55 protein-coding genes and 2 pseudogenes (2 of these 57 cut by a window edge) are annotated in these 57671 nt (G+C 50.3%); 22 read left to right on the top strand and 35 right to left on the bottom strand.

Annotation, left to right across the window (positions count from 1 at the left end; genetic code table 11):
- From BMX14_RS13945 to yceD, 12 genes are all read right to left on the bottom strand, one after another.
- Nucleotides 1-963: the 5' portion of a DNA polymerase III subunit delta' C-terminal domain-containing protein gene (locus BMX14_RS13945; protein WP_092677779.1), read on the bottom strand. It extends 21 nt beyond the left edge of the window; only the first 963 of its 984 coding nucleotides appear in the window; its start codon is at nt 961-963; its stop codon lies off the left edge, out of view.
- Nucleotides 963-1595: a dTMP kinase gene (tmk, locus tag BMX14_RS13940; RefSeq protein WP_092677777.1), complete on the bottom strand. Its 633-nt coding sequence runs from the start codon at nt 1593-1595 to the stop codon at nt 963-965. The genes BMX14_RS13945 and tmk overlap by 1 nt, the downstream gene beginning before the upstream one ends.
- The gene (mltG, locus tag BMX14_RS13935) at nt 1585-2610 is read right to left on the bottom strand and encodes an endolytic transglycosylase MltG (RefSeq protein WP_092677775.1); all 1026 of its coding nucleotides are present in this window, start codon (nt 2608-2610) and stop codon (nt 1585-1587) included. Before mltG ends, tmk begins: the two co-directional genes overlap by 11 nt.
- 3 nt (nt 2611-2613) lie before the next feature.
- Nucleotides 2614-3423: an aminodeoxychorismate lyase gene (gene pabC / locus BMX14_RS13930; RefSeq protein WP_092677773.1), complete on the bottom strand. Its 810-nt coding sequence runs from the start codon at nt 3421-3423 to the stop codon at nt 2614-2616.
- A 64-nt stretch (nt 3424-3487) separates the two neighbouring features.
- On the bottom strand, nt 3488-4726 hold the full coding sequence (gene fabF / locus BMX14_RS13925; RefSeq protein WP_092677771.1) for a beta-ketoacyl-ACP synthase II: 1239 nt from the start codon (nt 4724-4726) through the stop codon (nt 3488-3490).
- 84 nt (nt 4727-4810) lie between these two features.
- Nucleotides 4811-5047: an acyl carrier protein gene (acpP, locus tag BMX14_RS13920; RefSeq protein ID WP_028685983.1), complete on the bottom strand. Its 237-nt coding sequence runs from the start codon at nt 5045-5047 to the stop codon at nt 4811-4813.
- 148 nt (nt 5048-5195) lie between these two features.
- Nucleotides 5196-5930: a 3-oxoacyl-ACP reductase FabG gene (gene fabG, locus BMX14_RS13915; RefSeq protein WP_092677769.1), complete on the bottom strand. Its 735-nt coding sequence runs from the start codon at nt 5928-5930 to the stop codon at nt 5196-5198.
- Nucleotides 5931-5940: 10 nt separating this feature from the next.
- Nucleotides 5941-6873: an ACP S-malonyltransferase gene (gene fabD, locus BMX14_RS13910; protein ID WP_092677767.1), complete on the bottom strand. Its 933-nt coding sequence runs from the start codon at nt 6871-6873 to the stop codon at nt 5941-5943.
- A gap of 16 nt (nt 6874-6889) precedes the next feature.
- Nucleotides 6890-7843 carry a beta-ketoacyl-ACP synthase III gene (locus BMX14_RS13905; RefSeq protein ID WP_092677765.1) on the bottom strand — a complete coding sequence of 318 codons (954 nt, stop codon included), beginning with the start codon at nt 7841-7843 and terminating at the stop codon, nt 6890-6892.
- The gene (gene plsX / locus BMX14_RS13900; protein WP_092677763.1) at nt 7844-8857 is read right to left on the bottom strand and encodes a phosphate acyltransferase PlsX; all 1014 of its coding nucleotides are present in this window, start codon (nt 8855-8857) and stop codon (nt 7844-7846) included. It abuts the gene before it with no gap.
- A gap of 26 nt (nt 8858-8883) precedes the next feature.
- Nucleotides 8884-9054 carry a 50S ribosomal protein L32 gene (gene rpmF, locus BMX14_RS13895; RefSeq protein ID WP_048911991.1) on the bottom strand — a complete coding sequence of 57 codons (171 nt, stop codon included), beginning with the start codon at nt 9052-9054 and terminating at the stop codon, nt 8884-8886.
- A 14-nt stretch (nt 9055-9068) separates the two neighbouring features.
- Nucleotides 9069-9590, bottom strand: coding sequence for a 23S rRNA accumulation protein YceD (yceD, locus tag BMX14_RS13890; protein WP_092677761.1), 522 nt, complete (start codon nt 9588-9590; stop codon nt 9069-9071).
- Nucleotides 9591-9732: 142 nt separating this feature from the next.
- Here yceD and BMX14_RS13885 point away from each other — a divergent pair, with 142 nt between their 5' ends.
- The gene (locus BMX14_RS13885) at nt 9733-10320 is read left to right on the top strand and encodes a Maf family protein (protein ID WP_092677759.1); all 588 of its coding nucleotides are present in this window, start codon (nt 9733-9735) and stop codon (nt 10318-10320) included.
- A gap of 12 nt (nt 10321-10332) precedes the next feature.
- On the opposite strand, the gene rluC is transcribed toward BMX14_RS13885, so the two are convergent.
- The gene (gene rluC / locus BMX14_RS13880; protein WP_092677757.1) at nt 10333-11292 is read right to left on the bottom strand and encodes a 23S rRNA pseudouridine(955/2504/2580) synthase RluC; all 960 of its coding nucleotides are present in this window, start codon (nt 11290-11292) and stop codon (nt 10333-10335) included.
- 546 nt (nt 11293-11838) lie between these two features.
- On the opposite strand from rluC, the gene rne reads away from it, so the two are divergent.
- The gene (gene rne, locus BMX14_RS13875) at nt 11839-14820 is read left to right on the top strand and encodes a ribonuclease E (protein WP_092677755.1); all 2982 of its coding nucleotides are present in this window, start codon (nt 11839-11841) and stop codon (nt 14818-14820) included.
- A gap of 49 nt (nt 14821-14869) precedes the next feature.
- Here the strand turns inward: rne and flgL are convergent, their stop codons facing one another.
- The 11 genes from flgL to flgB all read right to left on the bottom strand — a co-directional run bounded on the left by flgL (nt 14870) and on the right by flgB (nt 24643).
- On the bottom strand, nt 14870-15832 hold the full coding sequence (gene flgL / locus BMX14_RS13870; RefSeq protein WP_092677753.1) for a flagellar hook-associated protein FlgL: 963 nt from the start codon (nt 15830-15832) through the stop codon (nt 14870-14872).
- Between the two features lie 23 nt (nt 15833-15855).
- Nucleotides 15856-17490 carry a flagellar hook-associated protein FlgK gene (gene flgK / locus BMX14_RS13865; protein ID WP_092677751.1) on the bottom strand — a complete coding sequence of 545 codons (1635 nt, stop codon included), beginning with the start codon at nt 17488-17490 and terminating at the stop codon, nt 15856-15858.
- A 96-nt stretch (nt 17491-17586) separates the two neighbouring features.
- Complete coding sequence (flgJ, locus tag BMX14_RS13860) at nt 17587-18495, bottom strand: flagellar assembly peptidoglycan hydrolase FlgJ (RefSeq protein ID WP_092677749.1); 909 nt, start codon at nt 18493-18495, stop codon at nt 17587-17589.
- Nucleotides 18495-19598 (bottom strand): flagellar basal body P-ring protein FlgI, encoded by a 1104-nt coding sequence (locus BMX14_RS13855; RefSeq protein ID WP_092677747.1) that lies wholly within the window; start codon nt 19596-19598, stop codon nt 18495-18497. The genes flgJ and BMX14_RS13855 overlap by 1 nt, the downstream gene beginning before the upstream one ends.
- A gap of 12 nt (nt 19599-19610) precedes the next feature.
- Nucleotides 19611-20300 carry a flagellar basal body L-ring protein FlgH gene (locus BMX14_RS13850; protein ID WP_092677805.1) on the bottom strand — a complete coding sequence of 230 codons (690 nt, stop codon included), beginning with the start codon at nt 20298-20300 and terminating at the stop codon, nt 19611-19613.
- A gap of 53 nt (nt 20301-20353) precedes the next feature.
- Nucleotides 20354-21136 (bottom strand): flagellar basal-body rod protein FlgG, encoded by a 783-nt coding sequence (flgG, locus tag BMX14_RS13845; RefSeq protein WP_092677745.1) that lies wholly within the window; start codon nt 21134-21136, stop codon nt 20354-20356.
- A 12-nt stretch (nt 21137-21148) separates the two neighbouring features.
- Entirely contained in the window at nt 21149-21910 is a 762-nt protein-coding gene (locus tag BMX14_RS13840; RefSeq protein ID WP_092677743.1) for a flagellar basal body rod protein FlgF, read from the bottom strand.
- Nucleotides 21911-21925: 15 nt separating this feature from the next.
- On the bottom strand, nt 21926-23128 hold the full coding sequence (gene flgE, locus BMX14_RS13835; RefSeq protein ID WP_092677741.1) for a flagellar hook protein FlgE: 1203 nt from the start codon (nt 23126-23128) through the stop codon (nt 21926-21928).
- 16 nt (nt 23129-23144) lie between these two features.
- Nucleotides 23145-23807, bottom strand: coding sequence for a flagellar hook assembly protein FlgD (flgD, locus tag BMX14_RS13830; RefSeq protein ID WP_092677739.1), 663 nt, complete (start codon nt 23805-23807; stop codon nt 23145-23147).
- 13 nt (nt 23808-23820) lie between these two features.
- Entirely contained in the window at nt 23821-24219 is a 399-nt protein-coding gene (gene flgC / locus BMX14_RS13825; protein ID WP_092677737.1) for a flagellar basal body rod protein FlgC, read from the bottom strand.
- A 13-nt stretch (nt 24220-24232) separates the two neighbouring features.
- Entirely contained in the window at nt 24233-24643 is a 411-nt protein-coding gene (gene flgB, locus BMX14_RS13820; protein ID WP_092677735.1) for a flagellar basal body rod protein FlgB, read from the bottom strand.
- Between the two features lie 150 nt (nt 24644-24793).
- Between flgB and flgA the strand changes: the two genes are divergently transcribed.
- From flgA to BMX14_RS13805, 3 genes are all read left to right on the top strand, one after another.
- Nucleotides 24794-25438, top strand: coding sequence for a flagellar basal body P-ring formation chaperone FlgA (gene flgA, locus BMX14_RS13815; protein ID WP_092677733.1), 645 nt, complete (start codon nt 24794-24796; stop codon nt 25436-25438).
- Nucleotides 25439-25529: 91 nt separating this feature from the next.
- Nucleotides 25530-25832 (top strand): flagellar biosynthesis anti-sigma factor FlgM, encoded by a 303-nt coding sequence (gene flgM, locus BMX14_RS13810; RefSeq protein ID WP_092677731.1) that lies wholly within the window; start codon nt 25530-25532, stop codon nt 25830-25832.
- Nucleotides 25825-26250: a flagella synthesis protein FlgN gene (locus BMX14_RS13805; RefSeq protein ID WP_177173166.1), complete on the top strand. Its 426-nt coding sequence runs from the start codon at nt 25825-25827 to the stop codon at nt 26248-26250. The genes flgM and BMX14_RS13805 overlap by 8 nt, the downstream gene beginning before the upstream one ends.
- Nucleotides 26251-26253: 3 nt before the next feature.
- Here the strand turns inward: BMX14_RS13805 and murJ are convergent, their stop codons facing one another.
- Nucleotides 26254-27792: a murein biosynthesis integral membrane protein MurJ gene (gene murJ / locus BMX14_RS13800; RefSeq protein ID WP_092677727.1), complete on the bottom strand. Its 1539-nt coding sequence runs from the start codon at nt 27790-27792 to the stop codon at nt 26254-26256.
- 115 nt (nt 27793-27907) lie between these two features.
- On the bottom strand, nt 27908-28480 hold the full coding sequence (rimJ, locus tag BMX14_RS13795) for a ribosomal protein S5-alanine N-acetyltransferase (protein WP_092677725.1): 573 nt from the start codon (nt 28478-28480) through the stop codon (nt 27908-27910).
- Between the two features lie 152 nt (nt 28481-28632).
- Between rimJ and grxB the strand changes: the two genes are divergently transcribed.
- From grxB to BMX14_RS13770, 5 genes are all read left to right on the top strand, one after another.
- On the top strand, nt 28633-29280 hold the full coding sequence (gene grxB, locus BMX14_RS13790) for a glutaredoxin 2 (protein WP_092677723.1): 648 nt from the start codon (nt 28633-28635) through the stop codon (nt 29278-29280).
- A gap of 12 nt (nt 29281-29292) precedes the next feature.
- Nucleotides 29293-29853, top strand: coding sequence for a lipoprotein (locus BMX14_RS13785; protein WP_092677721.1), 561 nt, complete (start codon nt 29293-29295; stop codon nt 29851-29853).
- 241 nt (nt 29854-30094) lie between these two features.
- Nucleotides 30095-30826, top strand: a complete 732-nt coding sequence (locus BMX14_RS13780) for a gluconate 2-dehydrogenase subunit 3 family protein (RefSeq protein ID WP_092677719.1) — start codon at nt 30095-30097, stop codon at nt 30824-30826.
- 17 nt (nt 30827-30843) lie between these two features.
- Nucleotides 30844-32613 carry a GMC family oxidoreductase gene (locus tag BMX14_RS13775; protein WP_092677717.1) on the top strand — a complete coding sequence of 590 codons (1770 nt, stop codon included), beginning with the start codon at nt 30844-30846 and terminating at the stop codon, nt 32611-32613.
- A gap of 4 nt (nt 32614-32617) precedes the next feature.
- On the top strand, nt 32618-33874 hold the full coding sequence (locus BMX14_RS13770) for a c-type cytochrome (protein WP_092677715.1): 1257 nt from the start codon (nt 32618-32620) through the stop codon (nt 33872-33874).
- Between the two features lie 65 nt (nt 33875-33939).
- Here the strand turns inward: BMX14_RS13770 and BMX14_RS13765 are convergent, their stop codons facing one another.
- Together BMX14_RS13765 and BMX14_RS13760 are read right to left on the bottom strand one after the other, a co-directional pair.
- A complete protein-coding gene (locus tag BMX14_RS13765) occupies nt 33940-34611 on the bottom strand; it encodes an SDR family oxidoreductase (RefSeq protein WP_092677713.1) in 672 nt (223 codons plus the stop codon).
- A 118-nt stretch (nt 34612-34729) separates the two neighbouring features.
- The gene (locus tag BMX14_RS13760; RefSeq protein ID WP_092677712.1) at nt 34730-35122 is read right to left on the bottom strand and encodes a winged helix-turn-helix transcriptional regulator; all 393 of its coding nucleotides are present in this window, start codon (nt 35120-35122) and stop codon (nt 34730-34732) included.
- Between the two features lie 108 nt (nt 35123-35230).
- On the opposite strand from BMX14_RS13760, the gene BMX14_RS13755 reads away from it, so the two are divergent.
- The 5 genes and pseudogenes from BMX14_RS13755 to acpA all read left to right on the top strand — a co-directional run bounded on the left by BMX14_RS13755 (nt 35231) and on the right by acpA (nt 41101).
- Nucleotides 35231-36280, top strand: coding sequence for an NAD(P)-dependent alcohol dehydrogenase (locus BMX14_RS13755; protein WP_092677710.1), 1050 nt, complete (start codon nt 35231-35233; stop codon nt 36278-36280).
- A 437-nt stretch (nt 36281-36717) separates the two neighbouring features.
- The gene (gene pyrC, locus BMX14_RS13750) at nt 36718-37767 is read left to right on the top strand and encodes a dihydroorotase (RefSeq protein ID WP_092677708.1); all 1050 of its coding nucleotides are present in this window, start codon (nt 36718-36720) and stop codon (nt 37765-37767) included.
- Between the two features lie 105 nt (nt 37768-37872).
- Nucleotides 37873-38124, top strand: coding sequence for a biofilm formation regulator BssS (gene bssS, locus BMX14_RS13745; protein WP_092677706.1), 252 nt, complete (start codon nt 37873-37875; stop codon nt 38122-38124).
- Nucleotides 38125-38208: 84 nt separating this feature from the next.
- Nucleotides 38209-39330: an N-methyl-L-tryptophan oxidase gene (solA, locus tag BMX14_RS13740; RefSeq protein ID WP_092677704.1), complete on the top strand. Its 1122-nt coding sequence runs from the start codon at nt 38209-38211 to the stop codon at nt 39328-39330.
- An 82-nt stretch (nt 39331-39412) separates the two neighbouring features.
- Nucleotides 39413-41101, top strand: a pseudogene (gene acpA, locus BMX14_RS13735) (acid phosphatase).
- A 42-nt stretch (nt 41102-41143) separates the two neighbouring features.
- Here acpA and trhO read toward each other — a convergent pair.
- Nucleotides 41144-42202: an oxygen-dependent tRNA uridine(34) hydroxylase TrhO gene (gene trhO / locus BMX14_RS13730; protein ID WP_092677702.1), complete on the bottom strand. Its 1059-nt coding sequence runs from the start codon at nt 42200-42202 to the stop codon at nt 41144-41146.
- A 185-nt stretch (nt 42203-42387) separates the two neighbouring features.
- Here trhO and BMX14_RS13725 point away from each other — a divergent pair, with 185 nt between their 5' ends.
- Nucleotides 42388-42783 carry a MysB family protein gene (locus BMX14_RS13725; protein ID WP_092677803.1) on the top strand — a complete coding sequence of 132 codons (396 nt, stop codon included), beginning with the start codon at nt 42388-42390 and terminating at the stop codon, nt 42781-42783.
- On the opposite strand, the gene BMX14_RS13720 is transcribed toward BMX14_RS13725, so the two are convergent.
- From BMX14_RS13720 to BMX14_RS13710, 3 genes are read right to left on the bottom strand one after another with little or no spacing between them, the layout of a single operon-like run.
- The gene (locus tag BMX14_RS13720; RefSeq protein WP_092677700.1) at nt 42784-43014 is read right to left on the bottom strand and encodes a YceK/YidQ family lipoprotein; all 231 of its coding nucleotides are present in this window, start codon (nt 43012-43014) and stop codon (nt 42784-42786) included.
- A gap of 45 nt (nt 43015-43059) precedes the next feature.
- Nucleotides 43060-45615 carry a glucans biosynthesis glucosyltransferase MdoH gene (mdoH, locus tag BMX14_RS13715; protein WP_092677698.1) on the bottom strand — a complete coding sequence of 852 codons (2556 nt, stop codon included), beginning with the start codon at nt 45613-45615 and terminating at the stop codon, nt 43060-43062.
- Nucleotides 45608-47173, bottom strand: a complete 1566-nt coding sequence (locus tag BMX14_RS13710) for a glucan biosynthesis protein G (RefSeq protein ID WP_092677696.1) — start codon at nt 47171-47173, stop codon at nt 45608-45610. Before BMX14_RS13710 ends, mdoH begins: the two co-directional genes overlap by 8 nt.
- Before the next feature lie 261 nt (nt 47174-47434).
- Between BMX14_RS13710 and mdoC the strand changes: the two are divergent.
- The 5 genes and pseudogenes from mdoC (at nt 47435) to BMX14_RS13685 (ending at nt 53837) form a co-directional block, all read left to right on the top strand.
- A pseudogene (gene mdoC, locus BMX14_RS13705) lies at nt 47435-48518 on the top strand (glucans biosynthesis protein MdoC).
- Between the two features lie 24 nt (nt 48519-48542).
- Complete coding sequence (locus BMX14_RS13700; RefSeq protein ID WP_092677694.1) at nt 48543-50027, top strand: SulP family inorganic anion transporter; 1485 nt, start codon at nt 48543-48545, stop codon at nt 50025-50027.
- Nucleotides 50028-50153: 126 nt separating this feature from the next.
- On the top strand, nt 50154-50717 hold the full coding sequence (locus BMX14_RS13695; protein ID WP_230527507.1) for a sorbitol dehydrogenase family protein: 564 nt from the start codon (nt 50154-50156) through the stop codon (nt 50715-50717).
- Nucleotides 50718-50757: 40 nt separating this feature from the next.
- On the top strand, nt 50758-52413 hold the full coding sequence (locus BMX14_RS13690) for a GMC family oxidoreductase (RefSeq protein ID WP_092677690.1): 1656 nt from the start codon (nt 50758-50760) through the stop codon (nt 52411-52413).
- A gap of 41 nt (nt 52414-52454) precedes the next feature.
- A complete protein-coding gene (locus BMX14_RS13685) occupies nt 52455-53837 on the top strand; it encodes a c-type cytochrome (protein WP_092677802.1) in 1383 nt (460 codons plus the stop codon).
- 39 nt (nt 53838-53876) lie between these two features.
- Here BMX14_RS13685 and BMX14_RS13680 read toward each other — a convergent pair whose 3' ends face one another.
- From BMX14_RS13680 to BMX14_RS13670, 3 genes are all read right to left on the bottom strand, one after another.
- Complete coding sequence (locus BMX14_RS13680) at nt 53877-55037, bottom strand: MFS transporter (protein WP_230527506.1); 1161 nt, start codon at nt 55035-55037, stop codon at nt 53877-53879.
- A 125-nt stretch (nt 55038-55162) separates the two neighbouring features.
- Nucleotides 55163-55765, bottom strand: a complete 603-nt coding sequence (locus BMX14_RS13675; RefSeq protein ID WP_177173165.1) for a 2OG-Fe(II) oxygenase — start codon at nt 55763-55765, stop codon at nt 55163-55165.
- 82 nt (nt 55766-55847) lie between these two features.
- The gene (locus tag BMX14_RS13670; protein ID WP_092677799.1) at nt 55848-57335 is read right to left on the bottom strand and encodes an NCS1 family nucleobase:cation symporter-1; all 1488 of its coding nucleotides are present in this window, start codon (nt 57333-57335) and stop codon (nt 55848-55850) included.
- 233 nt (nt 57336-57568) lie between these two features.
- Between BMX14_RS13670 and BMX14_RS13665 the strand changes: the two genes are divergently transcribed.
- On the top strand, nt 57569-57671 hold the start of the coding sequence (locus tag BMX14_RS13665) for an aspartate/glutamate racemase family protein (protein WP_092677687.1). The gene runs 650 nt beyond the window's last position; only the first 103 of its 753 coding nucleotides appear in the window; the start codon lies at nt 57569-57571; its stop codon lies beyond the right edge, outside the window.

Raw genomic sequence — 57671 nt, 5'->3', positions numbered from 1 at the left:
CGTTTCCCATGCCAATAGCAGGTCGCTGATCACCAACTCGGTGTTAACTTGTGGGGTTTGTGTCAATAATGCATGGCAGTCGCGACACCGTGTAACCATCTGCTGCAACGAGTGTTCGTCCATGAGTGACCTTAAAGAGTGACTGGCCTCATAACCGTCGACATGTGTTAACCACGTTTGGCTACCACGCTGTAATTTTAGCGCATCTAACAGGAAAGCCATCAGCCAATAGATCTTTTCGCTACTGGGTTCATCCACCAAGATGGGAAGAAGTTGCATCGGCTGTCGCGGTAAGGCGGCACGTAATCCTTCGGCTAATTGGCTTCGCTTTTGCCAGCGTGGGGCATTCATCAGCTCAAGGGCTTGTGCGGGCGCCCCACCACTTAAGCGTAACGCCGTCAATAATGTTTGCTCCGGTAATTGGCTTTCACGCGCGAGCCAAGCCAACCCTTGCGACTCTTCAGGCGGAAGGATATTGGTGACGACACAGCGACTGCGCAGGGTCGCCGGTAACTGACTCAATTGTGGCGTGGTAAATAAAAACCAACAGTTTGCCGGCGGCTCTTCGACCGTTTTAAGTAATGCGTTGACCGCCGACTCGGACAGTCGTTGTGCGCCATCAATCCAGATCACCCTCGCGCCGCCTTGCTGCGGCGAGTGCCACACTTTCTCGCAAGTCTCACGGATCACATCGATACCGATCAGCTGTTTGCCTTTTTCAGCGACGATGGGATACCAGTCAGGATGATTATTCGCCAACATAAGCTGGCAACCATGGCAATGCCCGCAGGCTTTGTGGCCTTGAGGGGTTTCACACAGTAACCAGCGTGCGACGCCCCATACTAAGGCTTCCACGCCCATTCCTTCATGGGCATGCACTATCTGCGCGGGATGCGCCTGTTGCGCCTGGTGCTGTCCAATGAGTTGCTTATAATAGGGCGTTAACCAAGGAAACCATTGCATTACTGCTGTTCCTCAAGCCAGCGGCGTACTGTGGTTTGTACCGCTTGCTGCACCTGCTGCTGGGGCTGCGTGGCGTCGATGGTTAGGATGCTGGCATCGTTCGCCGCAAGCGCTTTATAGCGCTGATGAGCACGGTGGAAGAAAGCTAAGGACTCTTGTTCAATCCGGTCTAACTGCCCCCGCGCACGGGCACGAGACAGGCCAATTTCCGGTGTGACATCGAGATATAACGTCATATCCGGTGCAAAATCGCCTAAAACCGACTGTTTGATCGTTTTCATCATCGCAGTATCAAGCCCTCGCCCGCCGCCTTGATAGGCTTGAGAGGAGAGATCATGGCGATCACCCACCACCCAAGCGCCTCGCGCCAAAGCCGGTTTAATGACGGTCTCCACCAGTTGTACGCGGGCTGCATACAGTAATAGCAATTCGGCATTGGCGGTAATGCTTTCACCCTCGATCCCCTCTTTGACAATCTGCCGTAAGGCCTCTGCCAGCGGTGTACCGCCGGGTTCGCGGGTAAAGACAATGTCGGTAATGCCCTGCGCGTGTAATTCGCTAACGACTTTATCGCGGACAGTGGTTTTGCCTGCACCTTCTAAACCTTCAATCACAATAAATTTACTTTTCACCGGTTTTACGCTCATTTTCAATTTTGCGCCAGGCTTTGACGGCTTGATTATGATTGGCTAGGGTCGAGGTAAAGGTGTGTCCCCCCTGACCATTCGCAACAAAATAGAGTAAATCACTTTTTTCAGGATGGGCGGCCGCTTCAAGTGAGGCAAGGCTTGGAATGGCAATCGGTCCGGGCGGCAACCCTGAAATAACATAGGTGTTATAAGCGGTCGGTTTTTCTAAGTCGCTACGCGTGAGTACCCCGGTGTAAGCACTGCCCAAGCCATAGATTACCGTTGGATCCGTCTGTAGACGCATACCCTTACGCAGACGATTCACGAACACTGAGGCGACTTTTCCGCGCTCCGCTGATACCGCGGTCTCTTTTTCAATAATTGAAGCCATGGTCACCAATTGATTGAGATCTTGATAAGGCAGACCGGCCTCACGCTGTTCCCACACTGTCTGTTGAAGCTTCACCATACGCTGGCGCGCCTGTTTCAAGAGGCTGATATCGCTGCGTTTCGCCGTGTAATAGTAAGTGTCGGGATAAAAGCCCCCCTCTAACTCGGAAGCTTGCATCCCCAAGGCCTGCGCCACAGTGGTTAACTGATCATCAACAAGCTGATGAGTGATCCACGGCGCGTTGCGTAACGTTTTCAACCAGTCTTCGACACGTTGACCTTCGACAAAACGTACAGGAAATTGAGCTTCTTTGCCGCTGGCTAATAAGGCCAGTAGTTGACGTACCGTCATCCCCGGCGTTAAACGATAGGTACCCGCTTTAAATTTCGACAGCTGTGGCTCAACTTTCAACAGCCAACCAAACCACGGGCCACGCGGCACAATATGTTGTGATTCGAGCTGCTGCGCTAACACGACACGGCCGGACCCGGCAGGTAGAGTATAAATCGTTTCTTGCTGGATCAATAGCGGATGCGCGGCAAAACGCTTTACCTGCCAGAGGCCAGCGGTTGCCAAAATCACACACAAGATCACTAAGCCTAATAGGCCCTTACTTTTTTTCTGCATAACTTAACTCGCAGTAAATCCTAATTTAATCAGTGTTGCCATTGCCTCACCGGGATGATAGTGCCATTGGTCAATACGGGTGACGGGAAGCACTGGCATTAATGCATTACAAATAATCACTTCATCAGCCTGTTCAAGCGCTGTCGGTGCTTGAGTGACGTGGCGGCAATGGTACCCTTCCGCCTGCAAGGCTTCAATCACTAAGCCTTTCATTATTCCTTCAACGCCACTATGGGTCAGCGCCGGAGTAAAGATCTGTTGCCCCTTACGCCAAAGAATATTGGCCGCACAGCACTCCACCACATTACCCTGTGAATCGAGGACCAGCGCTTCTTGAGCCCCTTGGCGATCAAGATAGTTCTTAATCAGCACTTGTTCTAGGCGGTTTAAATGCTTAATCCCCGCTAGATAAGGATTCATTCCTAAAGGAATGGGGCTGGTGATTAAGGTTACCCCTTGCTGCTGCCACGCGGCGTAATGCGTTGGATAGGGCGCTAACGACAGGATACGTTGAGTTTCCGTACAGTCTGCAGCACTATAGCCCCTTCCCCCGACGCCGCGGGTTAACAGAATCTTGATCACCCCTAAGTCGCTCTGTTGAGCCAGCATGTTAATTTCTTGCGCTAACTCCGGCCAGGCATCGAATTGAATACCCAGCCGTTGGCTATCGTGAGCTAAACGAGCCAAGTGATGGGTTAAAAAACGTACCTTGCCTGCATTAACTTGTGCCGTGGTGAAACAGCCATCACCGAATTGTAAGCCACGATCGAGACTGGAGAGTTGGGATGTGTTAACACCATTGATCAACTGCATACGATAAGCCCTCGCGTTGGCAAAAAAAAAGCCCGTTAAACGGGCTTTTTGAAGGAGTCAGCATTTAGATCTTACGGAAGATCAATGAGCCATTGGTACCACCGAACCCAAACGAGTTACAGAGTGCATACTCAAGACCTGAAACTTGACGTGCAGTGTGCGGAACGAAATCGAGATCACAGCCCACATCTGGATTATCCAGATTCAAGGTAGGCGGGATTGCTAGATCACGTAAGGCCAGAATAGAGAAGATCGATTCGACTGCCCCTGCTGCACCCAGCAGATGCCCAGTCATTGATTTCGTCGAGCTGACCAACACTTTAGTTTGTTGACCAAATACTGATTTAACGGCTTGACACTCGGCCAAATCACCCGCTGGGGTAGAGGTTCCGTGTGCGTTAACATAGCCAATCTGCTCAGCATTTAGTTGTGCATCATTCAATGCATTACGCATCGCTTGCGCTGCCCCTTCACCATTTTCTGGTGGGGAGGTCATGTGATAAGCATCGCTGCTCATTCCAAAACCGACTAATTCAGCATAAATTTTTGCGCCACGAGCTTTCGCATGTTCGTACTCTTCGAGAACTAACACCCCAGCACCATCACCCAGCACGAAACCATCACGGTCTTTATCCCATGGGCGACTCGCCGCCTGAGGATTATCGTTATGCGTTGAGAGCGCACGGGCCGCACCGAAACCGCCGACACCAAGAGGAGTACTCCCCTTTTCTGCTCCACCGGCTAACATCACGTCAGCATCGTTATAAGCAATCATACGTGCCGCATGGCCGATGTTATGAACGCCGGATGTACAGGCTGTCGCAATACAGATGCTGGGTCCTTTCAGACCGTACATAATGGTCAGATGACCCGCCACCATATTCACGATAGTACTCGGCACGAAGAATGGACTGATTTTGCGCGGTCCACCTTTAGTCAACGCTGCATGGTTTTCTTCAATCAGGCCAAGTCCGCCAATACCCGAACCAATGGCGGCACCAATACGGTGGGCATTTTGTTCGGTAACGGTAATTCCAGAGTCTTGCAATGCTTGAACACCCGCAACGATCCCGTATTGGATAAACATATCCATTTTACGTTGTTCTTTACGCGAGATGATCTCATCACAATTAAAATCTTTTACTGTTCCTGCAAAACGCGTTGCATAAGAACTAGTATCAAAATGGTCAATCAGGTTGATGCCGCTCTGACCGGCTAGGAGAGAATTCCAGGTAGACTCTACTGTATTGCCGACAGGAGACAACATGCCAAGACCGGTCACAACTACACGACGCTTAGACACGTTCGTCCTCCAGGGAGGGGAATAATTATTCTTCGTGGGACGGAATAAATTTCAGGCGGTCGAGTGACCGCCTGAAGGTGTTCATTAGCCCTGATGGCTATTGATGTAGTCGATCGCTGCCTGTACGGTAGTGATTTTCTCAGCTTCTTCGTCTGGAATCTCAGTATCAAACTCTTCTTCCAGAGCCATTACCAGCTCAACGGTGTCAAGAGAATCAGCACCCAGGTCTTCTACGAAAGAAGCAGAGTTGATCACTTCATCTTCTTTAACACCCAGCTGCTCAGCAATGATTTTCTTAACGCGTTGTTCGATATCGCTCATACTATTTAATTTCCTATCAAAACTCGCTAATGCGACGGTTTTCGTAGTTTATAAAATGTTTAAAAAGATGCAACTACTTCCCTGCTTTTCTGACGACAAATTAGTATTTTTTGTACAATAAATCTCAAAAATAATAATTTGAAGCAGATCAGACCATGTACATCCCGCCATTAACGTGCAAAGTTTCACCAGTGATGTAACTTGCTTCGTCAGAGGCTAAGAAGGCCACAGCGTTAGCAATTTCCTGAGGCTCCCCTAAACGGGCAGCAGGAACTTCTGCTAAAATACCAGATCGTTGCTCTTCATTCAGTGCTCGCGTCATGTCGGTTTCGATGAAACCAGGAGCCACAACGTTCACAGTAATACCACGTGACGCAACTTCTCGCGCCAGTGATTTGCTAAAACCAATTAAACCCGCCTTTGCAGCAGCGTAGTTTGCTTGGCCCGCATTACCCATTGTCCCGACAACCGAACCAATGGTAATGATTCTTCCTATGCGCTTTTTCATCATGGCACGCAATACTGCCTTAGATAGTCTAAAAACAGAAGTCAGGTTCGTGTCAAGGATATCCTGCCACTCATCGTCTTTCATGCGCATTAATAGGTTATCACGAGTTACCCCTGCATTATTAACTAAAATATCAATTTCGCCAAATTCTGCACGGATTTGTTGCAATACTGTATCGATAGATGCCGCATCAGTGACATTGAGCACCAGTCCTTTGCCCTTATCCCCAAGGTAGGCACTGATTGCTTCAGCACCGTTGTCGCTGGTCGCTGTACCGATAACCGTTGCCCCGCCGGCCACTAATTTTTCAGCAATCGCACGACCAATTCCACGACTAGCACCCGTAACGAGCGCGATCTTACCATTGAAGTTCATGTTTTTCCTCTTATTCTTTAATCAATGCTGCGCTGAATGCAGCTGGATCGTTAATCGCTGACGCCGTTAACGTATCAACAATTCTTTTTGTCAGCCCTGTCAGCACCTTTCCTGGCCCGACTTCGACTAACTGTGTCACACCTTGCGTAGCAATATATTGCACGCTTTCCGTCCAACGTACTGGACTATAAAGCTGGCGGACTAATGCCTCACGAATTGCTTCTCCATCCGTCTCGCATTTTACATCAACATTGTTGACCACAGAAATCTTAGGCTCGCTGAAAGTGATCTCCCGCAAGGCAACGGCTAATTTATCTGCAGCAGGCTTCATTAACGCACAGTGCGACGGGACGCTAACCGGAAGCGGTAAGGCTCTCTTTGCCCCCGCAGCTTTACACGCCACACCTGCACGTTCTACCGCTTCTTTGTTGCCCGCGATAACCACCTGCCCTGGGGAATTGAAGTTAACAGGGGAAACCACTTGCCCTTGCGCACTCTCTTCGCACGCTTGGCGAATGGCGGCATCATCGAGACCAATGATGGCTTGCATCGCACCCGTACCTTCTGGCACGGCTTCTTGCATCAATTTTCCACGTAGCTCGACTAAACGGATGGCCTCAGCATAGCCAATCACGCCTGCGCAAACTAGCGCCGAGTATTCCCCTAAGCTGTGTCCTGCCAACAGCGCGGGCTGTGCGCCGCCTTGTTGCTCCCACAGACGGAATAACGCCACGGAAGCCGCGAGTAAAGCAGGCTGAGTTTGCCAGGTCTTATTTAGCTCTTCAGCAGGGCCCTGCTGGACCAGTTGCCAAAGGTCGTAACCTAGGGCCTCAGACGCTTCAGCATAAGTGGCTTCAATAACCGGATGTTCAGCGGCTAATTCCGCTAGCATTCCTAACGTCTGTGAACCTTGACCGGGAAAAACAAAAGCAAAGTGTGTCATAAAAGATACCTGTCAATCAAAAACGAACGAGGGCAGAGCCCCAAGTAAAACCACCGCCAAAGGCTTCTAATAAAATCAACTGCCCCCGTTGAATTCGTCCATCGCGCACGGCTTCATCGAGCGCGGTCGGCACGGATGCCGCTGAAGTATTACCGTGACGATCAAGCGTGACGACGACTTTATCCATTCCCATATGCAATTTTTTAGCCGTGGCGCTAATAATACGTAAATTGGCTTGGTGAGGCACTAGCCAATCAAGCTCTGAACGATCAATTCCATTCGCTTCCAATGTTTCTTCAACAATGTGGGCGAGTTCAGTGACCGCAACCTTGAACACCTCGTTACCTGCCATGGTTAAATAGGATGGCTGATCTTGGTGCTCACGATCTTGATAACCTAATGTCAGTAATTTCCCAAAACTGCCATCAGCGTGTAGATGGGTTGAGATAATTCCAGCACTCTCACTCTGACCAAGTAACACTGCCCCGGCGCCATCACCGAACAAGATGACGGTGCCTCGATCGTTAGGATCGAGTGTGCGAGTTAACGCATCAGCCCCAATCACCAGCGCGTGTTTCACTGCACCATTTTTGATGTATTGATCGGCAACGCTGAGTGCATAGGTGAACCCCGCACAGGCGGCGGCTAAGTCAAATGCAGGACAGTCGGTGATGCCCAACAGTTGTTGGATCATACAGGCGGAACTCGGGAAAGCGTGGCTCGATGACGTGGTCGCAACGATGATGAGTCCGATGTCGTTTTTATCGATCCCCGCCATCTCGATGGCTTTTTGCGCAGCATAGAAACCCATAGTCGCCACGTTTTCATCGGGACCCGCAACGCGACGTTCACGGATACCGGTACGAGTAACAATCCATTCGTCGGTTGTCTCTACCATTTTTTCTAAATCTGCATTGGTGCGGATTTGTTCAGGTAGATAACTACCCGTACCCATAATTTTGCTAAACATTTATGTTCTGTCACTCCTGGCTACTACAGTGGCTAATTGGCGGGCGACTCGCTGGGAGAGTTGCCGCTGTACCGTCAATATTGACTGCTCAATTGCCGCTAAAAAAGCTTGCTGATTCGCTGCCCCATGGCTCTTAATGACCACGCCCGACAACCCTAATAAAAATGCACCATTATACTTATCTGGATCAATCTTACTGGTATTTGGTGAAAGCAGTGTTCGGATAAGCCGCCGCCAGCTAGACTGGCCACGCCCTGCACGTTGAAGAAAATATCTAACCGCGCCTTCTAACGTCTTCAATGCCACATTGCCACTGAACCCATCACAGACCAAGACATCAGCTTGACCTGTTAGTAATTCACTTCCTTCTAAGAAGCCAGTATAACGGATCACGCTCTGTTGCCGTAATAATTTCGCGGCTTGACGGATAGATTCTTTCCCTTTGCCCTCTTCTTGACCAACATTAAGCAATGCGATCCGAGGTTCAGAGATGGCTAACATTTGTTGCGCCACTACTGCGCCCATCATCGCAAACTGCAGTAACATTTCACTGTCCGCCTCAACATTGGCGCCAATATCGAGGATGACGGTCTGGCCATCCAAGGCGTTGGGCAACAGGGTCATTAACGCTGGGCGACGGATTTGTGGCAGAGGTTTGAGAAGGAATAATGCCAGCCCCATCAGCGTACCGGTATCCCCTGCACTCAGGCAAGCCTGCGCTTTCTGCTCTTTGACTAACTCTAACGCAAGCCGCATTGAGCTATTTTTACTTTGGCGAATGGCCGATGAGGGTTTTACATCACTGGTGATAACAGACTCAGCCGCGACGCAATGAAGACGTTCGAGTACAGAGGAATCTGCTGTCACAAGTAATGGCTGAAGTGTGTCGGGAAGGCCGACAAGAAAAATCTCTAAGAAGGGATAGATGCCCAGTGCCTGCAGAACTGCAGGCACTGTCACGTGGGGACCGAAATCCCCGCCCATGGCGTCAACAGCCAGGGTCACACGTGTCAAAGTAATACCTAGCTTCGCGGCCAGAATTACTTAGCAATTACCTTGCGACCACGGTAGTAACCGTCAGCAGTCACATGGTGACGCAGATGAGTTTCGCCAGAAACTTTATCTACGGACAGAGCAGACGTAGTCAGTGCATCGTGTGAACGGCGCATGCCACGCTTGGAACGGGTTGGTTTATTCTGTTGTACGGCCATGGACCTTACTCCTATTACTTACGCTTTAAACTTGCTAATACGGCAAATGGATTTGGTTTTTCTGCCTCAGCAGGCAAATCGCCAAATACCATATCCGCGTCGGACACTTCACAGTGTTCAGAATCATGTACCGGAACGACAGGCAATGCGAGGATAAGTTCATCTTCGATTACCGCAAGCACATTGACTTCGCCAAACTCATCGACTTCAACGGGCTCATAATCTTCTGGTAACGCTTCCGCCTGCTCGTCATTGCGAACAGGGCTGAAGAGGTATTTTACGTGGACAGTATGAGTGAACGTGTCATTACAACGCTGGCAGCATAACGTTACCGTTACGTCAGCGCTGCCCTCAAGGACGGCTAAGCGCTGGCTATCAATGCCGAAAGACATGGTACACGACACATCGGTGTCCACACTCACCACTGAATCGGCTAAACGTTGTAACGCGTCCGCAACATAGACTCCCTGATAATCAAGGCGTTTCTGTGCAGTACGTTGCAGATCCAGAGTAAGAGGTAATTTTACTATTTGCATAGGGCGCGCATATTAACTTTGTAATGATAAAGAGTCAAAGAAAAAGGCCATTGACCCGCATCTTTAACCGAGAAATTCGCAACCAGTGCGGCAGATAGTTTAAGATGAGTTGACCTAATTCGCTATAGATTATGAAAAAAATATGTCTTATAACCTCGTACTCGCCTCTTCCTCTCCTTTTCGTCAGGCGGTTTTAGATAAACTGGGACTCCCCTTTTTCTGTGCCGCACCCGATATCGACGAATCGGCGGCTCCCAGAGAATCGATTGAAGAGCAAGTGTTACGCCTAGCCCGCGAAAAGGCTTCAGCGCTGATCGACCGATATCCAGACAGCATCATTATCGGCTGTGACCAATTGGGGAGTTTAGCTGAACGCATCTTGGGCAAGCCCCATACCCCAGAGCAGGCGTTTATCCAGTTGCGTGCTTCTTCCGGACAATGTGTGACATTCCACACCGGTTTGGCCGTGTATGACGGCGTTAACCATCAGTGGCATCAGCGGCTAGAAACCTATCAAGTCTTTTTTCGAGAACTCACCGACGACGAAATCTGGGGCTACATCCATAAAGAACAACCGTTACAATGTGCAGGGAGTTTTAAATCGGAGGGATTGGGGATCACGCTATTTGAGCGAATGGCGGGAGATGACCCGAATACGCTCGTCGGTTTACCCTTGATTGCGCTATCGGCCATCCTTAGAAAAATAGGCATTAATCCGTTAACCGATTAATGCCCTACTCACTTAGGCGTTTTTCTTCTGACGCAGTGTCGTTAAACAGCGTTTAAGCCCTGAATCTAACGGGGCTTCAACCCTTAGGGTTTCACCTGTCCCAGGATGGGTAAAGGTCAGCGCTGCCGCATGCAGGAAGAGACGCGAGAGTCCAGTGCCGGCTAATTGTTGATCAAAACTGGCGACACCATAGCGGTCATCGAAGGCGATAGCATGACCAGCATGTAGAGTATGCACCCGAATCTGATGAGTGCGCCCGGTGACCGGACTCGCTTTGACCAAGGTCGCGAAGCCAAAACGCTCTTCAACCTTAAACCGTGTCTCGGAGGGTTTACCTTCAGTACTGACTTTCACGACCCGCTCACCACTTTGCAAAATATTTTTCAGCAGCGGGGCTTTAACGGATTTAAGGTGGGAAGGCCATTCGCCGCGCACCAATGCCAGATAATCTTTCTGCATAGTCTTATCACGCAGCTGTTCATGCAAAGAGCGCAACGCAGACCGTTTTTTAGCGACGAGTAGAATGCCCGAGGTATCGCGATCTAATCGATGAACTAATTCCAGAAAACGCGCATCCGGTCGCAAGGCACGTAAACCTTCGATAACCCCGAAACTCAAGCCACTACCACCGTGTACCGCCGTACCGGAGGGCTTATTCAACACCAGAATCGCCTCGTCTTCGTACAGGATAGCGTCATCTAACTGCGCGACGCGTGCTAACTTAGGCGAGACTTCCGGCGCCTCACTCTGAGAAGTCCGAACCGGTGGGATACGCAGTTCATCGCCGGCAATAAGTTTATATTCCGGTTTTACTCTTTTTTTGTTCACTCGAACCTCACCTTTACGTAAGATTCGATAAATCATGCTCTTCGGAACCCCTTTCAAAAAGGTCCGCAAAAAGTTATCAATTCGCTGTCCGTCGTGTTCCGACGTGATGGCAATCAGCTGTACGCCATTATGTTCTGTTTTCATGCGGATAAGTGTAAAGAGACTCAAGATTGATCGCTACTCTTTTATTACTCTTACGTCCGCCAATATCGCGCACTATGCTCTCTTTTTAACCAGCTATTTTCTGGTTTTCCTCTTAAATTGCTCAAATAATAAATAAAGTGATCAACAACGCGAAAGTCACCTTGCTATATGAAGGGGAGCAATGGAATAATGCTGGGGCTGAACGATTACAGAACTTTGCATCGTAAAGCAACTTAGTTGAATTTTTATCTGATGAGACAACACGCTGCAATGGCATAAGACGTCGAGTGGATTCAGATAGTTAGCGGGCTGCGGACTGCAGCCTGAACGAGATGGGATATTGCCCTCTCCCCTTATTTTGGGAAGAGATGATCTCTACGGAATTGTGAAGCTGATTAGTAACACTTCCCCGACGTTATGCGCTTCTTAAGCGATCGACAGCCGTGAGGCTGACGTCATTGCCTACAGACACGAAGCCATCGGATAACTCGCTCATCGCAGTAATGCCCGCAGCTTTTCAAAAATGATAATGACGAGAACATGTAAATGAAAAGAATGCTCATTAACGCAACTCAGCAGGAGGAGTTGCGTGTCGCACTGGTAGATGGACAAAAACTCTATGACTTGGATATTGAAAGTCCGGGCCATGAACAAAAGAAAGCGAATATTTATAAAGGTAAAATCACCCGTATTGAACCCAGCTTAGAAGCCGCTTTCGTTGACTATGGTGCTGAACGCCATGGTTTTCTCCCTCTTAAGGAAATCTCTCGCGAATACTTCCCTGACAATTACTCCGGTCATGGACGTCCAAACATCAAAGATGTTTTACGCGAAGGCCAAGAAGTTATTGTACAAATTGATAAGGAAGAGCGCGGCAATAAAGGGGCAGCACTGACCACCTTTATCAGTCTAGCGGGAAGTTATCTGGTCCTTATGCCTAATAACCCACGCGCAGGGGGTATCTCCCGTCGTATTGAAGGCGATGACCGCAGTGAATTAAAAGAAGCCCTCTCCTCTCTCGATATTCCTAATGGCATGGGTCTGATCGTGCGGACCGCAGGCGTCGGGAAATCAGCAGAATCGCTACAGTGGGACTTAAACTTTCGACTGAAACACTGGGAAGCGATTCAAAAGGCAGCGAGCAGCCGTCCAGCGCCTTTCCTGATCCACCAAGAAAGTAATGTGATTGTCCGTGCGTTCCGTGACTACTTGCGTCAAGACATCGGTGAAATCCTTATCGATAACCCTAGTGTCCTTGAATTAGCCCGCCAACATATCGCTGCGTTAGGCCGCCCTGATTTCACCAGCAAAATTAAATTGTACTCCGGTGAAATTCCCCTGTTTAGCCACTATCAAATTGAATCGCAGATTGAATCTGCGTTCCAGCGTGAAGTGCGTCTGCCTTCTGGTGGCTCTATCGTCATCGATACCACTGAAGCCTTGACCGCTATCGATATTAACTCTGCGCGCTCAACCCGTGGCGGCGATATCGAAGAAACTGCCTTTAATACTAACCTTGAAGCGGCCGATGAGATTGCGCGTCAATTGCGGTTACGTGACTTAGGTGGCTTAATCGTTATCGACTTTATCGATATGACGCCAACCCGCCATCAGCGTGCCGTCGAAAACAAATTACGTGATGCCGTCCGCCAAGACCGCGCGCGCATTCAAATCAGCCATATTTCACGCTTTGGTTTGCTTGAGATGTCGCGCCAGCGTCTAAGTCCTTCACTGGGCGAATCGAGCCACCATGTTTGTCCACGTTGTAGTGGCACCGGAACCATCCGCGATAACGAATCCTTAGCGCTCTCTATCCTGCGTCTTATCGAAGAAGAAGCGTTAAAGGACAACACCAAAGAAGTGCATGCGATCGTGCCAGTACAAGTCGCCTCGTACTTACTCAACGAGAAGCGCTCGGCGGTCAATGCCATTGAGACTCGCCAAGGTGGCGTGAAAACCGTTATCGTTCCAGACGACAAGATGCAGACACCACACTACTCAGTACTGCGCGTACGCAAAGGTGAAGAGACTCATACGCTCAGTTACCACTTGCCGAAATTGCACGAAACCGAGATGGCGCTGCCATCGGAAGACGATACGGTTGAACGTCGTCGCTCTGAGCAACCTGCACTGGCTGCTTTTGTTATGCCTGATGCACCACCTGTCGCGGCAGAAGCGCCCGCTCAGCCTACCACAGAAAAAACGACGGGTTGTTTCTTTAGCCGCCTAGTGAAAGGGATTAAAGCCTTCTTCGCTGGCGCTGATAATGCAGAAAAACCTGCGGCAGACACCACGACAACCGCGCCTGCTGCATCGACTGCGTCGCAACAGCAAGATAAACAGCGCCAATCAGATCGTCGTAACACTCAGCGCCGTAATAACAACCGTTATGATCGCAATGATAAGAACGACCGTTCTGGCCGTCAGAGTCAAAAAGAGACTAGCGTAACGGGACAACAAGACGAGACTCGTCTTCAATCTCCACGTAACCAGCCAAACAATACGGAAAACGCGACTCGTCAAGAACGTGCCCCGCGCCAAGACAATGCGATCAGCGATGAAGTGCGTCAGCAACGCGAACAGCAACGTCGTGAGCAACGTGCTGAACGTCAGCGTCGTCGCCAAGAAGAGCGTCGTCAGCAACAAGAAGCGCGTAAGCAAGAAACGGCCCCCGTGCTGGAAGACGAAGCGTCATCAAGCGAAGAAGCACCGCGTGAAGTAAAGGTCGCGCCACGCCGTCAACCTCGTACTCTGCAACAAAAAGTCCGTGTGACTGACACTGATGCCGCCGTTGCAGTCGCTGCGCCACACGCTGAACAAGCGGTAGAGGTCGCTGCGCCAGTTGAAACAGCCACGGCGCGTCAGGCTAGCATGGATAATCAGGAGAGTGTTGCACCACGCCGCTCGCGTCGCTCACCACGCCACCTGCGGGTAAGTGGTCAACGCCGTCGCCGCTATCGTGATGACCGTTATCCACAACAAACCCCGATGGCCGTGACCACGGCGGCCGCTGCGCCGGAAATGGCATCAGGTAAGGTATGGGTACGTTATGATCTGGCACTCACCCCTGAGGAACCGATGATTGACGCTGTGAATGAAACGGATAACGAGCAAACTGCTACGCTGCCAGTCACCGATTCTACGCCTGTTGAAACAACCATGACATCCGTTGCAGCGACCCCAGCAGAGACTGTTGAAACACCCGTTGTTCCTGAACCCGTATCAACCGTGGAACCCGCAGCCGTTAAAGAAGAGCATGTTGCGCCACAGTCCGAGGTTATCGAGACTCAGCCTGCGGTCAACGAAACTCAGCCGACGATCGCGGAACCTATCACCCCGACCGCAGTTACCGCGGGTCGTCTGGTGGCCACCTCACCCGTGACAAAAGCTGAGGCCCCAGCTTGGGTCTCTGAGCCGATGAAACAGAGTGATTGGATGCGTCCGGTCTATCACTTCACCGGTAAGGGCTCGGCAGGCGGACATGCTGCACGTCACCATGCCACCGCCGACGTGACCAAAACGAGCTAAGTCAGCGCAATACAAAACACCCGCGATAGTGCGGGTGTTTTGCTATCTATCACCTATTCATTTGAAACAGCGAGAGTTTGGACATTTGCGTAAAGGCGGTATAGCTGGCTTGTAACGCAGTCTGCTTCATTTGATACTCCGAAATAGTTTGCGTCATATCGGCATCCGTTAACTGACTCAATTGGCCTTGGGCAAGCACACTCTGGCTGGCACTGATCGACCCTAGGCTATCTAATTCCTTCAACTGGGTACCATTTTCAGATTGAATGGACAGAATATTGTTCAAACTATTATTTAACCCTCGGTTTGCCTTATTCATTGCCTCCTGAAAATCCTTCATCCCCGCATCATCGGCATCTTTCAGCGGTGTCTTCAGGGCAGCAATCGCTTTGTCTAAGACCGAGAAGAGATCCGTATCGCCCAAACTACCATCAGGTTCTACTTTCGGATTGGGTGGAGCGGATTGAAAAACCTGTTTACCGGTGTGGGTTAGGGTCATTACCCGTTGGCTATCCACCTGTTGCATAATTGGTTGTTCGCCCCCTTGATAGGTCGCTCCTTGTGCTCCCTCGACAAACGGCGGCTGGCCGGTGTTATACCCGGCAAACAAATAGCGTCCGCTGCTGTCCTGACTGTTCGCGATGGTCATTAATTGACTACGCGCCCCTTCTAACTTCGCTGCCACGGATTGCCTATCATCATCATTTAAGGTACCGGTTGAACCATAAATAATGTCACTGATCGCAGATTGAATAGTATCGCTTAACGAGGATAGCGCGGTGGCTTCGGTGCTCAGGGTGGTTTGTGCAAATTGCTGCGCCATACCGTAACGCTGTTCGGTACGCTGATGCTGCTGTATCCCCAAAGCTTGTGACGCCGCAATCGGATCATCCGAAGGAGAAACAACCCGCTTACCGGTAGAGAGTCGCTGTCCAGTGGCTAACCAATCCGCTTGAGTCTGACTGATCCCTCGCAGCTGTTGCTGGAAAATAAAGGTGGTACTTAATCGCATATTACTTACTCCCGCTCTCTGGATTAACTCCGCACGCTGATCAAGGCATCGAATAGCGCACTGGCGGTATTCAACACTTGTGTATTGGCAATGTAATACTGTTGATATTGGGTTAAATTGGCATACTCCTCATCCAAATTGACCCCTGATACGGCTTGCTGGCGCGCGGTTAGCTGCGTAATGATATTATCCGACAAGTTCACGGCATTCCCATACGCTTGCGTCTGTGTGCCGACAAAACTTACCGCAGAGCTCCATGTCTGACTGAAGGTTTGTGTGCCGCCAACCCATTTTTGTGACTGTAAGTCGAGCATCTTCTGAACATTGCGATTGTCACTTTCACCCGAGAGGTCCTCTGCGGCGGCTAATTTATTCGGATCGCTAAAGTTTAATGAAAACTGATGGGTTATCTGATTAACGGGCTGTAGTAAAAAACTGTCGCCCTCTGTCGGTGTTCCGGTCACTGAGAGTTCGAGCCCTTCAAAACTCAATGTTGAACCATCATCAGATAGCGTGGCGTTAATTGAGCTATTATCACTTAACCGAGTCACCTGCCAACTCCCTTCTTTAAAAGCAACACGATAATCAGAGGCTTGTACTTGTTGCGGATCCGTAAATGTCGCACTCAGTGTAGCATCACCTTTATTTAACTGATTTTGCTTAACGGTCGGTTGACCGATAGTGAACATCGCTTCCCCTTGCTGTCCATTAAGGTCATAGCCCTGTTGCTGGACGCTGTTCATCGCCGAGGTAAAAGCAAGCGTCAATTGGCCTAGGCGGTTTTGAAGTTGATTCAATTCATCATGCCGAAAGGCAAGTAACCCGCCTATCTTACCGGTCTTAAGCAGTTTCTCAGGCAGCTCAACCTTTCCTGCAACCTTATCTTGGTAACCGATGGTCAATTGATCAGGGTTGGCATTGGAGGGAATCGCCTCTAATGCATAACTTTTGCTGCCACTGACCAAGGTGAAACCGTTAGCAATACTGACGGTCATATTGCCATCTTGCATTGCGACCGTTACTCCCACCTGATCATTAAGCTCACGCACTAACTGGTCACGCTGGTCGAGAAGATTATTGGGGGCATCGCCGCTTTGCGATAATTGGGAAATCCGTTGGTTAAGCGTGGCGAGTTGCTGGGTATAACTATTGATGGCTGAGACGGTACTCTGCAATTGTGTGTTGATATCGCGCTGTTGCTGATCGAGCATCGTCTGCGTACTGGTAAACTGATTAGTGAGCGCCGCGGCCTGAGACATAACCGCCTGACGAGCGGCGGGGTCAGCGGCATTATTCACCACATTCTGTAGCGTATCAAAAAAAGCCTCGAGCCCGTCATTTAATGTCCCCCCCTCTAGGGTCATCTGTTTATCGATGGCAGAGAGCTGAGTATAGTGCGCCGACTGTGCGCTGCTCTTGGCACTGGCATTGCGCAGTTGACTATCGATTAATGCATCGTATTGCCGTTGGACACCGTTCACAATCGCCCCATTTCCGTACCAACTGTTACCACTAAATGTATTTTGCGCTTCAGAAATAACCGTGATCTGCCGGTTATATCCCGCAATGGTATAACTACTAATATTATTCGCGGTGCTATTTAACAGTTGCTGGGCGGCACTTAGTCCACTCATTGCAGAATTAATTAAACTCGACATAACTTTTCCTTACCCTAATAAACTTGCAGATGCCTTGGCCTGACAACGTTCCAACCTGTTTATCGGCACAAGATAAGCGAGACTTTATAAAGACAATTAAAATAATTCGTTAAGATTGAGCGTGGCGGTAGGATGATGTGTGGGGAGGCTTTGATTGAGCTGACGGATAATCGTCAATAGCTTTTGTGCATAATTAGGGTCGGTGGCATAACCCGCTTGTTGTAACGCGTAGGCCCCTTGTTCTGCGCTACGTGCAGAGGTTACTGCTTGGTAACGAGGATTATTCACCAGTAGATCGCCATAATCCTGCAATGCTTCCTGCCATGATCGGTAGACGCGAAAGGGTTCGGTGGTTTTTTCTGCCTGACCTTGTCGATACTCAGTCGTCAGGGTAGCCGTCGTCGGCCCCTGCCAACGATTACCTGCTTTAATTCCAAACAAGTTATGACTAGGCAGCCCCCGCTCAGTCGTGATTTGCCGCTGCCCCCAGCCTGACTCAAGGGCTGCTTGGGCCAGGATCAATTTCACGGGTATCCCCGTTTCTCGGCTCACACTCCTCACATGCGGCAGTAAACGTTTAATAAATTGCTGCATCGGTTGTGCCAGCTGCGCAACGCTATCAACCTTACGTTCCACCAACTGTGATACCCGTTGGAAAAACTGCCGATCATTATCGAAAGGCAAGGCGCGTTGTCCGACTTCTGCGGACGGAGGGGTTACCGGCTGCATTTGCTTTTCGATTAATGCGGCAAGCCCCAAATGGCTATCCGGTGTCATCTGGGTGATCTGCTGATCATACAAAGAGGTAAACAGCCGTTGTTGATCGCTGCCAAGCAGATCTCCCCCCGGCAAGCTTTGCCGCATACTTTTTAGCATCATCTGTAAGAAGATGCCTTCGACTTGTCGTGCCACTGCCGCGATATTCTGTTGCGGCGACTGTTTTGCCGCCCCACGTAACGCGTTCAGTTCATTGACATCCCAACCCGTTGTTAAGGTCATATCCATTAAAGAATCTCCAATTCCGCATTAAGGCAACCCGCGCTTTCCATCGCCTGTAAAATGGACATCAGTTCAGTCGGGGTTGCACCGAGGGTATTCAGTGCTGCCACCACATCATTTAACGACGCACTGGTATTCACTTTCTGTAGCGCACCGCCCTGCTCGCGTAACGAAATATTCGTCTGCGGCGTCACCACCGTTTCTCCCCCCGCGAGCGGCGTATCTGGTTGGTTAACCTTTGTTTGGTTATCGACCGTCACGGATAAGTTACCTTGTGCAACGGCACAGCGTTCGATACTGACTTGCTGATTCATAATCACTGAACCCGTCCGGGCATTGATCACAATCTTCGCCCGTGCGGTTGGCAATGTAATCGGTAAATCCATCAGTTTGGCCAACAGCTGCACTTGTGAGGCCTGGGAAGGAGAGACTTTCACCGCGACACTGCCGGCATCGAGTGGCACTGCCGCAGAATAACCACTTTGTTTATTAATGACGTCAGCCACCCGCTGCGCGAGGGAAAAATCGTTACGCGATAGTTGCAGGATCAGTTGATTTTTATCACCAAAATTATTGGTCAGTTCCCGCTCGACCGTTGCGCCCCCCGTGATCCGTCCACCATTCAGTTGGTTAACTTGTACACTGCTCCCCCCGGCTTGCGCGCCCGCACCGCCGATCAGCACATTCCCTTGCGCGAGGGCATAGACCTGATTATCCACCCCTTTCAACGGCGTCAATAACAACGTACCGCCCCGCAAACTTTTCGCATTCCCCATCGAAGACACCACCACATCGACCGTTTGGCCTTGTCGTGCGAAGGCCGGCAGTTTAGCCGTCACCATCACAGCGGCCACATTTTTTAGTTGGATATTGGTTCCTGCGGGTAGCGTAATACCGAGCTGTGACAACATATTGCTCATCGACTGAGTGGTAAAAGGGGTTTGCGTGGTTTGGTCGCCGGTACCATCTAAGCCCACCACTAATCCGTAACCAATCAAGGCATTTTCCCTGACTCCTTGCACTTGGGTAACATCTCGAATACGCAGTGTTTGCGCGAGTGAGGAAAGACTCATACAGAGTAAACCCACCATGATGATGATCATTCGCATCCTAGGACTCCCTTACATCGGTGCGATAGTTAAGAAGAAACGCTGTAGCCATCCCATTTGTTGGGCATCGTTAATATAGCCATTCCCGACATACTCGATTCGTGCATCGGCAACTGAGGTGGATAGCACCGCATTATCGGCATTGATGGTGCGCGGGTTCACCACACCAGAGAAACGAATAAACTCGGTCCCCTGATTAATTTCAATTTGCTTCTCCCCGACTACGTTCAAATTACCGTTTGCGAGCACTGCTGAGACCGATACGGTGATCGTTCCGGTGAAGGTATTATTCGCCGAGGCTCCCCCCTTTCCAGCAAAATCGTTACTGCCTGCCCCATCAAAGTTAGCCTTATCGCCGCCCAATAAGCCATTTAACGAACGAGGCACTACGCTCAGACCGAACTGGCCACTGCCTTTTCGTGACGCATTACTGCTTGAGCTTTTACTGGCGCTGACGTTTTCCCGCAGGATGATGGTTAAGGTATCGCCGATCGCGCGGGGTCTGCGATCTTCAAACAGAGGTTGATAGCCGAAATTCATTGGCGCAACCGCTTGGAAGATTGACCCATTCATTACAGGTTGCGGCAGTACGGCGGGCTTGGCTGAGGTGTCTCCTTTCACTAACGGAGTATGGGGAATGAGCGCACAGCCGCTGAGGGCGCTCAAGCATGACCACATCAGTCCAGTGTAAAACCAGCGCATTTTCACCGTTATCTCCTGTCTTATTTTGGGCGTGTGACCACGCCCATGTCGGTTTAGAGTTGTGTTAGACGTTGTAACATTTGGTCCGAGGTACTGATGGCTTTACTGTTAATCTCGTAAGCACGTTGCGTCTGGATCATGGTGACTAACTCCTCAGCGACATTAACATTCGAGGTTTCGACATAGCCTTGATAGAGCGATCCCGCCCCATTTTGACCCGGCGTACTCTCGGTTGCCGCGCCAGAAGCTTGGGTCTCTTGATACAAGTTCTCTCCCTTACTTTCTAATCCGGCATCGTTGACAAAGGTATTCAGGGTTAATTGGCCAACCTGAGCCGGTTGCGTCTGCCCGGCTTGCGTCACACTCACAATGCCATCTTTGGAGATGGTAATGCTTAAGGCATCCGCCGGAATGGTGATCCCTGGCTGAACCGGATAGCCCGCGTTATTCACTAATTGCCCATTCTGATCCACTTGAAACGATCCATCCCGGGTGTAAGCCGAGCTACCGTCCGGTAGCAAGACTTGAAAATAGCCTTGTCCGTTGATGGCGACATCTTTCGCATTATCGGTTTTCGATAAATTACCCTGAGAGTGCAGGCGCTCGGTGGTGACTGGGCGCACCCCAGTGCCGATTTGTAAACCGGAAGGCAAGGTATTCTGCTCTGAAGCCTGCGTTCCTGGTTGGCGAAGGGTCTGATAGAGCAAATCTTCAAATACCGCGCGTGAGCGTTTGAAGCCATTCGTCGAAACGTTGGCGAGGTTATTGGAAATGACATCCATGTTCGTTTGCTGGGCATCAAGTCCGGTTTTCGCAATCCATAAAGAACGGATCATGGTCTTTCCTTATCAACTTGTGATAGATAATAACTGGTTAGCCTTTTGCTCATTCTGATCAGCATGGCTGATCTCTTTCATTTGCATTTCGAAGCGACGGGCATGATTAATCATCTCCACCATCGATTGCACGGGATTGACGTTACTTTCCTCCAACACACCCGGCATCACTTTACCCAAGGGATCACCCGGTAACCGTGCGTCGCCAAACTGGGCAATGGCTTTCGCGGTTGGCCGAAAAAGCCCGTCATCGCCACGCGTCACCATGGTGGGTTCACCTTGTGCAATCTTTAATCGCCCGATCGCGACCGTAGCATTAGGCTGATCCCCGGCATTCAAGGCGGTAAGGGTACCATCCGTTGCGAGGGTTAATTGCGCATGCTCCGGGATGGTTATTGGCCCCCCTTCCCCCACCACAGGATGGCCATTCAAGGTGAGGATCCCGTCCGGTGAGACTTGCATGTTGCCATTACGCGTGTAGGCCTCGCTGCCATCCGGTAGCGTTACGGCAAGCCAATCGTTGGGGTGTAGCGCCACATCGAGTGTCCGTTCCGTGTAATTAAAACGACCGGCGGAGAGATCCGCTCCCGGGGTGGAGGCGGTGACAAAACTGCGTGTGGCGAGGGAGGCACCTTCCACCGGGACCGCGCGAAAATTCGCCAGTTGTGCTTTGAAGCCGGGGGTCGAGACGTTCGCTAAATTACTCGAGGTCACCGCCTGTAAAGCAAGGGTTTGGCTTGCTCCGCTCATCGCGGTATAGATCATCCTATCCATGAATGGCGCTATCCTTTACCGTAAGTTAACCAAGGTGTTGAGTATCTGGTCTTGGGTTTTTATTGTCTGCGCATTGGATTGATAATTACGTTGCGCGACGATCATATTGACGAGCTCTTTACTGAGATCGACGTTCGACGCCTCTAATGCACCCGCCGTCATGGTGCCCAAATTACCGCTGCCAGGCGTCCCGATGGCCGGCTGTCCTGAAGCAGAACTTTCGCTCCACAAATTGTTACCCATTGGTTGTAGCCCTTCACTGTTAGTGAAGCTACTGAGGACAATCTGCCCCATCGCTTGGGTGCGTTGATTCGAATAACTGCCGATAATTGTGCCATCGTCATTAATGGTGAACCCGGTCAGATCGCCCGGCGCGTAGCCGTCTTGCTTAGGATTACCAAATTGCGTTTCGCCGGTATTCTGCTGACTACTGCCAGCGAAATCTAAGGTCAAGGCTTGGTCAGCCGCCGCTCCATTAGCCCCTTGTATAGTGATTGACTGCATAGCATCGCTGGTCAGTTGACCATTTGCATCGAAGCTCATGGTAAAGTCGGCTGATGCTTCACCCGTCGAACTATCTATGGGATACACTTGCCACTGATTGTCGGCCGTTTTTACGAAATAGAGATCGAGTTGGTGGTCATTCCCTTGGCTGTCATAGACGGTCATGCTGCTTTTCGCGTTATAGCTGTTGGCCTCTTTAGCATCAAACGGCGTGATCGTTGGTAAGGCATCCGAAGAGTTCAAATTGACCTGTAGCGATCCTTGAGTGGTCGCGCGGGCAGGAAGCTGGGTCGTCGGGATCATAATCGGCACGGGATCCGCGCCGGTCTGTACTGTCGCGGGAGAACCCGCTACCGGGTAGCCGGTCACTTGAAGACCTTCGGTGTTAACTAAGTAACCGTCGGCATTACGCTGCAACTGGCCATTACGTGAGTAATAAATCGAGCCATTGCTATCCACTAAACGGAAGAAACCATTCCCCGAGAGCGCTACATCGAGATTACGTCCCGTTGCATTGATGGCACCATCACCAAAGTTTTGGATAACCGCCGACACTTTGGTCCCCAGCCCTGTTTGGCTACCGGCAAACATATCGGCGAAGGCAGCGGTTGAACTCTTGAACCCACTGGTTGCTGAGTTAGCAATATTATTCCCTATCACATCCAAGTTACTTGAGGCAGCATTCAATCCACTGACTGCTTGCGAAAAAGACATACTTATCTCCTACTGGTTAAAGAATTTGCTTAATTTGATCGAGGGTGGCAGTACCATAGGTCCCTAAATTGAGTACCGCACCGGTGGCGGTCGGGCTGACCCCATAAACGATGGCGTAAGTTAGAGGAGTCGTTTTTAGCGCGCCGGTATCATTACTCGCATCAATGGTGACGGTGTATTTTCCTGCCGGAGCGACACTATCATCGTCAAGCGTGCCATCCCATTGGAAGGTGTGCGTGCCGGCCCCCATCGGCCCGAGGTCTAATTGGGCGATGACATTACCATCACTATCTTTAATGGTAGCGGTGACCGCACTGGCGGCAGCATCCGTTTCGAATCCAAAAGGTGTGGTGGCCTCTTCCCCAACCAGAATGGCATCGCCGGGTACCATTACCCCATGACCTATCAGCAGTGTGTTTTGCACCGATTGATTGGTATTAATCTGTCCAGAAATGGATGACAGGGTAGTGTTCAAATTCTCGATCCCCGCCAAGGTGTTGATCTGAGCCAGCTGGGTCGTTAACTGGCTGTTATCCATCGGGTTAGTGGGATCTTGATTTTTCAATTGCGCGATTAACAGTGTCAGGAATTGATTCTGTAAATCTGTGCTCGAATTTCCCGAAGCCGTGGTCGTGGCACTGGCGCTTAGTCGATTAGTGCTGCTAATGTCAGATAACATGCATCGATTCTCCTTATTGGCCCAGTGTCAGGGTCTTCAGCATGAGGCTTTTTACGGTATTCAACACCTCAACATTGGCTTGATAACTGCGTGAGGCAGAGATGCTGTTCACCGTTTCAGCGACGACATTGACATTAGGCATTTTGACATAGCCTTTTTCATCGGCGAGGGGGTTCTCCGGCTGATAAACCTGCTTAAACGGCGTCGGATCATCGATGATCCCTGACACTTTCACGCCACCAATACCGGCTGCGTTCATCGGTTCGGCTTTAAAAATGACCTGTTTCGCCACATAGGGCTGACCATCAGGTCCCGTCACACTGTCGGCATTGGCTAAATTACTGGCGCTAACATTCAGGCGTTGCGACTGGGCCCGTAATGCCGAACCTGAGATATCGAATATTGAGAGCATGCTGCGAGGTTCCTTATCCTTGGATGGCACTGCTCAGCCATTTAATTTGATTAGAAAGGTAGGTCAGATCCGTTTGGTATTTCACGCTGTTTTCTGAAAATGCTACCCGCTCTCTATCCATATCCACGGTGTTACCGTCAGCGGAAGGCTGATCTGGCACGCGATACATCACGTTAAGGGGCTGAGCGGGTTGGGTTTTTCCGGCAATATGGCCCGCCGAGGTTAACCGTAAATGCATACCTTCTGCGGGCGTCGCGAGACCGGATATCCTGTGTTTAAGCGAAGCTGAGAAGGATATATCCCGCGCTTGATAGCCGGGGGTATCGGCATTGGCAATGTTGCCGGCTAAGATACTTTGTCGCTGAGTACGCAACGCGAGCGCTTTACTTACGAAGTCGAGATTCTGATCGAGGCGGTCCATCATAACGTTATCCTTACTGACTGAATATTACGCAGAATACGTTAATCATTTCAGAGTAAATCGTTTGAATAGCCGATGAAACACGGAGTAATTCCCTGCTTGGGGAGCGATAGCGAGGTTTACACTTAGCCTATTTATAAAGGGAGGTACCGTATGAAAGCGCTATGGATCGCAGCAAGCTTGTTGATGACGACCCCCGCCCACGCAGTCCCCCTAGCAGACCAGCTAGTGGCATTCTTTGCCCAACGTGAACCTGACTATGCAAAGACGCTGCAGGTGGAGATTTTGCGGCAACCGCCGACTCAGCTCACGTGTTCACACCCTCGCTTTCAGCTACCGAGTAATAGCCGCCGCTGGGGGCAACTGACGCTTACGGCGAAGTGTGATCAGCAAGTCGCCGTCTTACGCGTAGCGGTGAAAGTGAAGGGTAAATTTTACCGCAGTCAACAAACAATTAAACAAGGTACTTTAGTCACGGCAGACAATATAAAAGCAGACTTTGGCCGCCTAGATCAGTTACCGACAAACAGTTGGTTAACCCCCTTACCCTTACCATTAATCGCCTTACAACAGATCCCTGCAGGAAAGGTGCTAACCAAGAATCAATTTCGCCAACCATGGGTAATCAAGCAAGGACAAACGGTTCCGATAACGTTAATGGGTAAGGGGTTTCACATTGCAGGACGAGGCACTGCCTTAGACAATGCCGCGGTTAATCAGCCTTTACGGATCCGACTCGATAACGGCCAATGGCTGACAGCAACCGTGAATGAACGTAAAGAGATCATCGTGAAATAATCACTGAATAAAACTTATAAAGTTTCTCGTTATCTCGCCGATAAACGGAGAGAGCCACTATTATTATGCTTTTTTTTAAAAAGGACAGAGTATGACAATTGAAAAAATGCCAGGCATCACGGGGATGGGCAATGATGTGGTCCAAGGGCAAGCGCGCTCACGTACCCTGTCTACCGACCCGCGGTCGGCCCCGACCCTGATTGCCGAGAATCAAACCGATAGCGTCGATCTGAGCCAATCTCTCTCACGCTTCACTCAGCTCAGCCATAATGATATCGACCATGACAAAGTGCAGCGCTTACGCCAAGCGATCGCTGAAGGAACTTATCACCTTGATGCCGGTAAAATTGCGGACAACCTATTGGCCATCGCCAAGGGAGACTATTATGCCTGATCGTTACCGTAATTTGAGTACCGTTCTCAATAGTCTGTATCAAGTCCTGGCATCACTCGGCCATGTAATGAATGAAGAGCAGCAGCAACTCATGACGGCGTCGCCAGATAGCCGCCGCTTGATAAGTTTAAGTGAAGATAAACAGGCATTGTTGGTGACGCTAACCTTTGTTGAGCAACGACGAACCGAGTCAGAAAGCGCGTTAACGTTAGCGCCTCCCTACTCCGACCATCCATCATTGGCGGCACTGTGGCAGCGAATCGAACCGCTGGCACAGCAACTCGCTGAGCAAAATCAGCATACGGCCTTAATGCTCAGCCAGCAGCAAGCATGGACCGAGCAGGTGCTAAATATTCTCCAACCTCTGCAAGCCCAACGCTTTTATGGACCGGACGGTCATCCGGTCATGAATCGATAGGGATCAGCAGACACTGCGACGGGAGAAGTCTTTCACGCGAAAACCGAGGAGGAGTAGCGTAGCAAAGAAGCTTATGCCGCCCGCTGCACAGACTGCCGTAAGACGCAGTAAGCGTTCAAACATGACGCCTTGGCCCCATGCTGGCATATAGTGCAATACGCCATACAGTACGGCGGCCATCACCCCCACGGCCACGATCAATCGGACCAAAAAGATGCCCCATCCTGCTTGTGGGATGAAGAACTTTTTCTTACGCAGTTGCCAATAGAGTAATGCAGCATTTAAACACGCGGCCAACCCGATAGAGAGTGACAAGCCTGCATGCTTCAGCGGCCCAATAAAAGCTAAGTTCATGACCTGCGTCATAATCAGTGTCATGATGGCAATCTTAACCGGGGTTTTGATGTCCTGACGTGAATAAAAGCCCGGTGCGAGGACCTTCACCACAATCAGGCCCACTAAACCAATGGAATACGCCACCAGTGCACGTTGGGTCATTGCGGCATCGAAGGCAGAAAATTTACCGTATTGAAACAGTGCTGAAGTCAATGGACCCGCTAAAATACCGAGCGCCACCGCACTAGGCAGTGCCAGCAGTAGACAGAGACGTAGCCCCCAATCCATGAGTCGAGAATACTCGTCGAAATTACCGCTCGAAAAACTCCGCGATAGCGAAGGTAATAAAATCGTTCCTAATGCGACCCCTAACACGCCCGAGGGGAACTCCATCAAGCGATCAGCGTAATACATCCACGAGACGGAACCAGACACCAAGAACGAGGCGAAGATAGTATTAATGATGAGAGAGATTTGGCTTACCGACACCCCTAAGATAGCCGGCCCCATTTGGCGTAATACTCGCCAGACGCCGGCATCTTTTAGATTAATCCGGGGTAACACTAACATGCCAATTTTCTTCAGATGGGGAAGCTGATAGCCGAGTTGTAAAATCCCTCCGACCACCACAGCCCACGCCAACGCCATTACCGGCGGGTGAAAATAGCGTGATCCAATCAGCGCGAAACCAATCATACTGATGTTCAGCAAGGTTGGCGCAAACGCCGGGACCGAAAATCGGTTCCAGGTATTGAGGATAGCGCCGAGCAAGGAAGCAATCGAGATTAACAGGATATAGGGAAACGTGACCCGTAATAATGCAGTGGTTAGCGCAAATTTATCGGCGGTATCGGCGAAGCCTGGCGCGGTCACATAAATCACCCAAGGGGCAGCGATAATCCCTGCTACCGTGACCAGCGCGAGAACTAACGTTAATAATCCTGCCACGTAGGAGACGAAAATACGCGTCGCCTCCTCACCCTGTTTACTTTTGTATTCGGCCAGAATCGGGACAAAGGCTTGCGAGAAGGCACCCTCGGCAAAAATTCGACGTAATAAATTCGGCAGTTTAAAGGCGACAAAAAAGGCATCTGTCGCCATCCCCGCACCAAATACGCGCGCTACAATGGCATCGCGCGCAAAACCTAGCACCCGTGAGAACAGAGTCATGGAACTCACGGCCGCTAATGATTTAAGTAAATTCATAAAAGAAAAACATCCTGAATAATCGACAATGTAGGCTGTGCCACACGAATAATGCTGGCTAGTGTACTGCCATTCCTGGAAATAATCAGTTCCGATTGTTACAAGTAATGACGACTTAGTCCGCAGGGGTGATCAAAGCCGTGAGAACATGGTCTTCCCAGCGCCCGTTTATCTTAAGATAATCGCGGGCATACCCCTCTTTTTCGAATCCTAGTCGTTGTAACAGTGCCCCACTGCGCTGATTGCGTGGCATGTAGTTGGCCATAATCCGATGGAGTCGCTGCTGTTTTTGCAGATAAGGAATGATGACCGACAAGCCTTCAAACATCAGTCCCTTGCCTTGCTGCGCCGCTGCCAGTGAATACCCCAAATAACAGGCCTGAAAACCGCCGCGGATCACTTGGCTAACATTTGCGACGCCCCAGACCTGTTGCTGGCGAGGATCCATCAACAGAAAGTAAAAGGCTTCGCCCTGTTTTTGTTGCATCCCCATGACCTGCAAACGTGCTTCCCAGCCATGATGTTGGAAATAACTTTCATCGCGCAACGGCTCCCACGGCATCAAGAAATCTCGATTTTCATGGTAATAATCAGTCAGTAACCAACTATCCCGTTCTGCGACGGTTCTGATATGCATCGAGGGTGAATTCAGTGATATTCTCGGGCTCGGTGCGCGATAGCCAAACATAATGTCTCCAGCGAAACTCAATAAGCAGCGATTATTTGCTAATTAGCTCAACGAGTAAAGTCACACGACTGTTTTCGTCGTTTGGCAGAATCCGCCGTCTGACGTACAATTATTCATCTAGAAGATTGATTCCTTTAAGAATAGGACTGACTATGCATCTTTATGTTTATGACCACTGCCCGTTCTGTGTGAAAGCGCGGATGATTTTCGGTTTAGATCAGCAACCGGTTGACGCCTCTTTCTTGCTCAATGATGACGAGGAGACACCGAACAAGCTGATCGGGAAAAAGATGTTACCTATTTTGGTGAAAGACGATAACAGTGCGATGGGCGAAAGCTTAGACATCATCAACTATGTTGAGTCGCTGTCGGCCTCTCCTCGACTCTCCCGCGAGTCCTCGAAGGATCTGGCTCAGTGGCTAACGGATGTGGGCACTTATATCAATCAACTGCTGTTACCTATTATGCCAACCACCGACTTTGCGGAGTTCTCCACCGCCTCTGCGCGCGACTACTACTCGGCAAAAAAACAAGCTTATATTGGTGACTTCGGCCCGCTCCGCGCTGCGCGTGCCTCGCTTGTGGAAAAAATTAATCACGACCTCACTCGCCTGGTCGATATTATCCAGTCGCCTCACGCGGTGAACGGCACGCTCTCTTATGATGATATTCATCTCTTTCCGCTACTGCGTAACCTCACCTTAGTGAACGAAATCACTTGGCCGACACCCGTTGCCGCCCTGCGTGATTCACTCTCGACCCAATCCGGCGTACCCTTATTGTTCGATTTAGCCCACTAGAGGTTTGTTACTATGCGTAAGTGTCTTACCCTTATCGTGTTCTGTTGCACTGTAGTCTTAGCCGGCTGTGACCACTGGGCGTCTTATACGCTGAGTGAACAGGAAATTAATCAGAGCCTAAGCAAGCATGCGTCGTTTGAGAAAGATATTGGTATCAATGGATTAGCCAATGCGCATATCAGGTTAGATACCTTACACGCTGAAATAGGCCGAGCCGTCGCCAACCAAGTCGTGTTGTCTGGCCATGCCAAGGTCGAATTTGCCTCACTGTTCGGGCAACAAAACGCTGATCTCAACCTGAAAATGAGTGCGGTACCGGTCTTCAATCGTGAACAAGGTGCGGTCTACCTGCACGACATCACTATTCTCGATGCGCAGGCGCAACCGCAAAAAGTACAAGGCGTGGTTGACGGCCTCAAACCCATCTTAGCGACATCGCTGCGTGAATACTTTACCCAACAACCGGCATGGGTATTGAGCAGTGACCGTTCGAAGGCGGAATCCTTAGCGAAAAAATATGCCACAGGCATCGAGGTAAAACCGGGTGAGTTAGTCATTCCCTTAGCGCCCTAACCTCTCCACACGCCTGCGCGCGCTTGCAGGCGTTTACCTTTACTGTCCGGTATTCATCACTGATTTAAAGCGTGCTACCTACGTCCTCATCACTTCCCGTCGTCCCATTGTCTTTCACTCACCCTTGCTCGCTCAGCACCAAATGTATAAAAAAAGTTAAACTAATGACCTTGCTAAACATATGGATTACAATAGTGATACAAAAATATAATTTGTATAACTAATTGTGAGCATAATTACGATGTTGTTGCAAAAACCCACCAGTAGGAGAAAGTTCCTATTAGCCTCATTAATGGCATTGCCACTCACCGAGTTAGTCCTTAAGGGGATGACGGCGGCGGAGGCTGCTGAACTAGCCGCCCCCGATTTAAGTGCCTATCAACCGTACTTCTTCTCTGCCGAGGAGTGGCAATTTATCCTGGCGGCAACCGATCGACTGATCCCAGCCGGGGGACAAGGTAAAGCGCCTGGCGCCTTAGAAACCAACGTCCCTATCTTTATTGATCAACAACTGCACGATCCCAGCTTCGGAAAAGAGATTTACATGCAAGGTCCTTTCCCTGCCAATCTTCCCGCCACCTTAGGCTACCAGATCCCTTGCTACCCACAGCAAATCTACCAATTAGGGATCGCGGCAATTAATCAGTGGTGCCATCAACAGCACGGCAAAGGCTTTACCCAATTGGCTCACCCCGACCAACAGCAGGTGCTCTCTTTGGCTGAGAAAGGAACCTTACCTTTTGAACAGCGCCAAGATAGCGCTTCTCTCAGCGCCTCGCAGTTCTTTAGTCAACTGCTTAACGATACTAAACATGGCTATCTCGCCGACCCGATGTATGGCGGCAATAAAGGCATGAAAGCATGGATTGCGATTGGCTTTCCCGGCGCACGCGCCAGCTACTTAGAGTGGGTAAAGCAACATAATGTGCAATACCCTCTGGGCCCAGTCAGTATCCAAAGCGTGCAAGCATAAACGGAGAGCGTTAACAGATGCCAAAAGTCACTAAGCAAGAAGTCGATGTGGTGGTGTGTGGACTAGGCTGGGCGGGGTCGCTAATGAGTATTGAACTCGCGCAAGCCGGATTGCGCGTTCGTGCCTTGGAAAAAGGCCCCGATCGCGACTACGACGAGTTCGCCTACCCTAAACCTGCCGATGAGTACGCCTATGCGGTACGCAATAAGGTGATGACCACCCCCGCCGAGTCAGCGGTAACCGTCCGTTATGGACTGCAAGACACCGCCGTCCCAACACGCAAATGGGGAGCCTTTGTCCCCGGCGGTGGCGTCGGAGGATCCGGTATGCACTGGACGGGGGTATTGATCCGCCCAACGCCGACCGACCTTAAACTAAAAACCTATGCCGACCAAGCCTATAAGCCCGGTATTCTGCAAGAAGATATGCGAATTATGGACTTTCCCTTTAGTTGGCAGGAGATCGAGCCTTATTACGATAAATTTGAGCGAATCTGCGGACTATCCGGCAACACGGGTAATCTACGGGGTGAAATACAGCCGGGCGGTGACCCTTTCGAAGGCCCTCGATCCCAGCCTTATCCATTGCCCGCGTTGGAAGATACCTTAAATAATGTGATGTTCTCCGCTGCGGCTAAAATGCTCGGTTACCATCCTTTTCCCAACCCCTCTGCGGCGGCGTCACGCGCGTGGACCAACCCCTATGGCAATACCATCACGCCCTGTAATTATTGCGGCTATTGCTCTAAATATCCCTGCTTGAACTATTCCAAGGCCTCGCCGCAAACCGCGGTAATGGATGCACTCAAACGTATGGAGAATTTCTCCTATGAAGTCAATGCCGAGGTGACGCGTGTCGTCTTGCATGACGATAAAAAGAGTGCGAAAGGGGTTATTTATTATGACGTCGACGGTAACGAATGCTTCCAACCCGCCAAAATCGTCATCCTCAGTAGTTTCCAATATTACAATGTTAGATTGATGCTGCTATCCGGGATAGGAAAGCCCTATAACCCGATCACGGAAGAAGGCGTTGTAGGACGTAACTATGCGTTTCTCAGCAACGGTGGCGCAACGCTATTTTTTAAAGATAAAAACTTTAATCCCTTCGTCGCAGCCGGACCGACGGGACAGATGTTTAACGATATCTCACCCGGCAATGTTGACGGGCCAAGCTTAGGATTTATTGGCGGCGCGAAAATTCACAGTTCACAGGCCACCGGGACGCCAATTAGTGCGGCGCTGCCGAAAGATACGCCGAAGTGGGGCGCGGGCTGGAAAGAAGGACTGGAAACCTGGTACGGACACTCGATGAAAGTCAGCATTACCACCACCTGTATGGCCTACCGCGACAGTTATCTGGACCTCGACCCAACCTATACCGATAAGTATGGGCAACCTCTGCTACGCATGACGTTTAATTGGAAACGCAATGAGTTACTGCTACAGCAATATTTAAAAGGTATTGTCGGGGATCTGGTCAAAGAGTTAAATCCAGATAATTTCAGCATGAGTTTCCTACCGATGGACGCTAACTTCGACCTCACAAAATATGTCTCGACCCATAACGTGGGTGGTGCGGTAATGGGCGACAACCCTAACACTTCGGCGTTAAATCGCTATCTCCAAAGTTGGGATGTTCATAATGTCTTCGTGCCTGGGGGTAACGCTTTCCCACAGAATTTTCAAGCTAACCCTACCGATACGATCGGCGCGATAACCTTGATGGCGGCACAAGCCATCAAAGATCATTATTTAAAAAATCCCGGCCCATTGGTAGAGGCTTAAGCTGATGAAATATTCTTTAATTGCCTTAGCATTATGTACCACCGTCTTGGCCAGCCTCCCTGCCAGCGCAGAGCCTGCCTCCTCCACCCTTATTCAACAGGGGGAGTACTTGGCGCGATTAGGTGACTGTATGGCCTGCCATACCGTCGCAGGCAAAGATAATTACGCGGGGGGCTTAGCGATAAGCTCGCCGCTAGGTACGATCTATTCAACCAATATCACTCCCGATAAACAGTACGGTATTGGTAACTTTACCGAGCAGCAATTTGCCGATGCGGTACGCAAAGGCGTGTTGCCGGATGGACGCCACCTTTACCCTGCCATGCCTTATCCCGACTATGCGAAGATTAGCGATCAGGATATCAGCGCCCTGTATCACTATTTTATGCAAGGGGTAAAACCGAGTTCGCAACAGCCGCCGAAAACCGCGCTAAGCTTTCCGTTCAACCAACGTTGGGGTCTTGCACTCTGGAATTGGGCCTTTGTCGACGACCAGCGCTTCACCCCTTTACAAGGGGCTTCGCAGCAAGTAAATCGTGGGGCCTATATCGTGGAGAGTTTGGGTCACTGTGGCAGTTGTCACTCCCCTCGTGGCCTCGCCATGAACGAGAAGAGTGTGAAAAGTAGTGAAGAAAGTTTTGTTTCGGGTGGAGAACTGAATGGCTGGGCCGTTCCATCGCTTCGTGGCATTGCTCGCTGGTCGACACAAGATATCGTTGATTATCTGCAAACCGGTCGTAATCGTCAGGCAGGGGTTGCGGGGGAGATGACCTCCGTGGTGGCACACAGCACCGCTTACCTCACCGATGCGGATGCGCAAGCCATCGCCACTTACCTGAAAGCCTTGGGGGGAAACCCTGCATTGGACACGGGTAATCCTCAGGCCGTACAGCACACGGCAGACAAGTTGACCGCGGCCAAAAACTTAACGGCGGGTGAAACCTTGTATCTCGATAACTGCAATGCCTGCCACTTCGTTAATGGTAAAGGCGCGCCACATGCCTTCCCCGCCTTAGACCAAGCGTCGATAGTTAACGCTGAGAATCCGACTGGGCTAATTCATATTATCCTTGCAGGAGCGCAATTGCCCTCCACCGCCAAATCGGCTTCGGCGTTGAAAATGCCAGGGTTTGCACAACGTCTCACGGATCCACAGGTCGCCGAACTGGCAACCTTTATCCGTCAAGGTTGGAGTAACCAGGCTAGCGCGGTAACCGCCGAACACGTTAAGACTGTGCGCGAACAGCTAGCAAAGCCGTAAGTCATCAAGACAGCCTTAACCCCTGTTGTGGGTTAAGGCTGTATCATCCCGCCACTGACGTATTATTACCACTCCAGCGTCTGCCCTTGGTAATCAAGGTAATGATGACCCCCTTTACTTGCCGCCGAGATAATCACCTGTTTTAACCCCGTGCTACTTTGTTCAACCGAGACCGGGGCTTTCTCCCCGCCCATATCGGTCTGCACCCAACCGGGGTGTAACGATAATAAGGTAATACCCGCTTGCTGCGCAGCAGGATGTAGCGCGCGCACCAGCATATTGAGAGCAGCCTTGCTGGCAGCATAAAGCGGCATCTCGGCAGCAGGATTTTCTGTCAAACTGGCCATCTGCGAACTGGTGAAGGCCAATACTCCACTGTGCGAGGCAAGATAAGGGAGTAGACGCTGCGCCAAGCGCACGGGGGCGAAGCTATTGGTAAGAAATAATTGATTCAACTGCGCATCGGTAGCCTGGTCTACACGTTGTTCAGCGGGGCCGTATATCCCAGCATTGATGACGATAGCCGCGAAACGTTGGTCCGCTAATTGTTCGATAAAATAGTGCTGACTTGCGGGGTCAGTAATGTCCAAGGCCAACCAGTGTGCCGAGCTATTTTGTACAGGTGTGCCGCGAGTCGTAGCGGTCACTTGCCAGCCTTGTGCGAGAAATTGCTCGACCAATCCGAGTCCAATGCCGCGTGAGGCACCAATAATTAAGATTGTCTTATCGCTTGCCATAGATCCTCCTTAAGCGTGTCAATGAATGTACACTAGCCAAACTAGCCAACCATGACGTTATAGACAGTGCGAAAAGCCGTTAAGGTTCTGGCCCTACGCCTAGTCGCTTCTCTGTGGGCTATTTCTCTTCGCCCGACGTGCCTAGATACAATGCTTCCATTTCGTCTAACGCCCCTTGATGTTCAAGCCCCCAGTGGTATAACGCTTCGATCGGTTCGGCAAAAGTACGGCCTAAAGGGGTGAGCCGATAATCCACTCTTGGAGGGACGACGTCGTAGACATGTCGAGCGATCAGCCCGCGTGACTCCAACTCTTTGAGCGTTTGAAACAGCATTTTTTTTGAGATCCCCTGTAAACTGCGGTGTAACTCACCGGTGCGGGCCCGCCCTTCCGGCCAATGATATAGTGCATGCAATACCATCGAACGCCATTTTACGGAAAAGAGCTCCATAATGCGTCGCGCCGGTGAATCCGCGTAAAAATAGAGTTTCCCCTCAACCCAATCAGGCATTTATCGCTCCTTATCACTATGGTTACCAAATGGTAACTACTACCAAAATACGCTCTTCTCTACTATAGTCCCGCCCCGCATCCAGACCCAGTCTTACCGTGAGTAAACATGAAAATAAATGCCTTAGTGGCCCATGATGCCAACGCACCACTCGCCTCAGCGCCGATCACCCTGCGTTCTGTACAGCATCAGGATGTAAAAATTGAAGTCCTTTATTGCGGTGTCTGCCATTCTGACCTGCACATGGCGCGTAACGAGTGGGCGGTCAGCCGCTATCCACTCGTTCCCGGCCATGAGATTGTCGGTAAAGTGGTCGAGGTCGGGGCCGGCGTCACGCGCTTTAGTACCGGTCAGATTGTCGGGGTCGGCGTTATGGTCGATTCATGCCGCGAGTGTAACTTCTGCCAGGCTCAGGAAGAGCAGTATTGTGAGCAAGACTTCACGGCCACCTATAACGGGATTGATCGCTACACCGGACAGAGTACCTGGGGCGGCTATGCACAGAATGTTATCGTCGACCAAGACTTTGTCATCTCTGTCCCCGATAACTTACCCCTCGCCGGTGTCGCCCCGCTGCTATGTGCCGGTGTGACGGTGTGGTCCCCGCTCCGCCATTTTACTGTTAAAGCGGGTGATCGCGTTGGGGTTGTCGGTCTCGGTGGCTTAGGCCATATGGCGGTGAAATTAGCCAGCGCGATGGGGGCAGAAGTCACCTTGTTCACCACCTCTCCACAGAAAGGCGCGGATGCTTATCGCTTAGGGGCAAAACAGGTTGTCGTCTCAACCGATAGCGAACAGATGGCGGCATGCCACGCCTCGCAAGATATCATTATCGACTGTGTGGCGGCGGCCCACGATTTGGATCCTTACTTAGCAGCGTTAAAGACCAATGGACGCTTAGTGTTGGTCGGTATCCCAGAAACGTCGCACCCTTCGCCGCAGATCACCCCGATGGTATTTCGACGCCTAAGTATTAGCGGGTCATCGATCGGCAGTATCAAAGAGACCCAAGAGATGCTCGATTTTTGTGGGCAACATTCGATCACATCAGATATCGAACTACTACCAGGCGAAGAGATCGAAAATGCTTTCCGACGTATGCTGAAAGGCGATGTAAAGTACCGCTTCGTAATAGATATGCACGCCACTCACTGGTAAACCCTATCTTGAATGAAGGCCCTGCTATCGGCTCCCTTATCAAGGTGGCAACAAACGCGTGACCACCTTGAGTTTACGTCGACCCGAGTACGCATCACGCCTACGAGGCGTTGTCGTAGGCGTGAGGATCCCACTGACCCTCCAAGGGTCGATTAGGACGTAGTGGAGAATGGAGACCGCGACTGTGTTAGACATCAGAAAGCGAGTAACGGACGAAACGATACGCAGCCCTTACCGGCAAGAGAAATGGGGTTGACTATTTTTTTCACTTCTCGAGATCGCGAGAAAAGATCGCCTTCGATGGGCTTTTCCCTAACCTCTGCAATAAATCACCCTAATCATTTAAAAAAAAGAGTGCAATCTGTAGCAGTGCCCTTTAATCTTAGTTCCCGGCCTGAACGCCCTAATCGTTGACTATCTAGCCGGAGCCTTTGCTGATGAAATCCCCTGTTAACTCGCTTACCCTTCGTCGTCCCGATGATTGGCATATCCATCTGCGTGACGATGACATGCTGAACACTGTCCTTCCTTATACCAGTGCGCATTTCGGTCGCGCTATTGTGATGCCAAATCTGGTTCCGCCGGTGACCACTGTCCACGCTGCAGAACAGTATCGTCAACGTATCTTAGCGGCACTGCCGGCTGGGCATCACTTTACGCCGTTAATGACCTGTTACCTGACTGACAGCTTGTCTGCCGACGAAATTGAACTGGGCTTCAGCCGTAAAGTGTTTACTGCGGCGAAACTTTATCCTGCCCACGCGACCACTAACTCCAGTCATGGCGTCACTCGCATCGATCATATCGCTACGGTTTTAGAACGCATGGAAGCCATCGGCATGCCGTTACTGATCCACGGTGAAGTCACCGATACCCATGTTGATATTTTTGATCGCGAAGCGAAATTCATCGACCAAGTGTTGATCCCGCTACGTCAACGCTTCCCCGCGTTACGTGTCGTCATGGAACACATCACTACGCGCGATGCCGCGCAGTATGTGCAAGAAGGTAACGAACTATTGGCCGCGACAGTGACACCGCAACACTTGATGTTTAACCGTAATCATATGCTGAGCGGGGGTATCCGTCCGCATCTGTACTGCTTGCCGATTCTTAAGCGCAATGTTCATCAACAAGCTCTGCGAGATGTGGTCGCGACAGGTCATTCACGATTTTTCTTAGGTACCGATACCGCCCCCCATGTACAGTCTCGCAAAGAATCAAGCTGCGGCTGTGCCGGGGTGTTCAATGCGCCAACGGCCTTAGCCGCCTACGCCAGTGTGTTCGATGAGCTTGGCGCTCTTGAGCATCTTGAAGCGTTCTGTTCGATCAATGGCCCGACCTTCTACCAACTGCCGGTGAGCGAGCAGACCATCACCTTACAGCGTCAAGAGTGGATCGTCCCGGAGCACATCGCATTAGGGAACGAACAGCTTATTCCCTTTTTAGCGGGGGAAACGCTACAATGGCAGGTGGTCGATAAATAATCAGCGAGGTGTAGGTTCCGTGCTATACTTTATCCTTCCTGTGTAATGAAACAGGATACTTGTGACCTCAGTCTTCACTTACGTATGACGATTATGGAGGTTAAGATGGATAAAGAAAATAATGTGATCCAAACACATCCGTTAGTCGGTTGGGATATCAGTACCGTTGAAGATTATGATGCGATGATGATTCGTCTGCATTCCGTCTCTTCGAGCCAACAAACAGAAGAAAACGCCGACATTGGTCCAGCTTATTGGATCACTACGGATGTGGCCAGACAGTTTATTTCTCTACTCGAAGCCGGCATTGCGCGTATTGAAGAGTCAGAGAACCAACCAATCAGGGCGAAGCATTAACCTTCCAAGGCACCTCAGGGTGCCTTTTTTTGTCTCCCCCTGTCCGACTCTGCTATGCTGCAAAGAAAAAAGCGGAGCAATGCAATGATTTACGATGTCATTATTGTCGGAAGCGGATCGGTAGGCGCGGCAGCAGGCTGCTACGCAACCATTAATAATTTAAATGTATTAATGATCGATGCCCATCACCCTCCCCATCATCAAGGTTCGCATCATGGGTCAACACGCTTAATTCGCTATGCCTATGCGGAAGGTGACCAATATGTGCCGCTGCTTCAACGCAGCAAAGTACTGTGGGAGGCGTTAGAGAAAACCTCATCAACGACCCTTTTTCGACGCAGTGGCGTACTCTCCTTGGCCCCTTTAGATAGCCCGCTCATTCCTCAATTACTCAATAGTGCGAAGACCTGGTCGATTGACGTCGAGGCATTAAGTGCTAGTGACATCGTGCAGCGTTGGGAACACTTCGTCATCCCTCCGGAATATCATGGGGTGCTGGATAAAGAAGCCGGTTACCTTTATAGCGAAAAAGCGGTTGAACAATGGATCCGCCTAGCTCAAGAGCAAGGCTGCGCTCAGCTTTTCAACTGCCCGGTTGAATCCATTAGCCACTATGATGATCTCTACCGTGTCACCACCGCTGACGGTGACTATACGGCCCGTAAAATTATCGTTACCGCGGGCAGTTGGGTGAAAAAGCTGCTACCAGATTTACCCATCTCACCGGTGCGCAAGGTAATGGCTTGGTTCCAGTCCGATGGCCGTTTTAGCCATCACACCCATTTTCCGGCCTTTACCGCACAGCTAACCGATGGAAGCCAGTATTACGGATTTCCTGCCGAGGATGATCAGCTGAAAGTTGCCCGTCACGATGGTGGCCAACCGCTCAACGATGCCACAGAGTGCTTACCCTTCGGTCAATCGCCTTCGGATGGTAGCGAATGTTTTGGCTTCCTTAAGCAATTTTTACCGGGCCAGAGCGCCTGCTTGTTCGGCCAAGCCTGCAGCTATGATAACTCTCCTGATGGCCACTTTATTATCGATTATTTGGATGAGGACAAGACGGGGTTAGTGATCAGCGGGTTAAGTGGTCATGGATTCAAATGTGCCCCTGCACTCGGCGAAATTGCGAGTCAATTTGCAATGGGTAATGATATAGAAACTATCATTTCGCCCTTCCGTTTAGCGCGTTTCACAAAAAGCTGATTTCCTCTCAGCATTGTCATAAAAACGTCACGGTTAATTCGTATCGTGACGCTAACTTTTCTTGTTAAAACAAGGGCAATGCATGAAGTCGAAGAAAGGAAATGCCACCACGCCTGAAAATCCACAACGTCGTCGGCTGCTGGCCGGCGCATCGGCTTTGGGCGTCAGTAGCACACTGCTTCCCCTCGGCGGCGCACAAGCTGGCCAGATCACTCCCTCTGCTGCTCGTCCGCTAACCGATTACTCCGCCGCGAAACAGACGGAATTACTGCATAAACACGTCAAAAATATTGTGGTGATTTACGCGGAAAACCGCAGCTTTAATAATCTGTTTGCGAACTTCCCGGGAAGCCAACAGCCGCTGCATCAACTCAGTGAACAGGCTACGCGTCAAGTTGATCGAGATGGATCCCCATTGCCACATCTCCCGCCGATTTGGAAAGGGATGGTGCCGGATCCACAAGTCGTTAATCATAAACGTTATCACATTGATCAAGAGGCAAAGTATCTCACCGAGCTGCCCAATAAGCCTTTCGCCTTACAAGGTGACGATCAAGAAGCCCTGCCACAAGGGGTGATCACCCGCGACTTATGGCATGTCTTCTACCAGAATCAGATGCAAATTAATGGCGGTAAAAATGACCGCTTTGTCGCGTGGGCCGACGCTGGGGCGCTCACCATGGGTTACTATGCGGATAGCGCTTAAAATATGCGCTTATGGCAGTTAGCGCGCGAGTACACGCTCTGTGATAACTTTTTCCAAGGGGCCTTCGGTGGATCGTTCCTTAACCACCAATATCTAGCCTGCGCCCAAGCCCCCTTCTACCCTGATGTTAAGACTTCCCCTGCCAAAGGATTAATTGCTGAGTTGATGAGCGATGATCCTACAGATAGCAGGTTAAAACCGTTAGCTGATTCACCCGCCAGTGCCTTAACCGGCATCCCGAAATTCGGACCGAGTCAAATTACCCCCGATGGCTACGCGGTGAATACCATGCAACCGCCATTCTGGCCCTCTGCGAGTCGCGATCCGCAGCGTCCCGATTATGCCGATGCCAGTAAAGCCAACGTACTGCCGGCGCAAAAGCACGCCCATATCGGCGATAAACTGACGGAAAAAAGTATCGACTGGGCATGGTATGCAGGAGGCTGGCAATTTGCGATTAACGATCAGAAAGACAGTACCGAGTTTCCGCCCCGTCCTGATTTCCAGCTGCACCATCAGCCGTTTAACTATTTTGAGAATCTTGGTCCAAGCCACCCGGATGCTAGAAAGCAACACTTACGTGATGGCGGATTGGGCGACTCCCCTGCGACCAACCATTTTCTGGCCGATGTCCAGGCAGGAAAATTGCCACCGGTCGCTTTCTACAAACCGCAAGGTAACATGAATATGCATGCCGGTTACTCGGATGTCGAAGCCGGGGACCGTCATATTGCGCATATTATTGACCAGTTACAGCGCAGCCCGCAGTGGCAAAATAGCGTGGTCATTATTACTTTCGATGAGAATGGCGGCTGGTGGGATCCTGTCGCGCCACCGAAAGGCGATAGATGGGGACCCGGTTCGCGTATCCCAGCGTTGGTTATTTCACCCTTTGCACGACGCGGACACGTAGACAATACTCAATATGACACCGGATCGATATTGCGTTTTATCAGTCGCGTGCATGGCTTGCCGCTGCTTGATGGGTTAACCGCTCGCGATCAGGCGCTCGTGGCGCACGGCCATCAAAAAATGGGTGACCTGACGGCCGCCTTGCAATTTTAGCCGTGCCCTCACGCAAAAGCCCCTGCTAGGCAGGGGCTTGACTTAGGCGTCGTCTTTATTGATAGGTGTCGGCAGAGTCATGCGTAATAATCCTCGCGACTTATTGAAGATTTTATTACTGGTTTCGCGACCGGCCCGACGTTGGCGTTGCTCTTCGGGGGTCAATGCGGACTCTTCCAAACACTCTGGGCTACAACAGCCACGGTATTTGACTGCGCAGTCATCACACTGAATAAACAGGAGATGGCATCCATCATTTAGACAATTGACGTGAGTATCGCAAGAAGCCCCACACTGATGGCAATGAGCTAGGACATCTTCAGAGATACGTTCACCCATCCGCTCATCAAAGACGAAGTTTTTGCCTTTGAAACGAACCGGTAATCCTTGCTCACGCGCTTTGCGCGTATATTCGATAATCCCGCCCTCGATGTGATAAATATTATCGAAGCCTTGGTGTTTCATCCACGCACTCGCTTTCTCACAACGGATCCCGCCGGTGCAATACATTACGATTTTCTTCTCTTTTTGCTCTGCCAGCATCTCTACTGCCATGGGCAGTTGATCCCGAAAGGTATCGGCAGGGATCTCCATGGCATTGTCGAAATGTCCCACCTCAAACTCATAGTGGTTACGCATATCAACAAAGACAGCCTCCGGGTCGTCTAACATTGTGTTGACTTGATCGGCTTTCAGGTAAGCCCCGACGTCACTGGCGTCGAAACTTGGATCGTCAATACCGTCAGCCACGATTCGCTCACGGACCTTCATCCGTAACACCCAGAAAGATTTACCGTCATCGTCTAAGGCGATGTTCATCCGTAATCCGTTCAGCGCAGGGTCGAAGTCGAAAATTTGCTGCTTCATCGCTTCAAAGCGGCTGGCAGGCACACTAATTTGTGCATTAATCCCTTCGGCGGCGATATAGACGCGACCGAACACTTTAAGCTTTAAGAAAGCTTGGTATAGACGGTCGCGGAACGCCTGCGGATCACTGATCGTGAAATACTTATAGAACGAGACCGTGGTACGCGGTTCGGTCTCCTCCATTAAACGCTGTTTTAACTCTTTATTCGAGACAAGGTTATGTAACACTGGCATGGTGTTCGTCCTGTTTTGGGCAATTGAAAAGGCGACTATGATACCCGATAGCCCTACGCATCCCAAGTGTCTATCCGCACTTCATTCAGGAAAAACTGAAAAGTAACAAAATCTCTCCCACCTCACTCAGGGTGAAAAATATGTTCTATGCTTCATCTATTCCCACAGTGATTGAGGTTACAACCATGGATTTATTCACCACCTTAGATGAAGCGATAAGCGTCGCAAAAGAGAGTTACTTAGCGGATCACCCCGAAGTGGACGAGTTAAGTGCCTCGGTAAGTCAGTTTTCGTTACAAAAATATGTGATGCAAGACGGTGATATTATGTGGCAAGCCGAGTTTGCGGATCAGGACGAAGCGCCTAGCGAGTGTCTCCCTCTCTACTATGATGAAGCTGCTCAGGCAATCTGGGATAATGAGTATGACGAAGAGGAAATACTGGCCGAGTGGCAACCTGAAAATACGCTACACGAATGGGATGAAGGCGAATTTCAGCTCGCACCGCCTACCGATACTGAAGAAGGTCGAGCCGCTGCCGAAGAGTGGAGTGACGACAACAGCGACTCTGAACGCTGGTAATTATGGGTAGTCACCGTGCTTGGCATCGATAGGCAACATAAAGGTGTCAACAATCAGTGAAAGCGGTAAATCTAGAATCGTTAAAAAGCGCCAATACCCTTGGCGCAAATCCCACTGCACCCCGGGATAGTACTGATGCCCCTGCCCCTGTCCCGCCACACTTCGACTGATAATACTGCCACAGCCCGTTAGCATGACAATCGAAAGAATAATAACGAGTTTTCTTATCATAACGGCTTGAACCCATTAAAAAAGGCGGCTTACGCCGCCTTTTAATCAGTTAACTTGTAGAGCGTCAGGGTTAGATTCCAGTTTGGCATAACTGTCATGCCATTGGCGGTACTTATCCTGTTGCTGCCACAAGCGGCTGTGTAATCGCGCTAGGACCACCGGGTCACTGATGGCCAGTAAGCGCTGATTGGCACTGCTTTTTTCAGGTGACTCGCTTAACAGCTGATCGATTTGACGCTCACGCGCATGCTCCAGCAGATCACTTTGTAAATGACGTGCCGTGGCCAGCGCGGTGGCTAACGCATTAAAGGAAGGATGGAATAGCGCATGCATAAAGCCATTCTCCAACACACGTTGGCGATTAAGCAGCACGTAGTTATCCGTATCGATCAACTCTTGTGGTGTTTCAAACTCTTCAGGGATTAAGAAGAGTTTAGCGCGACGCGAAGCTAACCCAACGGTTGCACGGCTCGAAATAACCGACACAATCGGGGAGAGGATGAGAGACCCAACAATTGGCGCTAACCACCATAAAAAGTTGAGATCCAGATAGCCCATACCAGCCGCCCAGACGATCCCTAATAGCATCTGAGAACCATGACGGCGGAAGGCTTCGCTCCACGGCGTTGAGTCATCATCACGCTGCGGGGAGTCCCACACCGCTTTCAAGCCTAAGAAGGCACTCACCACGAATAGCGTATGGAATAACATTCTTACAGGGGCTAACAGTACTGAGAACAGCATTTCCAGAATCAGGGAAATAAACACTCGAATAAATCCACCATAAGGCTTAGCCCCCTTACACCAGATCAACAACACACTGAGCATCTTCGGTAAGAAGAGTAACACTAAGGTGGTGGAGAATAGGGCAATCGCTAATTCTGGACGCCAATGCGGCCACACCGGATAGAGCTGACGAGGTTGTAAGAAGTACGTCGGCTCGACCAATGAGTGCACCACCTGCAATGCGGTAGACAGCGCTAAGAACATAAACCACAGTGGGGCCGAGAGGTAAGACATCACCCCCGTCAGGAACACGGCACGGTGAACCGGGTGCATCCCTTTCACCATAAACAGACGGAAATTCATTAAGTTACCATGACACCAACGGCGGTCACGCTTAAGTTCATCCAATAAGTTTGGCGGCAGTTCTTCATAAGAACCGGGCAGATCATAAGCAATCCATACGCCCCATCCCGCACGGCGCATTAACGCGGCTTCAACGAAGTCATGCGACATGATGGAGCCGGCGAACGACCCCTCACCTGGCAGGGGGGCTAAGGCGCAATGCTCAATAAACGGCTTGACCCGTATAATCGCGTTGTGTCCCCAGTAGTGGGATTCCCCTAGCTGCCAGAAGTGCAGTCCCGCCGTAAACAGTGGCCCATAGACGCGGGTCGCAAATTGCTGACAGCGTGCATACAGCGTATCCATTCCCGATGCTTTCGGTGACGATTGGATAATCCCTGCATTAGGATTGGCCTCCATCATCCGCACCAGGCCGGATAAACATTCACCGCTCATCACACTGTCGGCATCCAGGACCACCATATAGGCATAGTTTTGGCCCCAGCGGCGGCAGAAGTCGTCGATATTACCACTTTTACGCTTCACGCGGCGGCGGCGGCGGCGATAGAAAATTTGCCCAGCTCCGCCAACATCACGGACCAGTTCCATCCAAGCCTTTTGTTCGGCAATCGCGATATCTGCATCGTAACTGTCGCTCAGAATATAGACATCGAAGTGTTCGCTATTGCCGCTGCGTACCACCGATTCCCATGTGGCGCGTAGACCGGCAAACACACGCTGCACATCTTCGTTACAGATAGGCATGATTAACGCAGTACGGTTCTCAGGGTTTAGCGGCTCATCGCCCACGGTGCCATAAGAGATACTGTATTTGTCTTTACCGATCAGGAGTTGTAAGAAGCCCATCAGCGCGGTCCAAAAACCAGCGGAAACCCAGCAGAAGAGAATCGCGAATAGGAAAAGAATACCGGTCTGCAGCACATAAGGCAGGATCTGAAGTACCGCCTGTTTCCAGTCCGGGGTGAACAGTTGCGTCGGGTCAATCAAGGTCCAGCCTTGATAAGGCAGAATGGTTTTCATATACCATGTTGCGACGATAGTTTGCGCTAAGGTCAGTAGCAACAAGATATAGCGACGAATCGTCCCAACAACCCGCCACTTCTCTTCTGAGTTACGGGTGGGCGCATCCTGCAAACGTTCACGTTGCTTGCGGGATTTTCCTCGTACAGAGCGCCATGCCCGCGTAATCGGGTTAGTTTCCCAACTGTCTGGAGACATCAACGCACGTCGTACTGGCGGCATCGCCTTCAATGTGGTGCGCTGCAGATCGTCCTGCGCAAACTGCGCATCATTATCTGTCGCCGCTGACCATGCCATTTTTACACGAGATGAGACAGAGGCCAGTGCCGCGTCCTCCTCACGATCACTGGCGGTCACATCGTTGCCCAGTTGATGGTGGAACTGAGCAAAGCTTTCTTGTGATGTCTCAGTCGCGAGCAATGAAGACTGCTCTGCCGCATCAAGCGGCAGAGTGTCAACATACTGTTTAGGATTAAACGTTGATTTATTCATTGGCAGGTAACTGATAGCTCCACGTTTCAGTCAATAATTTTTCGTTGCTGGTTAACGCAGCACGCATCTCGGTCACTTGTTTCGGATCTTTCACGCGTAAGCGTAGGGTTAAACGCCAGCCTTTTATCACTGGGTTGTAACGCACGTTTTGCTCAACGATCTCGCCATTTTTCCCGATGCTCACTTCTGGGGCAATCTTCGCATCGCTAGGCATTTTACTTAGGTTCTTGCCCACGAAGTCGACTAAGAACGCAATGCTGCCGTCTGGTTGACGCACCAGATTCGACTGTTTGACATCACCAGTCGAACGCATCGTGTTTTGTACCCACGCAACATGGTTGTCGTGCAGCGCGGACTCGTCACGAGTAAAGTGCAGACGATAATCAAATTTCATCTCTTTACCGGCTTCCGGTAATTTTTCTGGGCTCCAGAAGGCGACGATATTATCGTTGGTTTCATCGTTAGTCGGGATTTCCACCAGCTCGATATGTCCTTTGCCCCAATCCCCAATAGGCTCTACCCAACCGCTTGGACGTTGGTCGTAGCGATCGTCTAAATCCTGATAATGGCTGAAGTCACGATTACGTTGCAGTAAGCCGAAACCTTTTAAGTTTTCAACTTGATAGGTACTGACACCTAAACGACGTGGATTGTTGATTGGACGCCAGATCCACTCGCCGTTGCCGTTATGAATCGAGAGGCCATCCGAATCATGTAATTCGTTACGATAGTTAATCACTGGGGATGGTTGATTGGCCCCGAACAGATACATACTGGTCAGTGGCGCGATGCCTAACTTTGTGACGTTGTCACGCAGGTAGACACGGGACTGTACATCCACCGTACTCTCTTTACCGGGATGAATGATGAAGCGATAAGCGCCAGTGGCACGTGGAGAGTCCAGTAATGCATAAATTGTCAGCTGTTTAGCATTCGCGGTCGGACGTTCGATCCAGAACTCTTTGAAGCGCGGGAACTCTTCCCCTGCCGGAACGGCGGTATCGATCGCGAGGCCGCGCGCAGAAAGGCCATAGGTTTGACCTGCGCCAATCACACGGAAATAGCTTGCGCCCAAGAAGCTGCTGATCTCATCTTCTTTCTTACGGCTGTTAAGGGGATAGAGGACTTTAAAGCCAGCAAACCCTATGTTTTTAAGGGAATCTGCATTATGCGGGACTTTACCGAAATCGAAGTATGCGGGATCGTATTTAATTTCATGAACGGTAGAGGCCGTAACTTCATTTATTTTGACCGCTTGGTCAAAATACATTCCTTCGTGATAGAACTCGAGTTTGAAAGGCGTATGGAGTTTAGACCAATAAGCTTTATCATGCTTGAATTGAATTTGTTGGTAATCGGTATATTTCAATTCGCGGAGTTGTGAAGGCAAATTACTGTTTGGAGCTTGATAATTTTTCTTCGCTAAGGATTTAGCTTGTTTCGCGACATCGTCGATACTAAATGCCCAGCTATTGCTCGTGTAGAGTGCGACAAGTACCGCTGCGCCAACCCATTTGAGTTGTCGTCCTTTATATGTAGTCTCTTTCTTGATGAGCACATCGCCCCCTTAAAAATATGTTCCAAACTGACTAAGCTTATAATAATTGATTCGGCAGCATTCTGACAGTCATCTTCGAATGATAGTTTCTTTTTATTAGAAAAGCCGGATTTTTCGGATAGTTTTACGAAACCCCAATTCGCATAACGTTGTCTGATATACTTACGTTAATCTTAGCCGTAATCGTGCCAAATACACCCTAGACGATGGGTATAGATGATGTCTGCCCAATCCCAACTACGTGAATATTTTCCCGATTGAATCCGCGCAATCCTGGTGCTGCTCGCGGTCCCTTTCCACGTATCGCTAATTTATTTTTCACAGCATTGGACGGTCAATAGCCCAACGTCATCCTTCGGATTGACCCTTTTTAATGAATGTATTCACTCGTTTCGGATGCAAGTATTTTTCGTCATTTCCGGCTATTTTTCTTATATGCTTTTCTTACGCTACTCGCCCCATCGCTGGTTAAAAGTTCGTCTGGAAAGAGTCGGTATTCCATTTCTCGCGGCAATCCCCTTAATTACGCTGCCGCAATGTAGACTGTTGAAAAATGTCTCGGATAAATTTCCTAACTGGTCTCAGTTCACGCTGTATGAAAAATATAATACTCTGTGTTGGGAGCTTATCTCCCATTTATGGTTTTAACTGATTCTGTGTTTATTAACGATGATCGGTTATCAATTATTTCATTTCCTTAAACAGCGTACTGAACAGTGGCAACATAAACAGATTGGCTGGTGGCAGGTCCTGGGTGGGTTAACACTGAGTATTTTGGTTTGGTGCTTACTTCGCCGTCTACTCCTACTGACCCTGCCCTTGGTGATGAAAGATGCGCTAATGAACATCGTGGTGATGCAGGTGCTATTCTATTTGCCTTTCTTTAATGCTAGGCGCGCTGGCTTGGCAAATCACTTCATCAAAAGCACGCTTTATTAAGCCACACCCGCTGTTATGGATGGGTACAGTCGTCGCCTTTAGTGCCTACCATTACAATCAACATTACAATTCAGGCGTAGGCTGGCTATATGAGCTTGATGCGTTAATCTCGATGGTAATGAGGATCTGTATGCTTAATATCTGCTTTAGCAGTGGCTACCGATTATTAAATATCCATTCGCCCGCGGTCAGTTACTTAGTCAATGCCTCCTTATTTATTTACTTAGTCCACCATCCCCTAACCTTGGTATATGGCTTATATGTAAGTCCCGCAATCCCTAAAAATTACCTTGGTTTTTTTGCAGGATTAGTAATGGTTTTTAGCGTATCATTTATCCTTTACGAAATTCATCAGCGCATTCCTGTGTTGAGATTCCTCTTTTCAGGTAAAAGCAATAATAAATAATACGTTTTTCACAAGGTAAAATGAATGGAACCCTGTTCTGCAGCAAAAGCTGGGCAAGTTAAAACGGTACTGACCTCCCCCGGAAAACTGATTACCGAGAGTTTAGCGGGTATTGTCACCGCCCTGGCCCTGATCCCCGAAGTTATTTCGTTCTCGGTCATTTCTGGTGTCGACCCTAAAGTCAGTCTGATTGCATCCTTTGTGATCTGCTTAACCCTCTCCTTCATTGGCGGTCGCCCGGCGATGGTCAGTGCCGCAGCCGGTTCAGTCGCCTTGGTCATCGGACCCATGGTCGCTGCACATGGCGTGAACTATATTTTACCGACGGTTGTGATGGCGGGAGTAATACAAATTGTGTTTGGTTGGTTAGGATTAGCGAGAATGATGCGCTATATCCCCCAATCAGTGATGACAGGTTTTGTGAATGCTTTAGGTATCCTGATCTTTATGGCACAAGTTCCCCATATCATTGGCCATGGGCCGATGGTATGGCTGTTTTTCGCGATTACGTTAGTTATCGTATTCGGTTTGCCTCGTCTCTTTACCGCCATCCCTGCTCCGCTGGTCGCCATTGTTTTGCTTACCGCAGTCGTTGCCTATACCGGCCTACGATTACCGAATGTCGGGGATGAAGGCAGTATGTCCCCTGGGCTGCCTAGCTTTAATTCACTGCAGGTGGCGCTTAATTGGCACACGCTGAGTATTATCTGGCCCGCCGCAATCAGTGTAGCCTTAGTTGGCCTAATGGAGTCATTGTTAACGGCTAAGTTGGTTGATGAGTTAACGGATACCCCATCGAATAAACACCGCGAGTCTTGGGGATTAGGGATAGCCAATATTTTGGCCGCATTCTACGGCGGCGTTGCAGGCTGTGCCATGATCGGTCAAACCATTGTCAACGTCGAACTGGGTAAAGCCCGCAGTCGCGTTTCTACCATCGTTGCCGCATGCGTCTTACTATTGTTAGTCAGCGTATTGAGTCAAGTGATGGCGAAAATACCGATGGTGGTCTTAGCGGCGATCATGGTGATTGTATCGGTTAAAACGATAAATTGGCACAGCTTGCAGCCTAAGACATTGCGTCGATTACCGGTTAGTGAGACCTTAATAATGCTGCTCACCGTGGTCATCACGGTATGGACCAGTAATTTAGCACTGGGTGTCGTCGTCGGCGCAGTCTTTGCGTCACTACTGTTTGCCACACGGATCAGCCACATTATCGTTGCCCAGCGGTCGCTTTCGCAATCAGGTGAACGTGTCACCTATCAGGTGCAAGGCCCGCTATTCTTCGCCAGCAGTAACGATCTCTATGAACATTTTGACTACGCCAATGATCCAAAGCAGGTTGTCATCGACCTCTCTGAAGCACAGGTGTGGGATGCGTCGAGTGTTAGCGTGCTTGATTCCATCGAACATCGTTACCATCGTCATGGTTGTGAAGTGACATTAGTCGGACTTGCCGGGCGAAGCGAAGCCATTCATCAACGCGTTTCAACGCATCGCCAGTAACACTATTAAGCGGTAAGTCGTTGGCTTACCGCCCAGACGTCTTCCTCTCAATCATTATAATCTTTTTACATCTAAGACGTATTTCACTATATCATGTTAACTTTATCACATCCCGTTTTGAAGACCGTGACTCCTAACCTCCCACAACCTGATTACGATAGGGTTGGTATCGATACTAATCGCCGTCGTTTCCTAAAAAGTTCGCTGATTGTTACCGCAGGCTGCTTTATCACCTCACTGCCTCTTAGCGGGCTTGCACAGAATACTGCCTCCTCAGGCGATACGTTGCGTGCCTTTATACGTATCACACAGGCTATTACCGAACATAAGCAAGTGAATGCAGAACTGGCGGCGCATTTCTTTAATGCTTTCGTAAAAAAAGTGCCTAACTTCGCCCAACAAATCACTCCCTTGGTACAGATGATTCAAGAAGGCATGAGTGCCACCGCCTTTGCTGAAAAAGCCCAAGCAGCCGGTCTGCAGGCGCGACTCCAACAAATAGTCACCGCATGGTACACCGGCACTGTCGGCAATGATTATCACGGCATCTTGGTCAGTTACCAGCAAGCGTGGATGTATCGCACGGTGAGTGATGGATTGGTCGTGCCGACCTATTGTGGCAATGGGCCGTTATGGTGGACCGCGCCAGTGCCTGACGCTAATAGCACTGCCGTCATCGACGCGTTGTAATCTTTTATACTTAAAATTAATAACAATAAAATCAATCATCATGAAAAAACCAGAATTTACTGCAAGTGGCGATGTGAGCGCCGATGTTGTGATCGTTGGATCCGGTATTGTCGGCGGTATGATGGCGGACCGATTGGTGGCGCAGGGTTATTCCGTGTTAGTTCTCGAAGCAGGGCTGCGGATCACCCGTGCTCAAGCGGTCGAAAACTGGCGTAATATGCCGTTTGCCAATCGTGCCGGTTCCGATTTCCAAGGACTCTACCCGCAATCGCCTTTAGCACCCGCCCCGCTCTATTTTCCACCGAATAATTACGTCAACGTCACCGGCCCGAGTGCAGGCAGTTTTCAACAAGGCTACTTACGTACTGTTGGCGGTACGACTTGGCACTGGGCAGCCTCGTGCTGGCGTCATCATCCGAGCGATTTCGAAATGCAACGCAAGTACCAAGTCGGACGCGATTGGCCGATCTCTTATCAAGAGTTTGAGCCGTGGTATTGCGAAGCGGAATATGAAATTGGCGTCGCAGGTCCAAACGATCCCGCGATGCAATCTCCTGCCGAACGTAGCCGCCCTTATCCTATGGAGATGGTGCCTTTCGCCCATGGCGATAATTATTTTGCCAGCGTGGTCAATCCACATGGCTATAACCTAGTGCCGATTCCGCAAGGCCGGAGTACCCGCCCTTGGGAAGGCCGCCCTGTCTGCTGTGGTAACAACAACTGCCAACCTATCTGCCCGATCGGCGCGATGTATAACGGTATTCATCATGTCGAGCGTGCCGAACGTCAAGGCGCGGTCGTCCTTTCAGAGTCTGTGGTCTATAAAATCGATACCGATAGCCAAAACCGTATTACGGCGGTGCACTGGTTGGATAATCAGAAGGCTTCGCATAAAGCCTCGGCGAAAATGTTCGCCTTAGCCTGTAACGGTATCGAGACGCCGCGCCTATTACTGCTGGCGGCCAATAAAGATAACCCTACTGGGATCGCTAACAGCTCCGATATGGTCGGCCGTAATATGATGGACCATTCCGGTTTCCACTGTAGCTTTCTGACCGAAGAGCCGATGTGGCTTGGTCGCGGTCCAGCGCAGAGTAGCTGTATGGTCGGCCCGCGTGACGGTGACTTCCGGCGTGATTACTCGGCGAACAAGATGATCCTCAATAATATTTCACGGGTGGTTCCCGCGACAAAACAGGCCTTAGCCAAAGGCTTGGTCGGTAAAGCTTTAGATGACGAGATCCGTTACCGCTCGACGCACGGCGTTGATCTATCGATAAGCTTAGAGCCGTTACCAGATCCCGATAACCGCCTTACGCTCAGTGCTGACCGTAACGATACGCATGGCCTGGCTTCCCCTGACATTCACTATGATGTCGGCGATTATGTGCGCAAAGGTGCTGAAGCAGCCCATGACCAGCTGCGTCACATCGGTTCGCTGTTTAACGCGAAAGAGTTCAACATTACCACTAGTCTCAATGCGAATAACCATATCATGGGCGGCACCATTATGGGAGATTCCGTCAAGAATGCGGTAGTCGATAGCAATTGCCGTGCCTTCGACCATGAAAACCTTTGGTTACCGGGGGGTGGCGCCATCCCTTCCGCCAGTGTGGTCAACAGCACCTTGACCATGGCTGCGCTGGGATTAAAAGCGGCCCATGATATGGCTCAACGTTTAAAGGCGGGAGTATAATCGTGCGGCTTAACAAAACACTGGCGTGGGTATTGACCCTGATGGCGACCTCCCCATTGGCCTACGCGCAAACCGAGGCTGATGCAGGCGCAGCGTTGATTGCCCAAGGCGAGAAAGTGGCTATCGCCTCTGACTGTCAGGCCTGTCACACGGCGCCGGGCAGCAAAACAGCCTTTTCAGGAGGCTATGCCATCGCTTCTCCGATGGGGGCGATTTATGCCACTAACATCACTCCTTCGGCACAAGGTATTGGCGGATACAGTGAGGCACAGTTTGCCAGAGCGATCCGCGAAGGTATTCGACCTGATGGGGCGCATCTCTATCCTGCGATGCCTTATACCTCGTATCATCTTATGACAGACGACGATGTCCATGCGCTCTATGCCTATTTTATGCATAGCGTTAAACCGGTGGACAAGGCGAATACGCTGACCAAGCTCACCTTCCCTTCTAATCTTCGCTTTAGCATGGGCATGTGGAACGCTATCTTCGGCAGCACTGACAGCTATAAGGTGGATGAGAGCAAAAGCGCGGAATGGAATCGTGGTAATTATCTGGTTAATGGGCTTGCACACTGTGATACCTGCCACACCCCGCGTAACTTTATGATGGCAGAGAAACACGATCAGCCGCTGGCGGGCGCACCATTAGGCAGTTGGTATGCCCCCAATATTACCTCTGATCCGATCAGTGGTATTGGTGGATGGCGAGACGATGAATTGGTTAGCTACCTCAAAACCGGTCGCGCGGTAGGGAAAAACCAAGCCGCTGGCGGCATGGCAGAAGCCGTAGAGCATAGCTTGCAATATTTACCGGACAGCGATCTTAAAGCGATTGCCGTTTACCTTAAACAGACAACACCGATCCGTACTGAAGGAGAAACGGCTGCGGCTTACACTTTCGGCAAGCCGGTGAGTGTCGAAACCGCGATCCGCGGTGACGCACCGAATAATGCTTATAACGCCCTCGGTAGTGGTGCCAAGCTATTCAGTGGTAACTGCGCCAGTTGCCACCAACCGGATGGTTCGGGCAGTCCAAATCAAGCCTATCCGTCGTTATTCCACAACACGGCCACCGGCATGATCCATCCCGATAATCTAGTCTCCGCTATTTTATTTGGGGTAAGACGGACCACTCAAGATCATGATGTGTTAATGCCAGCATTCACTTCACCGACTTATGTTGATCCACTGACCGATCAACAAATTGCCGATATCAGTAATTATGTCTTACATAATTATGGTAATCCGCAGGTAACGGTTGAAGCGGGTGATGTGGCATGGATGCGTAAAGGGGGGCGTTTGCCTTTCCTAGCGGCCGCACAACCTTATATGGTGCCGGGCATTGCGGTAGGCATCGTTGTGGTGATCTTGTTGCTAATAGGGCTGCGATTACGTCGTAGTCGCCAAAAGCATAAATCTTGATGACCTTTTCCGGCCCCTCAAGGGCCGGGAAGCGTAAAACTAATGCTTCACTCGTAATGAGAGTAAAAAAATAATCAGCCCCATTACCGCTAACACCGTTCCTACCCAAGCCGTTGACACCCAGCCTAAGCCCGCATCAATCACGACACCACCGAGGAAAGCCCCCAACGCATTGGCCATATTCAGCGCCGAGTGATTCATCGCGGCCGCTAAGGTTTGTGCTTCGCCCGCTACATCCATTAAGCGGATTTGTAGGGAAGGAATAAGTAGCCCTGCAGTACCGATCAAAAATGCCGCCAAGAAGCCAGTAATGACGTATTTTGAGAGGAAGCAGAACAGCACCATAATGGCGATATTCCATAACAACGACAGACCGATCGTTTTGCGAACACTCCAGTCTGCGAACTTTCCCCCTAAGGTGCTACCGACAATCATCCCGAGACCAAAAGCGGCCATCACCCAAGGAATTTGTGCCTCACTCATCCCCGCATAATGGATCATGGTCGGGGTGATATAGCTAAAGACCGCGAACATTCCCCCAAATCCGGTTGCGCCGGTCAGCAGGGTTAACAGTACTTGCGGCTTCTTAAGCGCTGTCAGCTCCCGTAATGGATGTGCCGAACGATCCCCTTGGCTGAAAGGCACATAGCGAATGATCATGAGCAGCGAGACGACCGCACAGGCCCCCACAAACCAGAAAGCGAGCTGCCAGCTTAAGTGGTGGCCAATCCATGACACCGCAGGAACGCCAAGTAACGTTGCCACGGTTAAGCCCAACATCATGCGGCCAATCGCTTTACCACGCTGATGCGCGGGCACCATCGAGGCGGCGACCAATGAGGCCACCCCAAAGAAGGCACCGTGTGGCAGACCCGTAATAAAACGCATCAGCACAAAGGAGAGATAGCCTGGCGCAAGGGCGCTGGCCACGTTACCCAACGCGAACAGCCCCATTAAAGCGATCAATAAACGCTGACGTGACACGCGTGAGAAAAGGACCGCAATCAGCGGCGCACCCACCACGACGCCTAAGGCATAGCTACTGATGGCATCGCCCGCCCGCGTAATCGAACTCTGCAACCCATGTGCCACGTCTGGCAATAATCCCATGATCACAAATTCGCCTGTGCCAATGGCGAAGCCACCGAGGGCTAATGCCAACTGGGCCAATCCGAGATGTTCAGTTTTCGTTTGTGACACAACGACCTCATTAAATAACTGTGTGAAAAAAGCTGGGCAGATTTGCCATATAAAAAAAAAAGCAAGCCATTAGTATGGCATGCTGATCACAATTCTGAAAATTAAGTAGGAAATTTTGTGTAGAACTAGCTGTAAAAGTAGTCTTGCCCTTGGTGGCGAACGAACCATCCGGTTAGCGCCATCCGCTCGACCTGCGTCGGCAAGACTTCATGTAAGATTTGTTCTGATAGGAAACAGATCATGCTGCCAGCCACCGGCTCGATGACCTTTTTGCCTTCCGGTAAATGCAAACAGAGCTGGCCGCCATTTTCGGGTTGCCAGTTCTGATTGATATAGAAAATCAGGGTTACCGCTCGGCGTTTGTCTTGAGCGAAACAGTCGTAGTGCGGCTTATAAAACGCGCCTTGTGGATAGCGAGAGAAGTGTCCTTCAAAGCCGTTCAACCCTAAATAAAATTCTCGGTTAAGCAGGTGTTTGATCTCGTCAACTAACGCTAAATAATAGACTACTGCGGGATCCTTTTCTTGAGGATCAATCCAGCTGATACTGTCCGAGCGAATCGCTTCGTTGATGATGTTTTTGATCCCTTGACCAATCCCTGCTTGTAAGAAGGTCCGCTTATGACAAAGATCGGCTAAGGCCGTTACCCATTCGCCCGGGATTACATTTTGTTGGTAAAACCAACCCTTCTCACATAACTGCTCAATAAGATCACTTGCATTAACCATAATCGACTGCGACATCCACAACCTAAGGGATGCGCAGTATACCTTCAGTTTCGATTAGGCACTATCTGTTCACCACAAAGAATCACGATTCTTTGCCGGTCACTAAACTTGATAACGTGGAGGACTGCGTTACATGCGCTTCACGCGGATGCAATATGAAATGCGCCACCCCCGCAATGCCTACGCCGATAAACCAACTAAAGTTCGCTACCGCGTGTAAGCTTGGTATAAAGCTGATCACTAAGCCAATCACTACCGCGGGCACCAATGCGGCAACGGCGCGTAGGTTCACGCCACCTTGATACCAATAACGCCCGTTTTTAGAGGCATTAAACAGCTCATCGACCTCAATTTTACCGCGTTTAATCAGGTAAAAATCGCATAATAAGATCCCAAACAGTGGCCCGATAAAGGCCCCTAAGACATCTAAGCTATAGTGGATCAATTCAGGTGATTGGAATAAATTCCAAGGCGTCAGCAGTACTGAACCGACCGCTGCAATCATCCCGCCCATACGAAAACTTATTTTTTGCGGCGCGCAGTTGGAAAAATCAAAGGCTGGTGAGACGAAATTCGCGACAATATTGATCCCCACGGTTGCGGTGATCATCGTCAGCAGCGCGAGTGCCATCACAAGACCATTTCCAGTATGGGCCACGGTCTCAATCGGGTCGGTGATCATCTGACCATATAAACTCTTAGTCCCGGAAACGATGATGACCGTAATCACTGAGAACAATAGGAAATTGAAAGGGAGTCCCCAACGATTACCCCGGCACACCTCTTGCATCGACTTGCCATACCGAGCGAAGTCACCAAAATTCAGTAATGGGCCTGAGAAATAGGAGACGACTAGCGATATCGCGGTGATCATCTGCCAAGTCTGTTGCGAAGTACTCAGCGTTTTCTCCGATAAGGTCAGAGAAATGCCCTGCCAACCGGTTTGCGAAATAATCCACACGGCCAACGCTAACATCACGATATAAACCGCAGGGCCTGCAATATCGATAAAGGCCTGAATGGTGCGCATGCCTCGCCAGAACACCATGGCTTGCAGGCACCACATCACTGCGAAACAGATCCATCCTAGCGCGGATAGGCCGACAAAATGCGGCACGGTTAGCGGCGTCAGGCTTGGCCAAAATTTTAGTAACACTAACAGTAGCGCATTAGAAGCAAGCCAAGTTTGAATACCATACCAAGCAAAGGCGATCAGTCCACGGATCACCGCGGGGATATTCGCACCAAAGACGCCAAAGGCCTGACGACAGACCACGGCGTAAGGCACGCCGGTCAATTGACTGGGTCGAGCGATTAAATTGGCGGCCACCTGAACAATACAGATTCCGACCAGTAAACAGAGTAGGACTTGCCACCCTGCTAAGCCCAAGGCAAAGAAGCTGGCAGCCACGACATAACCGCCCATGCTATGGATATCCGACATCCAAAACGAGAAAATGTTATACCATGACCAGTGCGGATTTTTGACCGGAGCCAAATCGTCATTAGTCAATTTGGGGCTGTAGCTAGACGGGTAATTGTGTGGAGTTGTCGAATCTTGGTGCGCCATAGTGCCATCCTCGTGAACGAAATCGAACTGATGACAGTAGACTGCAAATAACATACCAATTCTTTTTCAATTGAAACAATAATTTCATCGCCACCTGCGCCGCGTGTGGCCGCCTCAGTCTAGCCTCGGGGTCGTTTATAATTAACGCTTGCAGTGATACTTAGAGATTCATTAGAGTGCACTAATGCCCACATTGCACAGTCACTGTGCATCCCTTTTTCTATGGAGACTTTATGCGCCGCCATCGTATTCAACTGATTAACCCTAATACCAGTCAGGCCATGACCGAGACTATGGCTCACACCGCGCGGACTATTGCCAGTTCACGGGTAGAGA

The organism is Rosenbergiella nectarea (assembly GCF_900111105.1).
Taxonomy (GTDB): domain Bacteria; phylum Pseudomonadota; class Gammaproteobacteria; order Enterobacterales; family Enterobacteriaceae; genus Rosenbergiella; species Rosenbergiella nectarea.
Note: the sequence above shows the minus strand (reverse complement) of the source record. Positions and strands in the feature narration are given on the sequence as shown.

What these genes read in the sequence shown, in the direction of transcription:
- mltG (WP_092677775.1), bottom strand. Translation starts at nt 2,610, where the DNA reads ATGCAGAAAAAAAGTAAGGGCCTATTAGGCTTAGTGATCTTGTGTGTG.
- pabC (WP_092677773.1), bottom strand. Translation starts at nt 3,423, where the DNA reads ATGCAGTTGATCAATGGTGTTAACACATCCCAACTCTCCAGTCTCGAT.
- acpP (WP_028685983.1), bottom strand. Translation starts at nt 5,047, where the DNA reads ATGAGCGATATCGAACAACGCGTTAAGAAAATCATTGCTGAGCAGCTG.
- fabG (WP_092677769.1), bottom strand. Translation starts at nt 5,930, where the DNA reads ATGAACTTCAATGGTAAGATCGCGCTCGTTACGGGTGCTAGTCGTGGA.
- fabD (WP_092677767.1), bottom strand. Translation starts at nt 6,873, where the DNA reads ATGACACACTTTGCTTTTGTTTTTCCCGGTCAAGGTTCACAGACGTTA.
- BMX14_RS13905 (WP_092677765.1), bottom strand. Translation starts at nt 7,843, where the DNA reads ATGTTTAGCAAAATTATGGGTACGGGTAGTTATCTACCTGAACAAATC.
- rpmF (WP_048911991.1), bottom strand. Translation starts at nt 9,054, where the DNA reads ATGGCCGTACAACAGAATAAACCAACCCGTTCCAAGCGTGGCATGCGC.
- yceD (WP_092677761.1), bottom strand. Translation starts at nt 9,590, where the DNA reads ATGCAAATAGTAAAATTACCTCTTACTCTGGATCTGCAACGTACTGCA.
- BMX14_RS13885 (WP_092677759.1), top strand. Translation starts at nt 9,733, where the DNA reads ATGTCTTATAACCTCGTACTCGCCTCTTCCTCTCCTTTTCGTCAGGCG.
- rluC (WP_092677757.1), bottom strand. Translation starts at nt 11,292, where the DNA reads ATGAAAACAGAACATAATGGCGTACAGCTGATTGCCATCACGTCGGAA.
- rne (WP_092677755.1), top strand. Translation starts at nt 11,839, where the DNA reads ATGAAAAGAATGCTCATTAACGCAACTCAGCAGGAGGAGTTGCGTGTC.
- flgL (WP_092677753.1), bottom strand. Translation starts at nt 15,832, where the DNA reads ATGCGATTAAGTACCACCTTTATTTTCCAGCAACAGCTGCGAGGGATC.
- flgK (WP_092677751.1), bottom strand. Translation starts at nt 17,490, where the DNA reads ATGTCGAGTTTAATTAATTCTGCAATGAGTGGACTAAGTGCCGCCCAG.
- flgJ (WP_092677749.1), bottom strand. Translation starts at nt 18,495, where the DNA reads ATGGATATGACCTTAACAACGGGTTGGGATGTCAATGAACTGAACGCG.
- BMX14_RS13855 (WP_092677747.1), bottom strand. Translation starts at nt 19,598, where the DNA reads ATGCGAATGATCATCATCATGGTGGGTTTACTCTGTATGAGTCTTTCC.
- BMX14_RS13850 (WP_092677805.1), bottom strand. Translation starts at nt 20,300, where the DNA reads ATGCGCTGGTTTTACACTGGACTGATGTGGTCATGCTTGAGCGCCCTC.
- flgG (WP_092677745.1), bottom strand. Translation starts at nt 21,136, where the DNA reads ATGATCCGTTCTTTATGGATTGCGAAAACCGGACTTGATGCCCAGCAA.
- BMX14_RS13840 (WP_092677743.1), bottom strand. Translation starts at nt 21,910, where the DNA reads ATGGATAGGATGATCTATACCGCGATGAGCGGAGCAAGCCAAACCCTT.
- flgE (WP_092677741.1), bottom strand. Translation starts at nt 23,128, where the DNA reads ATGTCTTTTTCGCAAGCAGTCAGTGGATTGAATGCTGCCTCAAGTAAC.
- flgD (WP_092677739.1), bottom strand. Translation starts at nt 23,807, where the DNA reads ATGTTATCTGACATTAGCAGCACTAATCGACTAAGCGCCAGTGCCACG.
- flgC (WP_092677737.1), bottom strand. Translation starts at nt 24,219, where the DNA reads ATGCTCTCAATATTCGATATCTCAGGTTCGGCATTACGGGCCCAGTCG.
- flgB (WP_092677735.1), bottom strand. Translation starts at nt 24,643, where the DNA reads ATGATGGACCGCCTCGATCAGAATCTCGACTTCGTAAGTAAAGCGCTC.
- flgA (WP_092677733.1), top strand. Translation starts at nt 24,794, where the DNA reads ATGAAAGCGCTATGGATCGCAGCAAGCTTGTTGATGACGACCCCCGCC.
- flgM (WP_092677731.1), top strand. Translation starts at nt 25,530, where the DNA reads ATGACAATTGAAAAAATGCCAGGCATCACGGGGATGGGCAATGATGTG.
- BMX14_RS13805 (WP_177173166.1), top strand. Translation starts at nt 25,825, where the DNA reads ATGCCTGATCGTTACCGTAATTTGAGTACCGTTCTCAATAGTCTGTAT.
- murJ (WP_092677727.1), bottom strand. Translation starts at nt 27,792, where the DNA reads ATGAATTTACTTAAATCATTAGCGGCCGTGAGTTCCATGACTCTGTTC.
- rimJ (WP_092677725.1), bottom strand. Translation starts at nt 28,480, where the DNA reads ATGTTTGGCTATCGCGCACCGAGCCCGAGAATATCACTGAATTCACCC.
- grxB (WP_092677723.1), top strand. Translation starts at nt 28,633, where the DNA reads ATGCATCTTTATGTTTATGACCACTGCCCGTTCTGTGTGAAAGCGCGG.
- BMX14_RS13785 (WP_092677721.1), top strand. Translation starts at nt 29,293, where the DNA reads ATGCGTAAGTGTCTTACCCTTATCGTGTTCTGTTGCACTGTAGTCTTA.
- BMX14_RS13780 (WP_092677719.1), top strand. Translation starts at nt 30,095, where the DNA reads ATGTTGTTGCAAAAACCCACCAGTAGGAGAAAGTTCCTATTAGCCTCA.
- BMX14_RS13775 (WP_092677717.1), top strand. Translation starts at nt 30,844, where the DNA reads ATGCCAAAAGTCACTAAGCAAGAAGTCGATGTGGTGGTGTGTGGACTA.
- BMX14_RS13770 (WP_092677715.1), top strand. Translation starts at nt 32,618, where the DNA reads ATGAAATATTCTTTAATTGCCTTAGCATTATGTACCACCGTCTTGGCC.
- BMX14_RS13765 (WP_092677713.1), bottom strand. Translation starts at nt 34,611, where the DNA reads ATGGCAAGCGATAAGACAATCTTAATTATTGGTGCCTCACGCGGCATT.
- BMX14_RS13760 (WP_092677712.1), bottom strand. Translation starts at nt 35,122, where the DNA reads ATGCCTGATTGGGTTGAGGGGAAACTCTATTTTTACGCGGATTCACCG.
- BMX14_RS13755 (WP_092677710.1), top strand. Translation starts at nt 35,231, where the DNA reads ATGAAAATAAATGCCTTAGTGGCCCATGATGCCAACGCACCACTCGCC.
- pyrC (WP_092677708.1), top strand. Translation starts at nt 36,718, where the DNA reads ATGAAATCCCCTGTTAACTCGCTTACCCTTCGTCGTCCCGATGATTGG.
- bssS (WP_092677706.1), top strand. Translation starts at nt 37,873, where the DNA reads ATGGATAAAGAAAATAATGTGATCCAAACACATCCGTTAGTCGGTTGG.
- solA (WP_092677704.1), top strand. Translation starts at nt 38,209, where the DNA reads ATGATTTACGATGTCATTATTGTCGGAAGCGGATCGGTAGGCGCGGCA.
- trhO (WP_092677702.1), bottom strand. Translation starts at nt 42,202, where the DNA reads ATGCCAGTGTTACATAACCTTGTCTCGAATAAAGAGTTAAAACAGCGT.
- BMX14_RS13725 (WP_092677803.1), top strand. Translation starts at nt 42,388, where the DNA reads ATGGATTTATTCACCACCTTAGATGAAGCGATAAGCGTCGCAAAAGAG.
- BMX14_RS13720 (WP_092677700.1), bottom strand. Translation starts at nt 43,014, where the DNA reads ATGATAAGAAAACTCGTTATTATTCTTTCGATTGTCATGCTAACGGGC.
- mdoH (WP_092677698.1), bottom strand. Translation starts at nt 45,615, where the DNA reads ATGAATAAATCAACGTTTAATCCTAAACAGTATGTTGACACTCTGCCG.
- BMX14_RS13700 (WP_092677694.1), top strand. Translation starts at nt 48,543, where the DNA reads ATGGAACCCTGTTCTGCAGCAAAAGCTGGGCAAGTTAAAACGGTACTG.
- BMX14_RS13690 (WP_092677690.1), top strand. Translation starts at nt 50,758, where the DNA reads ATGAAAAAACCAGAATTTACTGCAAGTGGCGATGTGAGCGCCGATGTT.
- BMX14_RS13685 (WP_092677802.1), top strand. Translation starts at nt 52,455, where the DNA reads ATGGCGACCTCCCCATTGGCCTACGCGCAAACCGAGGCTGATGCAGGC.
- BMX14_RS13675 (WP_177173165.1), bottom strand. Translation starts at nt 55,765, where the DNA reads ATGGTTAATGCAAGTGATCTTATTGAGCAGTTATGTGAGAAGGGTTGG.
- BMX14_RS13670 (WP_092677799.1), bottom strand. Translation starts at nt 57,335, where the DNA reads ATGGCGCACCAAGATTCGACAACTCCACACAATTACCCGTCTAGCTAC.